The organism is Pseudomonas sp. No.117, assembly GCF_054558395.1.
The window spans coordinates 166,685-224,355 of sequence record NZ_BAAJNP010000009.1 but is presented as its reverse complement, the minus strand read 5'-3'; the positions used below and the strand labels follow the sequence as shown (position 1 = coordinate 224,355).

General features: G+C 65.8%; 46 protein-coding genes and 1 pseudogene (2 of these 47 running past the window's edge). 34 read left to right on the top strand and 13 right to left on the bottom strand.

Translation table 11 applies throughout. The features are described 5' to 3' along the window. A protein-coding gene (locus tag ACYJP6_RS21985) for a hypothetical protein (protein WP_459477835.1) crosses the window boundary here: on the bottom strand, window positions 1-219 show its 5' portion. The gene continues 393 nt to the left of window position 1, outside the view; 219 of the gene's 612 nt are visible here — the first part of the coding sequence; the start codon lies at window positions 217-219; its stop codon lies off the left edge, out of view. Between the two features lie 120 nt (window positions 220-339). Between ACYJP6_RS21985 and ACYJP6_RS21980 the strand changes: the two genes are divergently transcribed. The 3 genes from ACYJP6_RS21980 to ACYJP6_RS21970 all read left to right on the top strand — a co-directional run bounded on the left by ACYJP6_RS21980 (window position 340) and on the right by ACYJP6_RS21970 (window position 7,675). Beyond that, complete coding sequence (locus tag ACYJP6_RS21980) at window positions 340-1,011, top strand: heavy metal response regulator transcription factor (protein WP_093254533.1); 672 nt, start codon at window positions 340-342, stop codon at window positions 1,009-1,011. Continuing rightward, complete coding sequence (locus tag ACYJP6_RS21975; protein ID WP_459477833.1) at window positions 1,008-2,390, top strand: heavy metal sensor histidine kinase; 1,383 nt, start codon at window positions 1,008-1,010, stop codon at window positions 2,388-2,390. The genes ACYJP6_RS21980 and ACYJP6_RS21975 overlap by 4 nt, the downstream gene beginning before the upstream one ends. Window positions 2,391-2,542: 152 nt before the next feature. After that, entirely contained in the window at window positions 2,543-7,675 is a 5,133-nt protein-coding gene (locus tag ACYJP6_RS21970) for a DUF4011 domain-containing protein (protein WP_459477831.1), read from the top strand. 648 nt (window positions 7,676-8,323) lie between these two features. Here the strand turns inward: ACYJP6_RS21970 and ACYJP6_RS21965 are convergent. Beyond that, window positions 8,324-9,682 (bottom strand): OprD family porin, encoded by a 1,359-nt coding sequence (locus ACYJP6_RS21965; RefSeq protein WP_459477829.1) that lies wholly within the window; start codon window positions 9,680-9,682, stop codon window positions 8,324-8,326. A 154-nt stretch (window positions 9,683-9,836) separates the two neighbouring features. Between ACYJP6_RS21965 and ACYJP6_RS21960 the strand changes: the two genes are divergently transcribed. After that, window positions 9,837-10,772: a DNA/RNA non-specific endonuclease gene (locus tag ACYJP6_RS21960; protein ID WP_459477827.1), complete on the top strand. Its 936-nt coding sequence runs from the start codon at window positions 9,837-9,839 to the stop codon at window positions 10,770-10,772. Window positions 10,773-11,015: 243 nt separating this feature from the next. Here ACYJP6_RS21960 and ACYJP6_RS21955 read toward each other — a convergent pair whose 3' ends face one another. Beyond that, entirely contained in the window at window positions 11,016-12,197 is a 1,182-nt protein-coding gene (locus ACYJP6_RS21955; protein WP_459477825.1) for an MFS transporter, read from the bottom strand. Between the two features lie 95 nt (window positions 12,198-12,292). On the opposite strand from ACYJP6_RS21955, the gene ACYJP6_RS21950 reads away from it, so the two are divergent. Next, entirely contained in the window at window positions 12,293-12,850 is a 558-nt protein-coding gene (locus tag ACYJP6_RS21950) for a TetR/AcrR family transcriptional regulator (RefSeq protein ID WP_459477823.1), read from the top strand. 118 nt (window positions 12,851-12,968) lie between these two features. Here ACYJP6_RS21950 and ACYJP6_RS21945 read toward each other — a convergent pair whose 3' ends face one another. Together ACYJP6_RS21945 and ACYJP6_RS21940 are read right to left on the bottom strand one after the other, a co-directional pair. Beyond that, window positions 12,969-13,982 carry a YrzE family protein gene (locus ACYJP6_RS21945; RefSeq protein ID WP_459477821.1) on the bottom strand — a complete coding sequence of 338 codons (1,014 nt, stop codon included), beginning with the start codon at window positions 13,980-13,982 and terminating at the stop codon, window positions 12,969-12,971. Window positions 13,983-14,107: 125 nt separating this feature from the next. Further along, window positions 14,108-15,454: an Nramp family divalent metal transporter gene (locus tag ACYJP6_RS21940; protein WP_459477819.1), complete on the bottom strand. Its 1,347-nt coding sequence runs from the start codon at window positions 15,452-15,454 to the stop codon at window positions 14,108-14,110. 217 nt (window positions 15,455-15,671) lie between these two features. On the opposite strand from ACYJP6_RS21940, the gene mntR reads away from it, so the two are divergent. From mntR to ACYJP6_RS21900, 8 genes and pseudogenes are all read left to right on the top strand, one after another. After that, window positions 15,672-16,118 carry a manganese-binding transcriptional regulator MntR gene (gene mntR / locus ACYJP6_RS21935; protein ID WP_459477817.1) on the top strand — a complete coding sequence of 149 codons (447 nt, stop codon included), beginning with the start codon at window positions 15,672-15,674 and terminating at the stop codon, window positions 16,116-16,118. Window positions 16,119-16,215: 97 nt separating this feature from the next. Beyond that, a pseudogene (locus ACYJP6_RS21930) lies at window positions 16,216-16,992 on the top strand (PAS domain-containing protein); the annotation flags it as partial. Then, complete coding sequence (locus ACYJP6_RS21925; protein ID WP_459478068.1) at window positions 16,987-17,529, top strand: methyl-accepting chemotaxis protein; 543 nt, start codon at window positions 16,987-16,989, stop codon at window positions 17,527-17,529. The pseudogene ACYJP6_RS21930 and the gene ACYJP6_RS21925, both read left to right, overlap by 6 nt. 273 nt (window positions 17,530-17,802) lie before the next feature. Beyond that, window positions 17,803-18,648, top strand: a complete 846-nt coding sequence (locus ACYJP6_RS21920) for a sugar phosphate isomerase/epimerase family protein (protein ID WP_459477815.1) — start codon at window positions 17,803-17,805, stop codon at window positions 18,646-18,648. Window positions 18,649-18,658: 10 nt separating this feature from the next. Further along, window positions 18,659-19,693 (top strand): isopenicillin N synthase family dioxygenase, encoded by a 1,035-nt coding sequence (locus tag ACYJP6_RS21915; RefSeq protein WP_459477813.1) that lies wholly within the window; start codon window positions 18,659-18,661, stop codon window positions 19,691-19,693. Between the two features lie 28 nt (window positions 19,694-19,721). Then, a complete protein-coding gene (locus tag ACYJP6_RS21910) occupies window positions 19,722-20,516 on the top strand; it encodes an ABC transporter substrate-binding protein (RefSeq protein ID WP_459477811.1) in 795 nt (264 codons plus the stop codon). A 55-nt stretch (window positions 20,517-20,571) separates the two neighbouring features. Then, window positions 20,572-22,122, top strand: a complete 1,551-nt coding sequence (locus tag ACYJP6_RS21905) for an amino acid ABC transporter permease/ATP-binding protein (RefSeq protein WP_459477809.1) — start codon at window positions 20,572-20,574, stop codon at window positions 22,120-22,122. Then, window positions 22,119-22,871: a class II aldolase/adducin family protein gene (locus tag ACYJP6_RS21900; protein WP_459477807.1), complete on the top strand. Its 753-nt coding sequence runs from the start codon at window positions 22,119-22,121 to the stop codon at window positions 22,869-22,871. Before ACYJP6_RS21905 ends, ACYJP6_RS21900 begins: the two co-directional genes overlap by 4 nt. Here the strand turns inward: ACYJP6_RS21900 and ACYJP6_RS21895 are convergent. Together ACYJP6_RS21895 and ACYJP6_RS21890 are read right to left on the bottom strand one after the other, a co-directional pair. Beyond that, a complete protein-coding gene (locus ACYJP6_RS21895; RefSeq protein ID WP_459477805.1) occupies window positions 22,868-24,028 on the bottom strand; it encodes an MFS transporter in 1,161 nt (386 codons plus the stop codon). The genes ACYJP6_RS21900 and ACYJP6_RS21895 overlap by 4 nt on opposite strands. Further along, window positions 24,028-24,561, bottom strand: a complete 534-nt coding sequence (locus ACYJP6_RS21890) for an N-acetyltransferase family protein (RefSeq protein ID WP_459477803.1) — start codon at window positions 24,559-24,561, stop codon at window positions 24,028-24,030. The genes ACYJP6_RS21895 and ACYJP6_RS21890 overlap by 1 nt, the downstream gene beginning before the upstream one ends. 101 nt (window positions 24,562-24,662) lie before the next feature. Here ACYJP6_RS21890 and ACYJP6_RS21885 point away from each other — a divergent pair, with 101 nt between their 5' ends. The 11 genes from ACYJP6_RS21885 to ACYJP6_RS21835 all read left to right on the top strand — a co-directional run bounded on the left by ACYJP6_RS21885 (window position 24,663) and on the right by ACYJP6_RS21835 (window position 37,578). Beyond that, entirely contained in the window at window positions 24,663-25,550 is an 888-nt protein-coding gene (locus tag ACYJP6_RS21885; RefSeq protein ID WP_459477801.1) for a LysR family transcriptional regulator, read from the top strand. A 58-nt stretch (window positions 25,551-25,608) separates the two neighbouring features. Beyond that, the gene (locus ACYJP6_RS21880) at window positions 25,609-25,932 is read left to right on the top strand and encodes an ArsR/SmtB family transcription factor (RefSeq protein WP_459477799.1); all 324 of its coding nucleotides are present in this window, start codon (window positions 25,609-25,611) and stop codon (window positions 25,930-25,932) included. Window positions 25,933-26,017: 85 nt separating this feature from the next. Beyond that, window positions 26,018-27,064, top strand: a complete 1,047-nt coding sequence (gene arsB, locus ACYJP6_RS21875; RefSeq protein WP_459478066.1) for an ACR3 family arsenite efflux transporter — start codon at window positions 26,018-26,020, stop codon at window positions 27,062-27,064. Beyond that, window positions 27,061-27,486 (top strand): arsenate reductase (glutaredoxin), encoded by a 426-nt coding sequence (gene arsC, locus ACYJP6_RS21870; RefSeq protein WP_459477797.1) that lies wholly within the window; start codon window positions 27,061-27,063, stop codon window positions 27,484-27,486. Before arsB ends, arsC begins: the two co-directional genes overlap by 4 nt. Window positions 27,487-27,496: 10 nt before the next feature. After that, entirely contained in the window at window positions 27,497-28,696 is a 1,200-nt protein-coding gene (gene chrA, locus ACYJP6_RS21865) for a chromate efflux transporter (protein ID WP_459477795.1), read from the top strand. A gap of 173 nt (window positions 28,697-28,869) precedes the next feature. Beyond that, window positions 28,870-30,105, top strand: coding sequence for a hypothetical protein (locus ACYJP6_RS21860; RefSeq protein WP_459477793.1), 1,236 nt, complete (start codon window positions 28,870-28,872; stop codon window positions 30,103-30,105). Between the two features lie 165 nt (window positions 30,106-30,270). After that, on the top strand, window positions 30,271-30,948 hold the full coding sequence (locus ACYJP6_RS21855; protein ID WP_459477791.1) for a type 1 glutamine amidotransferase domain-containing protein: 678 nt from the start codon (window positions 30,271-30,273) through the stop codon (window positions 30,946-30,948). Window positions 30,949-31,194: 246 nt separating this feature from the next. Beyond that, window positions 31,195-31,527, top strand: coding sequence for a hypothetical protein (locus ACYJP6_RS21850; protein WP_459477789.1), 333 nt, complete (start codon window positions 31,195-31,197; stop codon window positions 31,525-31,527). Between the two features lie 349 nt (window positions 31,528-31,876). Further along, window positions 31,877-34,261 (top strand): ABC-three component system protein, encoded by a 2,385-nt coding sequence (locus tag ACYJP6_RS21845; protein WP_459477787.1) that lies wholly within the window; start codon window positions 31,877-31,879, stop codon window positions 34,259-34,261. Then, entirely contained in the window at window positions 34,251-34,820 is a 570-nt protein-coding gene (locus tag ACYJP6_RS21840) for a hypothetical protein (protein WP_459477785.1), read from the top strand. The genes ACYJP6_RS21845 and ACYJP6_RS21840 overlap by 11 nt, the downstream gene beginning before the upstream one ends. Further along, entirely contained in the window at window positions 34,813-37,578 is a 2,766-nt protein-coding gene (locus ACYJP6_RS21835; protein ID WP_459477784.1) for an AAA family ATPase, read from the top strand. Before ACYJP6_RS21840 ends, ACYJP6_RS21835 begins: the two co-directional genes overlap by 8 nt. Window positions 37,579-38,075: 497 nt before the next feature. Here ACYJP6_RS21835 and guaA read toward each other — a convergent pair whose 3' ends face one another. Both guaA and guaB read right to left on the bottom strand, forming a co-directional pair. Next, entirely contained in the window at window positions 38,076-39,653 is a 1,578-nt protein-coding gene (gene guaA, locus ACYJP6_RS21830) for a glutamine-hydrolyzing GMP synthase (RefSeq protein WP_459477782.1), read from the bottom strand. 90 nt (window positions 39,654-39,743) lie between these two features. Next, window positions 39,744-41,213 (bottom strand): IMP dehydrogenase, encoded by a 1,470-nt coding sequence (gene guaB, locus ACYJP6_RS21825; RefSeq protein WP_145009214.1) that lies wholly within the window; start codon window positions 41,211-41,213, stop codon window positions 39,744-39,746. Window positions 41,214-41,489: 276 nt separating this feature from the next. Between guaB and ACYJP6_RS21820 the strand changes: the two genes are divergently transcribed. From ACYJP6_RS21820 to ACYJP6_RS21795, 6 genes are all read left to right on the top strand, one after another. Continuing rightward, window positions 41,490-43,505, top strand: a complete 2,016-nt coding sequence (locus ACYJP6_RS21820; protein ID WP_459478064.1) for a TonB-dependent siderophore receptor — start codon at window positions 41,490-41,492, stop codon at window positions 43,503-43,505. A 296-nt stretch (window positions 43,506-43,801) separates the two neighbouring features. Then, complete coding sequence (locus tag ACYJP6_RS21815; RefSeq protein WP_459477779.1) at window positions 43,802-44,746, top strand: ABC transporter substrate-binding protein; 945 nt, start codon at window positions 43,802-43,804, stop codon at window positions 44,744-44,746. 56 nt (window positions 44,747-44,802) lie between these two features. Further along, window positions 44,803-45,780, top strand: coding sequence for a FecCD family ABC transporter permease (locus tag ACYJP6_RS21810; protein ID WP_459478062.1), 978 nt, complete (start codon window positions 44,803-44,805; stop codon window positions 45,778-45,780). Continuing rightward, window positions 45,777-46,790: a FecCD family ABC transporter permease gene (locus ACYJP6_RS21805; RefSeq protein WP_459477777.1), complete on the top strand. Its 1,014-nt coding sequence runs from the start codon at window positions 45,777-45,779 to the stop codon at window positions 46,788-46,790. The genes ACYJP6_RS21810 and ACYJP6_RS21805 overlap by 4 nt, the downstream gene beginning before the upstream one ends. Further along, the gene (locus ACYJP6_RS21800; RefSeq protein WP_459477775.1) at window positions 46,772-47,578 is read left to right on the top strand and encodes an ABC transporter ATP-binding protein; all 807 of its coding nucleotides are present in this window, start codon (window positions 46,772-46,774) and stop codon (window positions 47,576-47,578) included. The genes ACYJP6_RS21805 and ACYJP6_RS21800 overlap by 19 nt, the downstream gene beginning before the upstream one ends. 147 nt (window positions 47,579-47,725) lie before the next feature. Next, on the top strand, window positions 47,726-48,700 hold the full coding sequence (locus tag ACYJP6_RS21795; protein ID WP_459477773.1) for a D-2-hydroxyacid dehydrogenase family protein: 975 nt from the start codon (window positions 47,726-47,728) through the stop codon (window positions 48,698-48,700). Between the two features lie 187 nt (window positions 48,701-48,887). On the opposite strand, the gene ACYJP6_RS21790 is transcribed toward ACYJP6_RS21795, so the two are convergent. The 3 genes from ACYJP6_RS21790 to ACYJP6_RS21780 all read right to left on the bottom strand — a co-directional run bounded on the left by ACYJP6_RS21790 (window position 48,888) and on the right by ACYJP6_RS21780 (window position 52,614). Then, a complete protein-coding gene (locus ACYJP6_RS21790; protein ID WP_459477771.1) occupies window positions 48,888-49,775 on the bottom strand; it encodes an alpha/beta fold hydrolase in 888 nt (295 codons plus the stop codon). A 430-nt stretch (window positions 49,776-50,205) separates the two neighbouring features. Further along, entirely contained in the window at window positions 50,206-50,985 is a 780-nt protein-coding gene (locus ACYJP6_RS21785; RefSeq protein WP_459477769.1) for a sulfite exporter TauE/SafE family protein, read from the bottom strand. Between the two features lie 564 nt (window positions 50,986-51,549). Further along, a complete protein-coding gene (locus ACYJP6_RS21780) occupies window positions 51,550-52,614 on the bottom strand; it encodes an SDR family oxidoreductase (RefSeq protein WP_459477767.1) in 1,065 nt (354 codons plus the stop codon). 165 nt (window positions 52,615-52,779) lie between these two features. On the opposite strand from ACYJP6_RS21780, the gene ACYJP6_RS21775 reads away from it, so the two are divergent. The 4 genes from ACYJP6_RS21775 (at window position 52,780) to ACYJP6_RS21760 (ending at window position 57,005) form a co-directional block, all read left to right on the top strand. Next, window positions 52,780-53,712 carry a LysR family transcriptional regulator gene (locus ACYJP6_RS21775; protein ID WP_459477765.1) on the top strand — a complete coding sequence of 311 codons (933 nt, stop codon included), beginning with the start codon at window positions 52,780-52,782 and terminating at the stop codon, window positions 53,710-53,712. A gap of 225 nt (window positions 53,713-53,937) precedes the next feature. Next, window positions 53,938-55,005 carry an NAD(P)-dependent alcohol dehydrogenase gene (locus tag ACYJP6_RS21770; RefSeq protein ID WP_459477763.1) on the top strand — a complete coding sequence of 356 codons (1,068 nt, stop codon included), beginning with the start codon at window positions 53,938-53,940 and terminating at the stop codon, window positions 55,003-55,005. 118 nt (window positions 55,006-55,123) lie between these two features. Continuing rightward, window positions 55,124-55,984 (top strand): KPN_02809 family neutral zinc metallopeptidase, encoded by an 861-nt coding sequence (gene ypfJ / locus ACYJP6_RS21765; protein ID WP_459477761.1) that lies wholly within the window; start codon window positions 55,124-55,126, stop codon window positions 55,982-55,984. Between the two features lie 19 nt (window positions 55,985-56,003). Then, complete coding sequence (locus ACYJP6_RS21760) at window positions 56,004-57,005, top strand: alpha/beta hydrolase (RefSeq protein WP_459477759.1); 1,002 nt, start codon at window positions 56,004-56,006, stop codon at window positions 57,003-57,005. A 3-nt stretch (window positions 57,006-57,008) separates the two neighbouring features. Here ACYJP6_RS21760 and ACYJP6_RS21755 read toward each other — a convergent pair whose 3' ends face one another. Continuing rightward, a protein-coding gene (locus ACYJP6_RS21755; protein ID WP_459477757.1) for an ATP-binding protein crosses the window boundary here: on the bottom strand, window positions 57,009-57,671 show its 3' end. The gene runs 1,527 nt beyond the window's last position; only the last 663 of its 2,190 coding nucleotides appear in the window; the start codon falls outside the window, past its right edge; it ends in the stop codon at window positions 57,009-57,011.

Genomic DNA, 57,671 nt, shown 5'->3' with positions numbered 1-57,671 from the left:
CAGGTTGGCCTTGGACACGGCGCGGTAGCTGGTCTTGTCGTCCAGCATCAGGGATTGGTGGGCGCCGCCCCGGGTGGTGACGGCCAGGGTGTCGCCCTGGACGCTGTCCACGGTGCCACGCAGCGGCTTGACGGTGGGCATGGGCGCGGCCTGGGCCAGCAGGGCGCTGCCGGCGAGCAGCAGGACGAGGGAACCGCGGAGCAAGGTCTGGGTACGCATGGAGCCTCCTGGGATGGGTGATTGCCCGCTCACCTTGCACCCCGGCGAGGGTCGCGAAGATGACCGGCGAATGACAAAAATGTCACCCCCATCCGACCACCAAAGCCCTACCATGACGCCATGCACATCCTCCTCATCGAAGACGACCAGAAGACCGGCGAGTACCTGAAGAAGGGCCTCGGCGAATCCGGCTACGCGGTCGACTGGACCCAGCACGGCGCCGACGGCCTGCACCTGGCCCTCGACGGCCGCTACGACCTGGTCATCCTCGACGTGATGCTGCCCGGCATCGACGGCTGGCAGATCATGGAAGTCCTGCGCAAGAAACTCGACGTGCCGGTGCTCTTCCTCACCGCCCGCGACGGCCTGCAGGACCGCATCCGCGGCCTGGAGCTGGGCGCCGACGACTACCTGGTCAAGCCCTTCTCCTTCGTCGAACTGCTGCTGCGCATCCGCACCCTGCTGCGCCGCGGCGTGGTCCGCGAACCCGAGCACTTCCACCTGGCCGATCTGCAGCTGGACCTCCTGCGGCGGCGGGTGACCCGCGGCGACGACCTCATCGTCCTGACCAACAAGGAATTCGCCCTGCTGCACCTGCTGCTGCGCCGCGAGGGCGAGGTGCTGTCGCGCACCCTGATCGCCGCCGAGGTCTGGGACATGAACTTCGACAGCGACACCAACGTGGTGGACGTGGCCATCAAGCGGCTGCGCGCCAAGGTCGACAACCCCTACCCGGTCAAGCTGATCCACACGGTGCGCGGCATCGGTTACGTCTGCGAGGTCCGCCCTTGAGCGCGCGGTCGCCCTCGCTGATCCTGCGCGCCACCCTGGGCTTCGCCCTGGTGGCCCTGCTCGCCGTGGGCGGCGCGGGCGCCTTTCTCTACCACAGCCTGGAACGTACGGTGCTGGAGCGGGCCGACTACGCCCTGCTCGGTCGCCTGGCGCATTTTCGCAGCCTGCTCAGTACCGATCTGTCGCTGGAGACCCTGGGCCACAGTCCGCAGCTGTTCGCCAATATGCTGGGCAACGAGCAGGACGTCTTTCTCATCGGTACGCCGGGCGCCAAGCCGGTGATCGCCTCCAATCCGCTGAACATCGTCCTCCCCAATCTCGTCGTGGTGCCCCAGACCCGACGGCCGACGCCAGCCGATCTGCGCGAGGGCACCCTGGCCGACGGTACCCGCTGGCGCGCCGCCCGGGTCGCGGTGAACACCCCCGAAGGCCCGGTGGAACTCACCGCCGCCCATGTGCTGCGCAACGAAGACACCACCCTGGCCGATTTCCGCCTGGGCCTGATCGGCGCCGTGACCCTGGCCTTCCTGGCTACCGCCGGGCTCGGCTATCTGCTGCTGCGGCGCGGGCTGGCACCGCTACGGCGCATCGCCCGGCACGCCGGCGGCATCACCCCGACCCGGCTGGCAGCGCCCCTGGAGTTGGCCGATGCCCCGCGCGAGCTGCAGCCCCTGGTGGAGAACTACAACGCCATGCTGGCGCGACTGGCCGATGGCTATGGCCGGCTGGTGCAGTTCTCCGCCGACCTCGCCCACGAGATCCGCACCCCGATCAATGCCCTCATGGGCCACACCGAGGTGGCCCTGCGCCAGGTGCGTGGTACCGAGGAATACCAGACGCTGCTGGAATCCAACCTGGAAGAACTGGAGCGCATCTCGCGGCTGGTGGAGAGCATCCTGTTCCTCGCCCGCGCCGACGATGCCCAGGCGGTCCTCGCGCCCCAGCCATTGGAGCTGGCCGAGGAACTGGCCCGCATCGCCGACTACTTCGAAGGCCCGGCCGACGAGCGCGGCCTGAGGATCGTCGTCGCCGGCAGCGGCCAGGTGGTCGCCGATCCGCTGCTCCTGCGCCGCGCCCTGAGCAACCTGGTGGCCAATGCCATCCGCTATGCCGAGCCGGACGGCGAAATCCGCCTGCAGGCGGACGGCGGTCGTATTCGTGTCAGCAACGCCGGTCCCAGCCTGGCACCGGAGCACCTGCAGCGGCTGTTCGACCGCTTCTACCGCGCCGATCCCTCGCGCCACCAGCCCCATGATTCCAACGGCCTGGGCTTGGCCATCGTCGCGGCCATCATGCGCCTGCACGGCGGCCGCGCCGAGGTCGAGCAGGACGCGCGGGGCATTCATTTCAGCCTGGTCTTCCCGACCGCGGCGGCCTGAGCCGAGTCCCAGATAGCGACCTATCCCTCAAACCACGCAACCGCCCGTCACCAAAGGACTTTTTCCGCTTGCCCAGGCCGGCTATGGGCTGCATCACCACGCCTACTACTGTACATTCATCTACCTTAGGCAATAAGCAAGGGTGGTAGGCGATGAGCGTGGATGTCGAACTGGTGCTGGCCGGCAAGATCGGTTTCGCGGCGCACCAGAACGCGGTGCCCGTGCTGCGCGAATTGCGCCTCACCCACAGCGGCCAGGAACCCCTGGTCGACGTCAGCCTGACGGTGACCGCCGAGCCGGCCTTCGTGGTGCCGCGTACCTGGCACCTGGAGCGCCTTGATCCCCAGGGCACCCTCTATCTCGATGATCGCGACCTCGAATTCGACGCCGCCCTGCTCGGCAGCCTGCAGGAAAGCCTGGTCGCCCAGCTGACCTTCACCGTGCGCCAGGGCGACGAGATCCTGCGGACGCGGCGCTATCCAGTCGAGTTGCTGGCGCGCAACCAGTGGGGCGGCGTGGACAGCATGCCGGAACTGGCGGCGGCCTTCGTCATGCCCAACGACCCGGCGGTGGATCGGCTGCTGGGCGCGGCGGCCGAGGTGCTGCGCCGCGCCGGCAAGCCCACCGCGCTGGATGGCTATGAAGGCGGCTCGCGGCGCCGCGTCTGGGAGCTGAGTTCGGCGCTCTGGTCGGCGCTGTGCGGCCTGCAGCTGACCTATGCGGTGCCGCCGGCCAGCTTCGAGCGCCAGGGCCAGAAGATCCGCACCCCCGGTGCCATTCTCGACGGGGGCCTGGCCACCTGCCTGGATCTCGCCCTGCTCGCCTGCGCGGCGCTGGAACAGGCCGGGCTCAATCCGCTGCTGGTCATCACCCGTGGCCATGCCTTCGCCGGGGTCTGGTTGCAGCCCCAGGAATTCGCCCAGCTGCTCACCGACGAGGCCGAACCGGTGCGCAAGCGGGTGGCGCTCAAGGACCTGCTGGTGTTCGAGACCACCCAGGCCACCGCCTCGCCGCCACCCTCCTTCAGCCAGGCGGTACAATTGGCCGAGCGCCAGTTGGACGACGAGACCTTCGTGCTGGCCCTGGACGTCCGCCGCGCCCGCCTGCAACGCATCCGCCCGCTGGCGGTGCCCGGCCAACTCGCTACCACGGCGGACGGCCTGCTGCTACCGGGCGAAGCCCTGGAAGAAGCCCCGCCGCTGCCGGCCTTCGACGTGGACGTCGAGGCGGCGCCCACTACCCCGGTCGGCCGCCTGGCGCTCTGGCAGCGCAAGCTGCTCGACCTCACCACCCGCAATCGCCTGCTGCACGTGCCGGACAATGCCCGCAGCGTGCCCCTGCTCTGTCCCGAGCCGGCCTCCCTGGAAGATCGCCTGGCCGAGGGCCGGGCGCTGCGCCTGGTGCCGCTGCCGGACCTGGCGGTGAGCGGGCGCGACGCCGTGCTGCACGAAGCCCGCGAACACGAGAATCTGCAGGATGAATACGCCCGCGGCGCCCTGGGCCGTGGCGAGGTGGTCGCGCCCCTGGATGCGACCAAACTGGACGCGGCCCTGGTGGAGCTCTATCGCCGCGCGCGCAGTGATCTCGACGAGGGCGGCGCCAACACCCTCTACCTGGCGCTGGGCTTCCTGCGCTGGAAGAAGGCGGCCGACGATCCCAAACACTACCGGGCGCCGCTGATCCTGCTGCCGGTGCGCCTGGAACGCCAGAGCGCCGCCAGCGGCATCACCCTGCACCTGTTCGAGGACGAGCCACGCTTCAACCTGACCCTGCTGGAGCTCCTGCGCCACGACTTCGACCTGGACATTCCCGGGCTCGACGGCCCGCTGCCCGGCGATGGCAACGGCATCGACGTGGATGGCATCTGGACCAAGGTCCGCCGCGCGGTGCGCGACCTGCCCGGCTTCGAGGTCAGCAACGAATTGCTGCTCGGCCAGTTCTCCTTCGCCAAGTACCTGATGTGGAAGGACCTCACCGAACGCAGCGACCAGCTGATGGAAAGCCCGCTGGTGCGTCACCTGCTGGAGCGCACCACGGAATCCGGCGCCTATCTCAGTGGCGGCAGCTTTCCCCGCGAACGCGAGCTGGATCGCCAGGTCACCCCGGCCGAACTCTTCACCCCGCTGCCGGCGGATTCCTCGCAGTTGGCCGCGGTGCTGGCCTCGGCCGGCGGCCAGGACTTCGTGCTCGACGGTCCGCCCGGCACCGGCAAATCCCAAACTATCGCCAACATGATCGCCCACAACCTGGCGCTCGGCCGCCGGGTGCTGTTCGTCGCCGAGAAGCGCGCGGCCCTGGACGTGGTCTATCGCCGCCTGGAAGCCCAAGGCCTGGGCGAATTCTGCCTGGAACTGCATTCCAGCAAGGCGTCCAAGGCCGAGGTGCTCAAGCAGCTGGAGCGCGCCTGGGACACCCGCGACGGTCTCGACGAAGAAGAATGGCTGGCCGAGGCCGCCGAGGTGGAGCGCCTGCGCGATCGCCTCAATGCCGTGGTCGAGCGCCTGCATCGCCGCTGGCCCAATGGCCTGACCCTGCAACAGAGCATCGGCCGGGTGCTGCGCGATGCCGCCCCCGATACCCCGCGTCTCAGCTGGCCTCAGGCCGACACCCACGACGCCGAGGCCCTGGCCGAACTGCGCACTGCCGTGCGCCGCCTGGCGCTGCACGCCGAGACCGGCCGCAGCCTGGCGGCAGATTTCGCCCTCTTGCCGGCGCACTCCTGGTCCAACGCCTGGCAGGATGGGCTGGTCGGCACCGCCGAACGGCTACGCGAGACCCAGCAAGCCTTGCAGCAGGCGCGACAAAGCCTGCGCGACGTACTCGGCCTGCCGCTGGCCGACCAGGTAGCGCCCAAGCGCCTGCTGGATTTCGCCGAACTGCTACAGAGCGCCGCTGGCCAGGACCTGGGTTTCGCCTTCGGCCCCGGTGCCGGGGAGCGCCAGCGCCAGTTCGGCCGCGCCCTCGAGCTGCTGCGGGATTATCAGACGCTGGAGCGCGAGCTGTCGGTGCCCTACGCCGCCGAAGCCTGTCGCCGCATCGCCCTCACCCAGCTGGAAGGCGCCTGGGACGCCGCCGGCCAACGCTTCTGGATCTTCGCCACCCGCGCCCAGCGCCAGGTCACCCAGGACCTCGCCCGCCAGGGTGAAACCCAGGGCCAGCCCGACGTGGCCGCCGACCTGCCGCGGCTGCGCCGCCAGCGCACCCTGGTCACCGAGCTGGACGACCTGGCGCCGACGCTCTCCGGCATCGCCGGCTGGCAGGGCGTGGGCAGCGAGCTCGACGCCCTGCTCGCCCGCCGTGCCCTGGCGGAAAAACTCAACGCAGCCCTGCCGACCCTGGCGGACACCCCGGAGCAGTTGCTGGCCCTGCGCCAGGCCGCGGCGCGTCGCTTGCAGCATCCCGAGGACCAGCCAGAGGACACTACTCTGGCACCGGCCAGCCGTGCCTTCGCCCAGGCGCTCACCGCGGCCGAGGCGGCGCGCCAGGCCTTCGCCGAGCAGGCGGGATTGGCGGCGGATACCCCGGCCGCCGACCTGGTCCGCACCGCCGCGGCCCTCTTGCGCCAGCCCGGTCGGCTCAAGGCCTGGTGCGACTGGCAGCGCGTCCGCGAAGAGGCGCAGGCCCTAGGTCTCGCACCGCTGCTCGCCCGGGTCACCCTCGGCTCCGCCGAGGATCTCGCGGCGGTCTTCGAAACCGCCTATGCGCGCTGGTTCGCCGCCACCGCCCTGGACGCCGAGCCGCTGCTGCGCGACTTCGTCCCCGCCGAGCACGAGAGCGACATCCAGGCCTATCGCCGGCTCGATGACCGCCTGCAGCAGCTCGCCGTGCGCCATATCCGCGCCCGTCTCTGCGGCGAGTTGCCGCCAAAGAACGACGCCGCGCGCCAGGGTGGCGGCTTCGCCGTGCTCAAGCATGAATTGCAGAAGCAGCGCCGGCACAAGCCGCTGCGCCAACTGGCGCTGGAAATGGGCGATGCCCTGGCGCGGTTGGCGCCCTGCATGCTGATGAGTCCGCTGTCCATCGCCCAGTACCTGCCGCCGGATGGCGGTCTGTTCGACCTGGTGATCTTCGACGAAGCCTCCCAGATCGCCCCCTGGGATGCAGTGGGCGCCATCGCCCGCGGCGTGCAGGTGGTAATCGCCGGCGACCCCCGGCAGATGCCGCCGACGCGCTTCTTCGACCGCGCCGCCGGCGAGGACGACACTGCCGAAGACCTGGAAAGCATCCTCGACGAATGCCTGGGCGCCGGCATCTACAGCCACAGCCTCAACTGGCACTACCGCAGTCGCCACGAGAGCCTGATCGCCTTCTCCAACCATCACTACTACGACGGCAAGCTCATCACCTTCCCCGCCCCGGAGATCCGTCCGAGCGCGGTGGAATGGCGGCGGGTGGACGGCGTCTACGCCAAGGGCAAGGGGCGTCACAATGCCCTCGAAGCCCAGGCCATGGTCGCCGAGGCGGTCAAGCGCCTGCTCGATCCGGCCTTCGCCGGGCTCAGCCTGGGCATCATCACCCTCAACAGCGAACAGCAGCGGCTGGTCACCGACCTGCTCGACCGGGCGCGCCAGCAGCACCCGGAGATCGAGGCGCACTTCGCCGAGGACCTGCCCGAGCCAGTGGTGGTGAAGAACCTGGAAACGGTGCAGGGCGACGAGCGCGACCTGATCATGCTCGGCATCGGCTTCGGTCCCACCGAACCGGGCGCCAATACCATGTCGATGAACTTCGGCCCGCTGAACAAGGACGGCGGCTGGCGCCGGCTCAACGTCGCCGTGACTCGCGCGCGGCGGGAGATGCTGGTGTTCTCCTCCTTCGATCCGGGGCTGATCGACCTCAATCGCACCAATGCCCGCGCGGTGCGCGATCTCAAGCTGTTCCTGGAATTCGCCCAGCGCGGGCCCCAGGCCCTGGCGGCGGCGGTCAAGGGCTCCCTGGGCGGCCACGATTCGCCCTTCGAGGAAGCCGTGGCCCAGGCGCTGCAGGCCAAGGGCTGGCAGGTGGTGCCGCAGATCGGTGTGTCGCGCTTTCGCATCGACCTGGGTATCGTCCATCCCGACCGGCCGGGCGACTACCTGGTGGGCATCGAATGCGACGGCGCCACCTACCACAGCGCCGCCACCGCCCGCGACCGCGACAAGACCCGCAGCGCCATCCTCCAGGGTCTGGGCTGGACGCTGCTGCGTGTCTGGTCCACCGAATGGTGGATCGACCGCGCGGGGGCTACCGAGCGGCTGCATGGGGAGATCGAGAAACTGTTGGAGGCGTCGCGGGCGGAGGCCTGAGGCGGCCTGCTGTTGGGCTTCGCTGTGCTCAGCCCAACCTACGAGTTGCCCGCTCACACCGAACCACCCCCTCTCCCCCTGGGAGAGGGCTAGGGTGAGGGTATCTCCGAGCACGCCGATGGCTACCGGACCGTTGGGCTTCGCTGCGCTCAACGCCAACCTACGAGTCGCCCGCTCACACCGAACTGCCCCCTCTCCCCTCGGGAGAGGGCTGGGGTGAGGGTATTCCTGGATATTGTGATGGCCAACGGGCTGTTGGGCTTCGCTGCGCTCAGCGCCAACCTACGAGTCGCCCGCTGACACCGAACCATCCCCTCTCCCCTTGGGAGAGGGCTGGGGTGAGGGTATATCCGAACATGCGGTGACCAACGGACCGTTGGGCTTCGCTGCGCTCAGCGCCAACCTACGAGTCGCCCGCTCACACCGAACCACCCCCTCTCCCCCTGGGAGAGGGCTGGGGTGAGGGTATCTCCGAACGTGTGGATGACCAGCGGACTGTTGGGCTTCGCTACGCTCAGCGCCTACGGGAATGCCGCGTAGGTTGGCGCTGAGGTAGCTCCATCGCCGAAGCCCAACGATCCGGGCATGACCTTGGCAACGTTGGGCTTGGCTTCGCTGCGCTCAACCCAACCTACAAAGCGCCGCCAATCAAAGGATGTTCAACGGATACTCGGTGATCAGCCGGGTCTCGGCCACGGTGCCGCCGGTGCTCTGGCTGCCGGAATGCCAGGCCTGGCGCAGGCGGAAGCTGAGGTTCTTGGCCGGGCCGTCCTGCAGGACGTACTTGGCTTCCAGATCGGTCTCGTGTTCCTTGTCACCGTCGCCATAGAGACCGGCGTAGGCCGAGTCTGCGGCCACCTGGGTGCCGTCGATGCCGCTGCCGCGGGTATGGCGCACCATCAGACTCATGCCCGGCACGCCGTAGCTTTCCAGGTTGAGGTCATAACGCGCCTGCCAGCTACGCTCGCCCGGACCGTTGAAGTCGGAGAATTGCATCGAGTTGCCGAGCAGGATGGAATCGCCGAAGGAGCCCGGTACCGGTGCGCCGAAGACCGCGTAGTCGAAGGGCTGGTCGCCGTGGATGCGCTGGTGGATCAGGGTGAAGGTATGGGCACCGACCTGGTAGGCGGCAGCCAGCGAGCCGGCGGTGTTGTCGATGCTGCCGGCCTTGGCGCTACCGGCGTCCAGGGTGCGATAGAGGTTGGCGTCGAAGGTCAGGCTCTGCTCGGCGGCCAGCGGCAGCACGTAGTTGAGGTTGCCGTAGTACTGGTCCCAGACGTCCTCGAAGTGGCCGGCATAGAGCGAGGCGCTGAGGTGGTCGCTGAACTTGTAGACGCCACCGGCATAGCTGGCCGACGCGGCTTCGACCCCGGGCGCGTAGCCGGCGAAGATGCCGCCATCCGAACTCGTGGTGCGCGGGGCGGTGGCGGCGGTGAAGTGGCCGGCTTCCAGCATCAGGTGGTTGACTTCCTGGCTCACCAGGCTCCAGCCGCGCGCGGTCTGGGGAAACAGCCAGTTGCCGCCCGCCGCCAGCACCGGCGCCGTGGGTTGCTGGTCGCCGTACTTGAGCACGGTGTTGGAGACACGCAGCTTGACCGCCGCCCCGCCCTTGCTGAATTCGTCGCGCTGGCTGCCGTCACCGTCCACCGGCAGGTTGGGGGTGTTGGCGTGGCCATCTCCGCCGTCGAGCTTGAGGCCCAGGTAACCATAGGCGTCCACCCCGACCCCCACGGTGCCCTGGGTGAAGCCCGAGGTGTAGTTGAGCAGGAAGGCCTGGGTCCAGCTGCGCGGATCGCGGCTGTTGCGCGGCGCGGCGCCATGGCCGTCGCCTTCGTTCTGGCGCAGGTAATAGTAGTTGCGCAGCAGCAGGGTCAGCTCGCTGTCTTCGATGAAGCCCTTGGCATCGGACTGCTGACTGGCCAGGGCGGCGCCGGTGAGGAGCAGACCGGGCACGCCCAGTAGCCAGGCACGCTGGCGGACGGAAGGGGATAACAGCGACAGCTTCATGGGCATCTCTCTCGCAGGATCACGGGTGGAAATCGTTAGGTCGCGAACGAGTTTGCCAGCTGTTGGCTTCGCCTACCACTTGGATGACGACTGTCATCGTTCAGCAATCTGACTATGCTGCGCTGGAACTCCTTTCGCAGCGCCGAGCCCGCCCATGCCCATTCAGCCCTTCAGCGTCGACCTCGCCTATCGTCCTCGCCTCGCCGATCTGCGTCCGCTGGTGCCTGACGCGGCCAGCGGATTGCGCGGCGGCCCGAGGATCACCCCGGCCGGCGAGCTGGCGGATCGCCAGGGCTATAACGCCGATTTCCTCGGCGACTTCCAGGTGCCCTGGCCCCGGCCCGGCGCAGCCCTCGCGGCGGACGTTTATCCCCTGCCCGCCTCCGCCGATCGCCTGGACTACACCCATTTTTCCGTGACCCTGTCGCGCAGCCGGCAGATGGCGCTCTGGGTGGGCGTCAACATCGACGGTGGCCAGGCGGTGGAGGTGCCGCGCAGTCGCGATGCCTGGGCCTACGATGGCCGGGTCCCGCTGGATGCCCAGCTGGGCGACGAGCTCTACGCCGACAACCTGCTCGACCGCGGCCACCTGGTGCGGCGCCAGGACCCCAACTGGGGCCCCGCCGCCATCCAGGCCAACCGGGATACCTTCCACTTCACCAACTGCGCGCCGCAGATGGCCGCCTTTAACCAGAAGACCTGGCTGGAGCTGGAGGACTACCTCCTCGACCACACCCAGCGCTGGCAGGCGCGCATCACCGTGTTCAGCGGTCCGGTCCTGCGGGCGGACGACCGCAGCTATCGTGATGCCCGGATCCCCGAGGCCTTTTGGAAGGTGGTGGCCTACCTGGGCGACGACGGCAAGCCCTCCGCCAGCGCCTACCTCATCGACCAGCGCCGCGAGCTGGACGAGTTGTCCATCGTCTTCGGCCGGCTGCGGACCTACCAGTGCAGTGTGCTGCGGATCGAGCAGCTGACCGGTATCGACTTCGGCGCGCTGGCCGACTACGACGGCTTCTCCAACGAAGAGCGCGCCACCGGCCACCCCGTCGAGCGAGCCCTCTTCGGCCCGGCCGATATTCGGGTCTGAGGCCTGTTGGAAAAGTAGCCGAGCGAAGGTCGGGCCAGGTGTAACCAGCAACGGGAGTAACAGCCAACGACCGGCCCGGCGAGTGAGCGCCAGGGAATCGACATCCGTGAGGAAGCGGACCGGGCGCGCCCACGGCTTTACGAGAGGTAAAACAGCATTGCGCTGGGGTCGCCTCGGCTGGGCTGGCAGTGCCGCGGATCTTTAACCCAGCCTGACCGGGCGCGGGCCCTTTGCCGACAAGGCCTAACCCGGCTGGGCGCAGGCGCGCGGCAGGCTGTTGCGTACCCCCAGCGACGCCAGCAGGATGACCCCGGCCAGGTACAGTTGCGCCGCGCCCGCCAGGCCCACCCGCGGCACCAGGGTGCTGACCGCCAGGGCGGGCAGGCAGAACGCCAGGTAGCTCAGCACGTAGAAGGCCGCCAGCAGGCCAGCGCGCTGGTCCGCTTCAGCCAGCGGCAGCAGGCTGCGGGTGGCGCCGAGAAAGCCGCTGCCGAAGCCGACGCCGGTCACCAGGGTCCCCAGGGCGAATAGCCCGAGTTGACCGCTCGCCACCGCCAGCCAGAGCAGCACCGGCCCCAGCACCAGCGTCCCCGCCCCCAGCCGCAGCAGGCGCGGCGCCGGCCAGCCGCGCAGGCCATGCAGGCAGGCGGCGCCGGTGAGGGTCAGACCGGCCACCACGCCACCGCCGACCAGGATCGAGGCGCTACCGGTGGCCGCCTTGACCAACCCCGGCATCAGCGACAGGTAGAAACCGCCCACGGCCCAGACCGCCAACTCCAGCGGCAGCACCCGCCACAGCATGGCCCTGGCCTGAGGTGGTACCGCCAGTTGCGGACGCAAGGCGGCGAGCAGCCCCGGCCGCCGCGCCAGGGTATCGGGCAGGCGCAGCAGCAACAGCCCCTGCAGCAGGAACAGCGCCAGGAACAGTCGATAGACCAGTTGCAGCGGCGCGGGCGCGAATTCCACCAGCAGCCCGCAACCCAGGGCGCCGCCGGCCATGCCCAGCAGGGGTGCCAGGCTGTTCAACCAGGGGCCGCGCTCGCGATCGACGTCGAGCAAGGCAGCGCCCAGGGCGCTGGTAGCGATGCCGGTCGCCAGGCCCTGCACGGCACGGGCGACGACCAGGTCGACCAGGCCCTGCGCCTGGTGGAACAGCAGCATGGAGCCCGCCTCCAGCAGCAGCGCGGCCAGGATCACCGGGCGTCGCCCCAGGTGGTCGGACAGGCGCCCACCTACCAGCAGGGCCGCCAGCAGGGCGAAGGCATAGATGGCGAATACCCAGGTCAGCCAGAAGGTGGAAAAACCCCAGGCCTGCTGGTAGCTGGCGTAGAGGGGTGTCGGCGCGCTGGAGGCGGCGAGGAAGGTGAAGAGCAGAGCGCCGAGCAGGGTCAGGCGTGCCTGGGAAGAAACGTTCGCAGGGGTCATACCCTCACCTTAAAGCTAATTAATTGCTTTAAAGCCTGAGCCTTTTCCATGGCAAAAGCAATGCGTTTGCGTTAGGGGCCAGGTATCCTGTCGCCATGACCACCAAGCAAGCCCGTCCCGGCGGCCGTAGCACCCGCGTCCAGCAAGCCATCCACGAGGCCGTCCTGGCGCTGCTGCAGGAGCAGCCGCGCGAGTCCCTGACGGTGCCCCTGATCGCCGCCCGCGCCGGGGTCACCCCCTCCACCCTCTACCGCCGCTGGGGCAACCTGCCCAGCCTGCTGGCCGACGTCGAGCTGCAGCGCCTGCGTCCGGACCAGCCACCGGAGGACACCGGCAGCCTGAGAGGCGACCTCGAACGCTGGCTGGAACACTATGTCGACGATCTCGTCTCGACGCCCGGCCAGGCCATGCTCAGGGACGCCCTCGCCGCCACCGACCCCGGCTGCGCGGTACGCTGCACCGAACCGACCCGGGAACGCCTGGAGCTGATGCTCGAGCGCGCCCGCGCGCGTGGCGAGGCGACGCCACCCCTCGACGCCCTGCTCGATGGCCTGGTGGCGCCCCTGATCTATCGCACCCTATTCGGTGCCGAGCGTCCCGACCTGCCGCTGTGTCTGGTGCTGCTCGCCCGGGCGCTGCGTGCTGACGGCTGACGGCTGACGGCTGACGGCTGACGAGAACCCAGACCCTACAAACGCCGATGCCCGAACCCTTGCGGGTTCGGGCATCGGCTGCTGGCGCGGGATCCTGCAGGACCCCTCCCGCCTCGGCTTAGGCCGCGACCACCTTGTTGGCCGGCTGGGTACGACGACCCAGGGCACCACCGATGGCGCCGACGATACCGCCTACCACCAGGCTGATCAGCAGCACCCAGCTGGCCTGGGAGACTTTGCGGGCAGCGACGTCGGCCGCTTCGCGGGCCTTCTGCTCGGCCTGGGCCTTGAGCTCCTGGTACTTGGCATAGGCCTGCTGGTAGGTCTGCTGGGCCTTGTCGACGATGGCATTGGCCTCGGCGTCGCTCTTGCCGGTACGGGCCTTGATCAGGTTGACCAGGGCCTGACGGTCGGCGGCGTTCCAGGCCTGGTCGCCACGCTGCTTCAGGCGGTCCAGCAGGGCGCTCAGCTGGTCATCGGTCTGCTGCGGGTTGTTGGCACTGTTCTGCGCGGTGTTCTTGGCATCCTGTTCGGCGCCCTGGGCCTGCTGCTTGAGGTTCTCCGGCTGCAGCTCGGTCTTGCCGGTCTGGCGCAGCGCGGTTTCCAGTTCGTTCTGCAGGTCGCCCAGGTCGAGCTGGATGCCCTGCTGGCGCAGCTGGTCCTGCACCTGGTTGGTCAGGGCCGGCGCGGCCTGGGAAATACCGCTGCCGATCATCGACAGGCCACTGCCCGCCACGTTGAGACCGGTGCGCACCACGCCGCTCACGGCGCTGGACACCAGATAGACGCTGACCAGGGTCACGCTGGCCCAGACCAGGATGCCGTGCAGGGCGCCTTCGCGCTGCGCCAGGCGACCGGCGATCCAGGCACCGACGAAGACCGAGATCACGGCGCTGACGCCGACCCAGATGCCGGTACCCTTGCCCAGACCGGACAGCGGATTGGCTTCCTGTTGCGGATCGATGGAGGCCGAACCGATGGCGGTGCCGAGCAGGCTCAGCAGCAAGGACACGGTCAGGGCGATCACCACGCCGGCGATGATCGAGCTCCAGGAAATGCGCTTCAGCAGCGGCGCGGTAGCGGTCGCTGTGGTGGCCACATAGGCGGGGTTCTGACGGGCGTCATAGGACATGGCAAAGGCTCCAAGGTAGTCAGGGAAACAACTTATTGTGGTAACGGATGGATTCCCACGCGTTTCCACAAGTTCCCAGACCGCTGTGCCAGAGCCCCCAGTGGTCGTAAGACCTCTGTCGTCCGCTATCCCATCAACATATCGATCAGCAGCTTCAGGTTGAGGATCAGGATCAGCCCGGCTACGGCCCAGGCGAGGACCTTGGTCACCCGACCGATGACGAAGCTACCCATCAGCTGGCGATCCGAGACGAAGCGCACCAGGGGGATCACCGCGAAGGGCAGCTGCATGGACAGCACCACCTGGCTCAGCACCAGCAGCTTGGCCGTGCCGCTCTCGCCATAGAGCCCGGTCACCACCACCACCGGGATCACGGCGATGCCCCGGGTGATCAACCGCCGCGCCCAGTCCGGGATACGCAGCGAGAGAAAGCCCTCCATGACGATCTGGCCGGCCAGGGTCGCGGTCACCGTGGAATTGATGCCGGAGGCCAGCAGGGCCACGGCGAACAGCAGCGAGGCGATGCCAACGCCCAGCATGGGCGACAGCAGGTGGTAGGCGTCCTGGATCTCGGCCACATCGGTGCGTCCGGCACTGTGGAACACCGCGGCGGCGGTGATCAGGATGGCGGCGTTGACGAACAGCGCCAGCATCAGCGCCAGGGTGCTGTCGGCCACCGCCCAGCGCAGACCCATGCGCCGGCCCTGCTCGGTGCGTGGATAGGCGCGGGTCTGCACGATGGACGAATGCAGGTAGAGGTTATGCGGCATCACGGTCGCGCCGATGATGCCGATGGCCAGGTACAGCGCCGCCGGATTGGTGACCACCTCGGCCTTGGGCACGAAACCGTCGAGTACCGCCGCCAGCGAAGGCTGGGCCAGCACCATCTGCACGCCGAAGCAGACGAAGATCAGCGTCAGCAAGGCGATGACGAAGGCCTCCAGCCAGCGGAAGCCACGGTTCATCAACAGCAGGATGAGAAAGACGTCCAGCGCCGTGAGGATGGCGCCCCACACCAGCGGGATGCCGAACAACAGGTTGAGGGCGATGGCGGTGCCGATCACCTCGGCCAGATCGCAGGCGATGATCGCAATTTCGCAGGCGATCCACAGCATGAAGCTCACCGGCCGCGAGTAGCGCGCCCGACAGGCCTGGGCCAGGTCCAGGCCGGTGGCGATGCCGAGGCGCGCCGCCAGGGCCTGCAACAGGATGGCCATGAGGTTGGACAGCAGGATCACCGACAGCAGCAGATAGCCGAACTGCGAACCGCCGGCCAGGTCGGTGGCCCAGTTGCCCGGGTCCATGTAGCCCACCGAGACCATGTAGCCCGGGCCGACGAAGGCCAGCAGCCGCCGCAGCCAGCTACCGCCCTGGGGGACCGGCACACTGGCGTTCATGCGCCCCAGGCTGGGCCGGGCGGACGGCGCGGGTTCCTGCCAAGCAGGTTCGACGTAGCTGGCGGATTCTTTCATGGCGGGCTCGTGCGACAAGGTAGGACTACCCTTTGGAGAATTTAGCCTAGGCTAAAATTCACACATCCAGCAATAAAAAATCTCTATCTCATCCGTCGATAACGCCCATTGGTGAAGGAAACTTTGGTATTCGCCCGCAACTCGGTCAAAATGGCGCCCGGGCGCTTCCCTCCGAAGCGCCATAGGTCTTGCGGAGAAGGTCACTCAGGTGGGCAACATGACTAAGGACGACGAACTGCTGAATCGGTTGGTCGATCCATCCATTCACATGGAAGGTTTTCAACAGGTCCGCGAGGCGCATCGTCAGGAGCTGATCGAAGACTATGTCGAGCTCATCTCCGATCTCATCCGGGACGGCGGCGAGGCGCGCCAGGTGGACATCGCCGCACGGATTGGCGTGGCCCAACCGACCGTGGCCAAGATGCTCAAGCGCCTGGCCACGGCCGGCCTGATCGTGCAGCGCCCCTATCGCGGCGTCTTCCTCACCCCCGAAGGCGAGGCCCTGGCCGAAGCCAGCCGCGCGCGCCATCACGTGGTGGAAACCTTCCTGCTGACCCTGGGCGTGGATGCCGATACCGCGCGCCGCGACGCCGAAGGCATGGAGCACCACGTCAGCGAAGCCACCCTCGAGGTGTTTCGTCGCTTCATCGCCAGTCGGGGCTAGGTCGGCTTTAGTCGAAAGTCGCTGCGCTTCCCTTAAGAAAAGCTCGGCGCCGTCGAAGAAGTAGAAGTCATACTTTCACTCTCGCCGGTGCCCTGCCATGTTCAATAGCCACCTCAAGACCGAGCTCGCCCAACTCCGGGCCGAGGTCGCCGAATTGCGTCAGTTGCACGCCGGCTTCGAAAGCCAGGCGCTGAGCCTCACCCTGGACGATCGCGGCCATGTCGCCCAGGTCAACGAGCGCTTCTGCCGGGAGATGGGGTATCGCGCCGATGCCATCACCAGTCGCCCGCTGGACGAATTCATTCCCGAATACGTCAAGCAGCTGCCCTGCTACCGGGACCTGAAGAACGCCCTCAACAACGGAACCCAGACCAGCGGCATGTACCGGCTGCTGCGCGCCAACGGCCAGGAAGCCTGGCTCTATGCCACCTGGCAGCCGCTGCGCGACGACCAAGGCCGCATTCATAAGACCATCTGCTATGCCAACGACCGCACCGAGCAGGTCGAGACCTCCACCGAGCATTCCGGCCTGATCAACGCCCTGCTGCGTTCGACTGCGGTCATCGAATTCAACCTCGCCGGCGAGGTACTCACCGCCAACGACCGCTTCCTCAAGGGCATGGGCTATACCCTGGCGCAGATCCAGGGCAAGCACCACCGCCTGTTCTGCACCAGCGAGGAAGCCAATTCCGCCGAGTACCAGGCGTTCTGGGCCCGGCTGAACCGCGGCGAATTCATCGCCAGCCGCTTCAAGCGTATCGACAGCCACGGGCGCACGGTCTGGCTGGAAGCCTCCTACAATCCGGTGCTCAATACCCGTGGCGAGCTGTACAAGGTGGTCAAGTTCGCCACCGTCATCACCGAGCAGGTGGAGCAGGAGCAGGCGGTGGCCGAAGCGGCCAAGGTGGCCTTCGACATCTCCCAGCAGACCGACGAAAGCGCGCGCCTCGGGGCGGAGGTGGTGCAGGACACGGTGTCGGTCATGCGCAAGATCGCCGAGGAACTGCAGGTGGCCTCCAACGGCATCGAGGCCCTGGGCGAGCAGTCGCTGGTGATCAGCACCATCGTCAAGACCATCAGCGGCATCGCCGAACAGACCAACCTGCTGGCGCTCAACGCCGCCATCGAAGCCGCCCGTGCCGGGGAGCAGGGCCGTGGCTTCGCCGTGGTGGCCGACGAGGTGCGCCAGCTGGCCGGTCGCACCAGCAAGGCCACCGAGGAAATCGTCGGCGTGGTGCAGCAGAACCAGCAGCTGGCGCAGACCGCCGTGGCCAACATGGCGGCGAGCAAGCACCAGGCGGAACAGGGCCTGCAACTGGCCAACGCCGCCGGTACCCGCATCACCGAGATCCAGGATGGCGCCCAGCGCGTGGTCGGCGCGGTAGGCCAGTTCGCCCGGCGCCTGAGCTGAGTTAGGCCTCTGGGCCGGGGGCTATCGGCAAGCCCCCGGCGACCGGGTCCGCGCGGCTGCGTGCCGCCGCGCAGACGAGGCCGGTGGCGTCCAGCGCCGTCCGGCCCGCCTTCAGTTGCGAAATTTCTGAAGTAAGTATTTGCCGCCGCCTATTCAATGGCGCTCCCGCCCGTCGCAAGATGGCTCTCGGCACCTAGCCAGCAGAGCTGCGGCCGCTTTCTCTTCTCGCCACTGCCATCACCCCGAGCCCGAACCTGGGAGGCAGTCGCCCGCATGAAACTCGACCTCTTCCGCTCCCTCTGGGGTTACGCCGACCAGCGTGCCAGCGCCTGTCGCGAAGCCCGCGCCTCGGGTTTCGCCGGCATCGAGGCGCGATTGCCGCAGAGCGGCGTCGAGCGCCGCGAATTCGGCGCCCTGCTCGCCGGCGAGGGCCTGGACTACATCGCCATCCTCTTCACCGGCGGCACGGTGCTGCCCGACCAGGCGCTGACCCCGGCCGAGCACCTGCGCGACCTGGAGCGCCAACTCGACGCCGCCGCCGAGCTGGAGCCGCGCTTCGTCAACGTGTTGGCCGGCAATGATCGCTGGTCCACCCACCAGCAGCTGGACTTCTTCGGCCAGGCCCAGGAAATCGCCCGCCGTGGCGGTCACCTGTGCAGCTTCGAGACCCACCGCGCGCGCTGCCTGGCCACGCCCTGGGTGACCCTGGAGGTAGCGCGCCAGCTGCCCGAATTGCTGTTCACCACCGACATCAGCCACTGGGTGGTGGGCTGCGAACGGCTGCTGGACGATCCCGCCGACGACCTCGACGACTTCATCGGTCGCGTCCACCACATCCAGGCCCGGGTCGGCTACGACCAGGGCCCCCAGGTGCCCCACCCCGCCGCGCCGGAATACGCCCGCGAACTGGCCTTCCACCAGGGGTTCTGGGCGGCGGTCTGGCGCGCCCAGCAGGAGCGCGGCTACCCGGTGACCACCCTCACCCCCGAATTCGGCCCAGATGGCTACACCTTCCGCCTGCCCTTCACCGGCATGCCCATCGCCGATCTCTGGGACCTCAACCGCTGGATGGCCGCCACCCAGCGCGACCAGTTCCAACGCTTTCTCCACGACCGCTAAGGAGCCCGCCATGCCAGACACCCAAGCCGCCGCCTTCCAGACCATCCCGGTGGTGGACATCGCCGGGCTGTTCAGCCCCGACCTGGCGCAGCGCCAGGCCGTCGCCGCCGAACTAGGCCAGGCCGCCCGCGAGGTGGGCTTTCTCTACATCCGCAACCATGGCCTGCCACCGGTGTTGATCGAGGGCCTGCGCCAGGCGGCGCGAGACTACTTCGCCCAGCCACTGGCCGCCAAGATGGACCACTACATCGGCAGTTCCGCCTCGCACAAGGGCTTCGTCCCCGAGGGCGAGGAGATCTACGGCACCGGCAAGCCCGATCACAAGGAGGCCTTCGACATCGGCTTCGAGGTGGCGGCGGACGATCCCGTGGTGCTGGCCGGCACCCCGCTGCTCGGCCCCAATGCCTGGCCCGCGCTGCCCGGTTTTCGCGAGCGGGTGCAGGCCTACTACGCGGCGGCCTTCGCCCTCGGCCGCCAGCTGTTCCGCGGCTTCGCCCTGGCGCTGGAGCTGCCGGAGGACACCTTCGATGCCCTGGTCAGCCGGCCGCCATCCAAGCTGCGGCTGATCCACTACCCCTTCGACGCCAGCGCCGAGGACGCCCCCGGCATCGGTGCCCATACCGACTACGAGTGCTTCACCATCCTGCTCGCCGACCAGCCGGGCCTGGAGGTGATGAACGAAGCCGGCCAGTGGATCGACGCCCCGCCGCTGGACGGCGCCCTGGTGGTGAACATCGGCGACATGCTGGAGGTGATGACCGCCGGCGCCTTCGTCGCCACCGCCCACCGGGTGCGCAAGGTCAAGGCCGAGCGCTATTCCTTCCCGCTGTTCTACGCCTGCGACTACCACACCCGCATCGAACCGCTGCCGCAGTTCGCCGCGGACGCCGAGGGCTACGAGGCCCTGGCCATCGGCGAGCACATGTGGAGCCAGGCGCTGCAGACCTATAGCTATCTGCGCGCCAAGGTCGCCGCCGGCGAGCTGGCGCTGCCGGAGCGTGCGCGCAAGACCGCGACGTTCGGCCATCTGAAGAACCACGCCTGACCATAACGACAACCCCCGGAGCATCCCCATGAACATCCTGCGCAAATCCCTGAGCGTCATCCTGCTGGGCAGCCTGGCCTGCGCGGCCCAGGCCGAGGTCAAGACGGTCACCCCCGGCGTGCTGAAGGTCGGCATGGACATCACCTATCCGCCCTTCGAATCCTTCGACGGCGACAAGGTGGTGGGCTCCGATCCGGACTTTTCCAGCGACCTGGCCAAGCAACTGGGACTCAAGGCCGATTTCGTCAACACCGAATTCGCCGGGCTGATCCTGGGGCTCAAATCCAACCACTTCGACACCGTGATCTCCGGCATGTACATCACCCCGGAGCGCACCGCCCAGGCCCTGGCCATCCCCTATGCGCGCACCGGCGCGGCCATCATGACCAAGGCCGGCGCCGCCAAGGAACCCAAGGTGCCGGAGGACCTCTGCGGCCTCAAGGTCGGCCTGCAACGGGGCACCACCTGGGTCGCCAAGCTGCAGAAACTCTCCACCGACTACTGCGTGGCCCAGGGCAAGGGCGCCATCGCCGTCAGCGAATTCCCCTCCGCGCCCGAGGCGACCCAGGCCATGCTGGCCGGCAACGTGGACGCCCAGATGGAGATCGGCGGCGCGGCCAGCCAGATCGTCGAGCGCTCCCGTGGCCGGGTGCGCATCACCTCGCCGGAGCTGGTGTACAAGGAGACCCTGGGCATCTACCTGCGCAAGGACAACGAGGCCCTGAAGCAGGCCCTCGAAGAAGCCTTCGCCAAGGTGCGGGCCTCCGGCGAATACGCCGCGCTGCTGAAGAAGTACAACCTGGAAGACGCCCCGGCGAACTGAGCGAGGAGCCGAGCCGCCCCGGCCCCGGCCGGGACGGCGACGCCTGGTGATCCCCATGCAATTCGATTGGCCCTATTTCTTCTCGCTGTTCTCCCTGCCGGCCTTCTGGAAGGCCTGCATCACCGTGGTCGAGCTCAGCGGCCTGGCCTGGTTGCTCGGCCTGGCGCTGGGCTTCCTGGTGGCCTCGGCGCGGCTGCACGGGCCGGCCTGGCTGCGCTGGCCGCTGGGCGGCTACATCTGGTTCTTTCGCAGCGTGCCCCTGCTGGTGCTGGTGGTGTTCGTCTACAACCTGCCGCAACTGCTGCCGATGAGCGGCCCGCTACTGTCCAACCCCTTCATTTCCGGGCTGTTCGCCCTGGTGCTCACCGAAACCGCCTACATGGCCGAGATCCATCGCGGGGGCCTGCTGGCGGTGGCCAAGGGGCAGCGTGAGGCGGGCCGCGCCCTGGCCCTGGGCACCCTGAGCATCCAGCGGCTGATCGTCATCCCCCAGGCGCTGCGCATCGCCCTGCCCACCCTGATCAACGAATACATCACCGTGGTCAAGCTCACCTCGCTGATCTCGGTGATCTCCCTGACCGAGATCCTCAAGGTTGGCCAGCAACTCTATGCGGCCAACTTCCTGGTGCTGGAGACCCTGGCCGCAGTAGCCGTCTACTACGTGCTCATCGTCACCCTGTTCGGCTGGCTGCTGCAGGCGCTGGAGCGCCGCCTGGATCTAAACCGGCGCCGCCCGGGCACCCTCGACGCCCAGGCCGAAGCCGAGTTGCGCGCCAGCCTGCCCGGTGACGCCGGCCCGCGTTTCCCCACCCCGCGCCCGGGCGATCCGCCCGCCCTGGAACTGCGCGGCGTGCGCAAGCGCTACGGCGCCCAGGAGGTGCTCAAGGGCATCGACCTGCAGGTCGGTCGCGGCGAGGTGCTGGCGTTGATCGGCCCCTCCGGGTCGGGCAAGACCTCGCTGATCCGCACCCTCAATGGCCTGGAAAGCCTGGACGCCGGCGAGATCCTGCTGTTCGGCGAGGGCTTCATCCGCGCCGGCGAGCGCACGCCCCGGCGCCGGCTACGCGAGGGCCTGCAGCACCTGGGCATGGTGTTCCAGAGCTTCAACCTCTTCCCGCACCTGAGCCTGCTGGGCAACGTCAGCCTGGCCCCGCGGCAGCATCGCCAGGCCGAGGCCGGCGAGTTGCGGCGACGCGCCCTGGCGCTGCTGGACAAAGTCGGCCTGCTGGCCCATGCCCACAAGTACCCGCACCAGCTCTCCGGTGGCCAGCAGCAGCGCGTCGCCATCGCCCGCGCCCTGGCCATGGCGCCGGACATCATGCTGTTCGACGAACCCACCTCGGCCCTTGATCCCGAGCTGGTGGGCGAGGTGCTCAAGGTGATCCGTACCCTGGCCGACGAAGGCATGACCCTGCTGATCGTCACCCACGAGATGGACTTCGCCCTGTCCATCGCCGACCGGGTGATCTTCATGGAAAACGGCGTGATCCACACCGACGCCGCGCCCCAGGCGATCCGCCAGGGTCATTGCGATCCGCGCATCCGTCAGTTCATGGGCCTGACCGCTCCCGCGGCTACCCCCGTCGCCGAGGAGATCACGACATGAGCACCGTCGACCTGCATCCCGGCGAATGGCAGGCGCGCTGCGAGCTGGCCGCGCTCTACCGGCTGATCGCCCACTACCGCATGACCGACCTGATCGACACCCATATCACCCTGCGCCTGCCGGGGACGAGCGAGCTGTTCCTGATCAACAGTTACGGGGTGCCCTTCGAACGCATGACCGCCAGCGACCTGATCTTGATCGACTTGAAAGGCCGCCCCCAACCCGGTCCTTTCGGTGAGCAACGGGTCAACGCCGCTGGCTTCGTCATCCACTCGGCGATCCACGCCGCGCGCCCCGACCTGCACTGCGTGATCCACACCCACACCGCCGCCGGCATGGCGGTGGCCGCCCAGCGCGACGGCCTGCTGCCGCTCACCCAGCACGCCTTGAAGTTCCATGGCCACCTGGCCTACCACACCTACGAAGGCATCGCCCTGTCGCTGGACGAACGCGCCCGCCTGGTCGCCGACCTCGGGCCGCACAAGGCCATGATCCTGCGTAACCATGGCCTGCTGGTGGGCGGCGCCACCCCGGCGGAGGCCTTCCACGAGATCTATTTCCTGGAGCGCGCCTGCCAGGCGCAGATCCAGGCCCTGGCCGGTGGCGTGGCGCTGCACTATCCCAGCGAAGCCGTCTGCCAGCACACCGCCGCGCAATTTCAGGCCGACGGCGCCGAAGGCCTGATCGACCTGGCCTGGCAGGCGGCCTTGTCGCTGATCGAGGACCAGCGCCAGGACTGGTGTCGCTAGCCCACCGACCCTCGCCGCTGCCCCAGCAGGCCCACCGCGGCCAGGGTCACCCCCAGGCTGACCAGCAGGCAAAGACCGAGCAGGCCACGGTCGCCCCAGTGCTCCCGGGCCAGGGCATAGCACCAGGGCGCCGCCGCCGAGAGCAGGAAGCTTGGCGCCAGCAGCTTGCCGGTCAGCCGGGCATAGAGCGCCCGGTCGAACAGCTCCAGCGGCAGACTGGCGCGCAGCACCGCCACCAGGCCGTTGAGGGCGCCATAGAGCAGGACGAAGGCGGCGGTGAGCACCAGATGGCCTTCGCTCGCCAGCGCCAGGGCGAAACTCAAGGGCAACCCCAGGCCGAGCAGCAGATTGAGCTGGCGCGCCGCCAACCGCTGATTCGAGGCCAGCTCCGCCAGCCGCGCGCAGACCTGGCCGATGCCCCAGAGCGCCGCCACCTCCACCGGCACGCCGCGCTCGGCCAGCAAGGCCGGTAGATGAGCCGACAGCCCGGCGGAGAGAAAGCCGATCAGCGCCATGCCGGTGGCGAACAGCACGCCCGCCCACCGTGGCGAGGTGCCGGCGGCCAAGGGCGGCAGGTCGGCAGTGGGCAAGCGCCCCCGCACATTGGGCAGCGGCAGCAGGAGCAGCAGACCGGCCAGGGCGATAGCCGCATAGACCACCAGGCCCAGCCGCCAGCCCAGCATTTCCAGCAACCAATGCCCCAGCGGCCAGAACACCGCCGAGGCCAGGCCACCGAGCAGGGTGATGCGCACCATCACCGCTCGGGAGCGCTCCCCGGCCAGGCGCGCCAGGGTGGCGAAGGCAGCGTCGTACAGCGACAACCGCATCCCCACGCCCAGGATCACCCAGGCCAGGTAGAACAGCGGCGCCGACTGCGCCGCCGCCAGCCCCAGGCACCCCAGGGCATCCAGCACCAGGCCGAGCTGCAGGGTCCGGCAGCCCCCCAGGCGCTCGATCAGCGCGCCGCTGAAGGGCGACACCAGGCCCATGGTCAGCATGGCCAGGGAGAACCCGCCGTAGACCCAGCGCGCCTCCCAACCGAGCCCCGCCGCCATCGCTGGGCCATAGACGCCAGGCAGATAGAAGGCCAGGCCCCAGGCCAGCAGCTGCATCAGCCCCAGTTGCCAGATGGCGCGGTCGCTCGGCATCGGCGTCATCAGCGGCTGCCGGGCGTGCGGTCAGCCTCGCCGAGGCTGCGTTGCATGAGCACGGTATCCACCCAGCGCCCGTGCTTGAACCCCACCGCCTCGAAGGTACCCACGGTTCGAAAGCCCAGGCGCCCATGCAAGGCGATGGAGGCCGCGTTGGCGCTATCGCCGATCACCGCGACCAGTTGGCGAAAGCCCGCCGCCGTGCACGCCGCGATCACCTCCTCCAGCAGGCGCCGGCCGATGCCCTGGCCAGCCAGGCCTGCGCGTACGTACACCGAATCCTCCGCGGTATGCCGATAGGCCGGTCGCGGCCGGTAGAGCACCGCGTAGGCATAGCCGACCACCTCGCCCTCCAGCTCCGCCACCCGATAAGGCAAGCCGGCCTGGCGCACGGCGGCGAGCCGGCGCTCGAGCTCGGCCACGTCCGGCGGCTCCAGCTCGAAGCTGGCGCAGCCGTGCAGGACATGCTGCGCATAGATGGCCTGGATGGCCGGTAGATCGGCGGAGGTGGCGTCGCGCAGCTGCAGGGCGGTGTTCACGGGTTCTATCCAGCCTGGGGTTCGATGGCGAGATCATGCCGGGACGGCCAGGCAAAGATAAAGCTATGCTCGGTTATCCCCGGTATAAGCGAAACCTTGGCATGGCCGACCTCAATCTCACCCAGCTGCAGACCTTCGTCCAAGTAGTGGCCACCGGCAGCTTTTCCGCCGCGGCCGACCGCCTGGGCCTGAGCCAGCCGGCGGTCAGCCTGCAGATCCGCCAGCTGGAGCGGCGCCTGGGGCTCAAGCTGCTGGAGCGTCTCGGCCGCAGCCTCAAGCCCACCGCCGCCGGCAGTCTGCTGCTCGACCACGCCGCGCGCATCCAGGCCGAGGTGGACCTGGCGCTGCAGGCACTGGCCAGCCATGGCGAGACGGTCACCGGGCAGGTCGCCATTGGCACCGGGGCGACCGCCTGCATCCATCTGCTGCCACCCTTGCTCGGCCAGTTGCGCCAGCGCTTGCCACAGCTGGACGTGCGGGTCAGCACCGGCAACACCCTGGACGTGCTGCGCGCGGTGGAGGACAACCGCCTCGACCTGGGCCTGGTCACCCTGCCGGCCAGCGGGCGCAACCTGCAGGTGGAGCCGCTGCTGGAGGATGCCTTCGTCGCCCTGCTGCCGCCGGCCAGTCCGCTGCCGCAGCGCCCGCTCGCGCCGGCGGACTTGGCCGAGACGCCGCTGCTGGCCTTCGAGACCGGCAGCAGCACCCGGCTGCTGATCGACGACTGGTTCCGCCGCGCCGGCCAGGCCAGCCGCCCGGTGATGGAGCTGGGCAGCATCGAGGCGCTCAAGGAACTGGTGGCCGCCGGCCTCGGCTACAGCCTGGTGCCCGGCATCGCCGTGGCCACCGCGCATCATCGCCGCGGCCTGCGCGTCCAGCCCCTCGAACCGCCCCTGGCGCGCATCCTGGCCCTGGTGCTACGCCGCGACAAACCCCTGAGTCGTGCCCTGCAGCAGGTGCTGGAGGCACTGCGCCAGCTACGCGGTTGATCGGCGCTCGACCCTGGCTTACCATCCAATGATTCAACGATCCTTGTACTATCGAATCATGCATGAAGAACTCGCCGTTTCCGCCCTCGCCGCCCTCGCCCATGCCCAGCGCCTGCGGGTCTTCCGCGCCCTGGTGGTTGCTGGCGCGGACGGCCTCCTGCCCAGCCAGTTGGCCGACCAGCTCGAGGTGGCGCGCAGCAACCTGTCCTTCCACCTTAAGGAGCTGGCCACCGCCGGCCTCGTCACCGTGGAGCAACAGGGGCGCAACCTCATCTATCGCGCGGCCTACGACCAGATGAACGCCCTGCTCGGCTATCTCACCGAGCACTGCTGCGCCGGCATCGACTGTGCGGTCACCACCACCCCTCGCTGCCCATGCTGATCCCCGACAACCGCCCCGCCACCGACCGCCAGCACCTGAACTCGCCATGACTACCACGCCCGCCAGCCCACCGCCCGCTGCCCCCATGAACGCCTTCGAACGCTACCTGAGCCTCTGGGTCGCACTCTGCATCCTCATCGGGATCGCCCTCGGCCAGTGGGCCCCTGACGTCTTCCGCGGCATCGGTCGGCTCGAGGTGGCCCAGGTCAACCTGCCGGTCGGCCTGCTGATCTGGGTCATGATCGTGCCCATGCTGCTCAAGGTGGATTTCGGCGCCCTCGGCCAGGTACGCCAGCATTGGCGCGGGATCGGCGTCACCCTGGTCGTCAACTGGGCGGTCAAGCCCTTTTCCATGGCGCTGCTGGCCTGGTTGTTCATTCGCCAGCTGTTCGCTCCCTGGCTGCCGACGAATCAGCTGGACAGCTACATCGCCGGCCTCATCCTGCTGGCCGCGGCGCCCTGCACGGCCATGGTCTTCGTCTGGAGCCGGCTCACCCAGGGCGACCCGCTGTTCACCCTGTCCCAGGTCGCGCTGAACGATACCCTTATGGTGTTCGCCTTCGCCCCCATCGTCGGCCTGCTGCTGGGGCTGTCGTCCATCGCGGTGCCCTGGGCCACCCTGCTGCTCTCGGTGATCCTCTACCTGGTGCTGCCGGTGATCCTCGCCCAGCTCTGGCGCCGCGCCCTGCTGCGCCGCGGCCAGGCGGCCTTCGACCGAACCCTGGCGCGCCTGGGACCACTGTCGATGGCGGCCCTGCTGGCCACCCTGGTGCTGCTGTTCGCCTTCCAGGGTGAGGCCATCCTGGCCCAGCCGCTGGTGATCGCCCTGCTGGCCGTGCCCATCCTGATCCAGGTACTGTTCAATTCGGCGCTGGCCTACTGGCTGAATCGCCTGGTGGGCGAGAGCCACAACGTGGCCTGCCCCTCGGCGCTGATCGGCGCCAGCAATTTCTTCGAGCTGGCGGTGGCCGCCGCCATCAGCCTGTTCGGCTTCCACTCCGGCGCCGCCCTGGCGACCGTGGTGGGCGTCCTCATCGAAGTCCCGCTGATGCTGCTGGTCGTGCGCCTGGTGAACGGCTCGCGCGCCTGGTACGAACGCGGTTCCCCTGCCCTCCGTCGAGACCGTCCATGAGCAGCGCCATCACGATCTACCACAACCCCGCCTGCGGCACCTCGCGCAACACCCTGGGCCTGATCCGCAACAGCGGCGTCGAGCCGCAGGTCATCCACTACCTGGAGACCCCGCCCGACCGGGCGCACCTGGAACGGCTGATCGCCGCCCTGGGCCTCCCGGTGCGCGACCTGCTGCGCCAGCAGGGCACGCCCTATGCCGAGCTAGGGCTGGACGATCCGCAACTGAGCGATGCCGAGCTGATCGCCGCCATGCTGCGCCATCCGATCCTGATCAACCGACCCATCGTGGTGACGCCCCTGGGCACCCGCCTGTGCCGGCCTTCGGAGCGGGTGCTGGAGATCCTGCCCGATCCCCAGCGCGGGCCCTTCGTCAAGGAAGACGGCGAGGTGGTGGTCCCTCCCACCGCGCCCCTCGACTGAGCGAGCCGTCATGCGCGAAACCGTCCGTGGCCAGGACAGCCCCTGGCAGGTCTTCCTGATCTTCCTGCGCCTGGGCTGCACCAGCTTCGGCGGTCCCATCGCCCATCTCGGCTATTTCCGCCAGGCCTTCGTCGCCCGCCGCGGCTGGCTGGACGAGCCCGCCTATGCCGAACTGGTCGCCCTCTGCCAGCTGCTACCCGGCCCCACCAGCAGCCAGGTGGGCATGGCCCTCGGCCTGCAGCGCTCCGGCGGCTGGGGGATGCTGGCGGCCTGGCTCGGCTTCACCCTGCCCTCGGCGCTGCTGCTGATCCTCTTCGCCCTGGGCCTGGCCCGCTATCCGCAGGTGGCCGCTTCGGGAGCGGTACAGGGCCTCAAGGTCTTCGCCGTGGCGGTGGTGGCCCAGGCGGTCTGGAGCATGGGCCGCACCCTATGCCCGGATGCCCGCCGCCGCAGCCTCGCCCTCGTCGCCGCCGGCCTGGCGCTCTGGCTGCCCGGCGCCCTCGGCCAGTTGTTCGGGCTAGGCCTTGCCGCCCTGGTCGGCCGCCTGGCCCTGGCGCCTGCCGCCGCGCCCCAGGCTCCGCCTCTGCAACCAGGGCTGTCGCGGCGCCTGGGCGCCCTGGCGCTGCTGCTGTTCGTCCTGCCGCTGTTGCTCCTGCCGGCCTGGACCGCCGTCAACGGCGCCCCAGGAACCACCCTGGCGGAGGGCGTCTATCGCGCCGGCGCCCTGGTCTTCGGCGGTGGCCATGTGGTGCTGCCATTGCTGCAGGCGGTGGTGGTGCCCGCCGGCCTGATCAGCGATAGCCAGGTCATGGCCGGCTATGGTCTCGCCCAGGCGGTACCTGGGCCGCTCTTCACCTTCGCCGCCTACCTCGGCGCCCTGGTGCCCACGGCGCTACCTGCCTGGCTGAACGGCCTGCTCTGGACCCTGCTGATCTTCCTCCCCGGCGCCCTCGTACTGCTCGCTGCCCTGCCCTTCTGGCAGACCCTGAGCCGGCACCCCGGCTGGCAACGTGCCCTCACCGGACTCAACGCCGGCGTGGTCGGCCTCCTGCTCGCGGCGCTCTACGATCCGGTCTGGACGGGCGCCATCCACAGCGGCGCCGACCTGGCCCTGGCGCTGCTCGCCCTGGGCCTCCTGCTGCGGACCAAGGGCTCGCCCTTACCGGTCGCGCTGCTCGTCGTCCTGATCGCTTGGGCATTGAACTTTTAGCGCACTACCGTTTGGCGGCAGGCCGCTAGTGGCCCGATGAAATTGCGGCGTGGTTCGCTGTAGACCTGTGGAAAGCTTGGCACTGTCAGCGCGACGCTCGGCTGTCCAGACGGCCCGCCCTCTGCGAGCCTGTCCAGCGAGCGCTCGGCCTGCATGCATTAAGGATGACCGCCATGACCTCTAAGAAACAGCCACTGGACTCCGATCAACCCCTCTTCACCCAGACCCTTGCCAAGGCGTCCCTGGCGGCCACGCCCGTCAAGCCCGCCGGCACCGTCGATGGCGTCTCCTACTACGCCTTCCAGAGCCAACCGCGCCTCACGCTCGACATCAACAGCGCGCCCGAGCAAGTCGCCTTCGCCAAGACCTTCGATGCCAAGGGCCCCCACTACGCGGCCGCCTCGACCCTGAACGAGCTGACCCTGACCGGCCACTACGAAGGCCAGATCACCCGCCTCGACGGCCATACCCGTGGCGCGACCGTCAGCGACCACAGCCTCGACTCCTCCATCACCAAGCTCACCGTCAGTCTCAGCGACACCCCGGACAACCAGTTCCACGAAGGTGACCTCATCACCCTGAACAACTTCGACGGCCTGCAGACCTTCGACGGCTCCAAGTCCACCGCCGGCCTGTCGATCGACTTCATCAACGACTACACCCATGACGTCAGCTATGCCAGCCAGAGCGCCTTCCTCAAGAGCGTGACCACCGGTAGCGGCAGCGACCTGATCCAGATCAGCACCATCGCCGCTCCGGAACTGGACAGCGTCGCCTCCCTCGCCCATTCCCGGGTCAAGGCCATCACCGTCGATACCGGCGCCGGTGGCGACCAGATCGGCGCCCATATCCAGCAGGCCGACGTCGTCATCAACGCCGGCGCCGGCAACGACTACGTGGACCTGCTGTTCACCAAAGGCGTGGCCGCCCACAACGCCAACCTGAGCGGCAGCCTTGGCCATGGCGCCACCGTCACCCTGGGCGAGGGTCGCGACTCCCTGACCGTCGACCCCAGCCTGGTCAACTTCGACGGCAGCAGCGCCGCTGCCGCCAATCGTTCCCTGGCGGCCAACCACGTGACGGTGACCGACTACAGCGCCAAGGACGACCAGATCGTCTTCGGCTTCTCGCTGTTCGTCGATTCCGCGGTCACCACCGTGGCCGATGCCGCCCTCAAGGGCACGACCAGCCTCTATGGCGCCCTGCAGAAGGTCGTCCAGACCACCACCGGCGAGGCCCACGCCGCGGTCTTCCACTATGGCCAGGACACCTACGTCTTCCACGACGGCAGCGAGCGCGGCCAGATCGATACCTCGGACTCCCTCATCCAGCTGGTGGGCGTGCACGACCTGAACGACGTCGCCGGCACCGTGGCCGCCGGCGAGCGCGGCATCGGCAACTGGGGTTGACCTCTCCCGCCGGAACCCTGCCACCGGCGGCAGGGTTCCGGCGCGCTAGCGCAGCTCTAGTCGCGACGGGGTCGGGCCTACCGCTGGCGCCTGTCCCTGGCACTTGTCCGCGTGCCTCGGGGTCTGTCTAGCGAGACCCCTCCACTCGAACACGAGGAACGCGCGATGAAGATCCTGATGGTCCTGACCTCCCACGACCAGCTCGGCGACACCGGCAAGAAAACCGGCTTCTGGCTGGAAGAATTCGCCGCCCCCTACTATGTCTTCAAGGATGCCGGCGCCGAGATCACCCTGGCCTCCCCGGCTGGCGGCCAACCCCCACTGGACCCCAAGAGCGACGCCCCCGACGCCCAGACCGAGTCCACCGAACGCTTCAAGAACGACCCCGAGGCGCAACAGGCGCTGGCCAACACCGTCAAGCTCGCCGAGGTGCAGGCCGACGACTACGACGGCCTCTTCTACCCCGGCGGCCACGGCCCCCTCTGGGACCTCGCCGAATCCCGTGACTCCATCGCCCTGCTGGAAGCCTTCGCCCAGTCCGGCAAACCCTTCGGCCTGGTCTGCCACGCCCCCGGCGTGCTGCGCCACGTCAAGGCCACCGACAGCACGCCCCTGGTCAAGGGCCGCACCGTCACCGGCTTCACCAACAGCGAAGAAGCCGCCGTGCAACTCACCGACGTGGTGCCCTTCCTGGTAGAAGACGAACTCAAGAAACTCGGCGCCCACTACGAGAAAGGCCCCGACTGGGGAAGCTATGTGGTCGAAGACGGCAACCTGGTCACCGGCCAGAATCCCGCCAGCTCGGAAGATGCGGCGGATGCGTTGTTGGCTAAGCTGGGCTGAGGGGTTTGGATATGAAAAAGCCCGCCGAATGGTGGGCTTTTTCATGCGCCCCGCCAACCCCTGCGCACGGCAGTTTTCCGCATTGCCCTCGGCCCTGCTGCCAGGTGCCACCAGTCGCAAAGACTGCAGAAATCCAGGCGCCTGCCGACAGCCTCTCATTAGCACAGCCTTAACGCTGCGCCGCCCAGGCTGGAAAGGATATTCCGTGCAATCGATTACCTGGCCGTATTTTCAGAGCCTTGCCTGATGAAGAGAATCCTGCTCGGCATGTGCGCCCTGATGTCCGTGCCCAGGGACAATCCTGGCCTGGTCAAGGCGCAATACCTCGCGCTGTCTCGCCAGCTGCCGATGATGTACTTCATCCTGCTGACCAACACCCTGTTGCTGGCCGGCACCCACTATGTCGTCGCACCACGCTGGCTGGTGCTCTACTGCCCGTTGCTCATGACGCTGTTCGGCGTGGTCCGGGCGGCCGAGTGGGTCCGCACGCGCAATCAGCAGCGCAGCCCAACGCAGATGCTCGCGGCCCTGAAGCGCACCAACCGGCTGGCACGCTTTGCTTATCAACGAAGACCTTGATTTGCCAACCCCTAAAAAACCAAAAGCACGTAGCATCGTTTTCTCGCTATGTGTCTGAGATTCAAGACTCGCTACTAGAAACTCTTGTTGGTGGCATCTGATAGAAATCAATGCTCATGCAGTGTCGTTTTGATATCACAACTATGGACAGGTGGTCGCCTCTATGGAAAATGGCTTGAGACGGCTACCCCGTCAGGCGCGCAGTTCTATACTCTAGATAACAGATCAAGCTTTTTTAGAACGAGTCAGATCCATACCGACATCGTGCTCACGAAGGCATCGTTGGCATTGCTGCGGTGCTAGAAATAGCCCATTCCGGCATGGTGGCGTCAAGTCAAGGAGTAAGAATTTGACGACTGTTAATTTCCAGTTTCGCAGCGATGAAGAAGACCGTAAGCTGCGAGAAGAGAACCAAAATAGCCCCGAGCTCTTTGCGTTTGACTGCGGCCAATTGCCCTTCGAGCGAATGGGGGATGCTCATTTTGAGCTGCTCCTGGCAGATCTTTACGCCGCGCGAGCAGCGGATGGTCTGGAGGACTGGTATGACAAAGCGCGGCGTCTAAATGACGGGGCTGATCAAGGGCGCGACGTCATCTTGCTGGATGATGGTCGCTCTGTTGGCGTGATTCAATGCAAGCGCTATAACGGTATTGTTTCTTTGCCCATGGTCATTCAGGAAATCTGTAAATTCTTTCTCTACGCGACCGTTAAACCTGAAATCGCATCAGCCCCAGGTGAGCCATTCCGCTACTACGTTGCAGTATCTGATCGGGCGACCGGTAAACTTTTTGAGTTCTTGGAAGGTAGTGGACGACAACGCTTTGTAGACCTCAGAGGAGACTTTGAGGAAAAGGCACTGGCCGCACGCAAGGCATCCGCCACCCTAAGAAACCATGTAGCCCTGAAGAATCTGACTCAAGAGGAGCTGTGTGATTTGATCTGGGCCAGGATCGACAATTTACATACTGGCCTACACAAAAAAGACGACCTTTCACGAATGGTGGGTGCTTACCCACAGATCAAGTCGACCTACTTCAAACTCGATTCAGATTTGACAAAAATCGCAAATGAGCTGAAAGCATTTCTGCAATCGCGTAACCTCATAGTCAGTAAGGAGGACGAGGAGCTTATCTCTGGAATCCGTACTGAGTATATAAAGTTGAAACTGGGTCGCAATCAGCGATTTAACTTAGGGCTCTTACAAGGCGTAGAGCTGCTGCCTTTCATGCGAACTATGCTTCTGCCTAAAAAAGGAACTCTGTTCAACAACTTCGGCTCGCTTCCCGTAATTTTTACCGGCGGAGCCGAAGTAGCAGATCCAAGCGACTGGGCAGAACTTCACCATTTAGTTGAGACCTACAATAGCCAGATAGTTGTGTTCGTAGGTTGTGGCAGCGTGAGTGGGGATCAGCTCGCCGCCTGGAAAGCCTCAGACGAAATGACTTGGATCGACCCCGCATGGGATCCGGCTCCGCTACAGCGTTACAGAGCAGGCTGGTGTTGGGTCAAAGATCCCACAGAAGGTATTTTTAATTGCTATGTGCTCGTAGAGAACGAGACAGGCCTAGCGGAATACGGTCACGGAGAGCTGTCGCTTCGTCTAGCATTTGAAGATGTGGTCGTATGGCCGACCTTGGGTAACGACTTTACAAACCCGATTTCAAATGCCAGGTCTCAACTACGACGAATAATGGCTAGCCAGAGAGAGGACAGCTCGCAGCGACCCAATTTTGTCCTTGCGTCTATCAGCGTCACCAGCCTTGAGAAAGTATTAACCTCAGTGTCAGATCACTACGGGCAGCGAAGACACTCGACCATTGCCACTGTGATGGCCAACAGTAACCTTATCGAGGCGTGTCCTACCGAGCTTTACAGTGCTACTGGCATCTTCCCGGCGATTGACCTTGAGTTCGCAACTCGACCTACCCCTGCAACCGTTAATCCGCCTGGACGTGTTATGCGTCGGAGCACCAGTGGTGCTCTTACGTTCACAATCGACTGGACTGCAGATCTGACCCTGACTGCTGTAAAGGCGCATCGCTTAGTTGAGGGGACAGTAACAGACGATATGCAACCAATGTCGCTTGAGTTTCATGAGCTTTTTGATCGGTATCCTCCATTCCCGAACTACCTACCTGCAGTGAGAACAGAACTGGACCTGCTCAATAGCTTAGTGCAAAGCACGGGCTTACCCGACTGCAAGGGGTTCACCTACCGGACATGGTTTGGTGTCAAAGCGGGAGAAGATTTTCCGCTGGAAATGTTATGCGCATCTGGTGAATGCGTTATGAGAACTGTTCAGGCGCTGAGTTACCTTAATGTACCGCCCGCGAGCCAGTGGGGCTGCTCTCCCGATCTACTAGGGCATATTCGGCATGACGACCCTGTGCATGGTGAGGTTAATCTAATGGCTTGGTCGAATAGAAACTATCACGTCAGGCAGATGGAAGGCGATCTTTTCGACTGGGCTCGCCAGCCGACTGTACATCCCAGCCTAATCGTTTTCGCTCAGGGAAGAGGGAATGTTACTGACAAAAAACCTAGCGCTGGACGATACGACTACACCAGCTCGCCTGCTCTCAAGGGTTCAATCACCGAACCCGCAATTATAAGAAACGTTTATATGTTCAGCTTGGGCGATATTGAGTCAGTGTATGACGACCCGTTGGCCCCTACACCTGTTCAATTTATGGAAGATATATTTATCCGAAAGGAGAAGTTAGATGCTCAATGAATTAGTTGAAATCATTGGGCGTCGAGCTGAGGATGCTGGCTTCGCCAGAATCTCTACTTTACAGTATCTATCAGACGCGAATCAAAACTGGCAGGAGGGTGCGCTAGATAATGAGTTAGGGTATTGGGAGTCGTCCTTCGCCTCTATTCTACTAGTCGATATAACTAGTAATACCGCTGCCGATGCAATGCGTCAGGCGAAGATTGCGGAGACGTTCTTGGATGCCGCAATTGTCCAGCGGGAGCGGTCAGTCTCTGTCATTGATGGCTACCTTGTAATCGCAGCCACCAAAGTGAACGATCAGTTCAAAGCATTCATCTTGGATATCGAAAGAGATATAAGATTTGTCAGGAAGCATGTAGTCACTTGGGGACCTGATCGTTGGGAGCGTTGTGAGCGAATCACTCCATTAGCTCTTGAGCGTGTTAAAGACCAAGGAGACGCGGCAGTCTTTTCGTCCGATAACGCAGACTATCTTCAGCTTGTAGAGATGCTGGCCGAGACAGGCAGTCAAGAGCTTGCCAAAATTCATGGTAAGGAATGGAATCTAAATGAATAATCTACCAGTTAAATTTCTCGTCGTTACTATTCAAAATTTTCGGGGCATACCAGATGAATTAGTAGTACCGCTGGATGCCCCGTTAACCGTCATCCATGCAGCCAACGGAACAGGCAAAAGCACGATATGTTACGCCTTAGAATGGTTAATCACCGGCAAGGTGGCAGACCTGAACGGGGTAGATCTAGAGTGCCAATGGGGTAAAGGTGTTACTTTAGTTTCTGCAAAATGCTTGATTGACAATAAGCCTAATGTACTTACTCGAACCAAAAGCTCATTGTGGATGGCGGAAGGTGGCGGAAGTAAGAAGAAAATCAGTGATGATTTTTTGTTGGAGATGCTTACACCTACAACCATCTCGGGAAAAAGCACTATCGCACTGCGAAGGGCAAAACGTGGGTGGCTACGCAATAGCCGATGGCTTTATTCAAACTCTCTAGCCTTATTGATTGACAACAATAAGGCCGAAGAGCGCCAACAAATTTTTGCAGACATTCTTGGCTTCGGTCACCTCACTAGCACCTTACGAGATTTACGCGATTACAAGAAAGCACTTCCCAACACAAGAGGACTATCGGAAAAAGTTACTCGATTGAATACAGAGATTGAGATTTTAAAAAAATCGATAGCTATAAACTCTCCAGCTAAGAATATTGCTTTAATTAATCTTGAAACTATCTTTAAAGCGTTACCACCTGTGGTTGAAGGAAGCATTTCTGAGCAGCTAGAGGCAGCTCAACTACGTGTCAAAGTGCTCAATCGAAAGCAGCATCGAGAGATGAGCACTCTGAAAACATTGCATGAACAGTGGCCGCAGTATCACAACTCTTTGCAGCAGATTCAGAGCCTCCGTCAGTCAGTTGATGCTGCGACACAACAACAGAAACAAGCTAGCGAAGATCAGGTTCTCCGGGCATCCGAGCTATCTGAGGCTCAACAGAAACTCTCTGATGCCGAGCGATCAATTAAATGGGCTAATGAAAGCCTATTAATCCTGTACGACTGGCAGTCAGTTAGTACTGCTCCGGGTGTTGAAGAATATTTTCAAAACACTAACACGAGTCAACTTGAGCTTACGGCAAATTTTGCAGAGCTGAATTGGGATTCAGACCATCAAGAACAATGGAAAGAAGCTATTTTTTTACTATCCACAAACTTTCAAAGAATTATGGAGCTGGATCGTCAAAAAAATGATTTAACGGCATTTCCTGTCGCGCCTGCGACAAACTATGACGAAAAAGTACGACTTTCCGATGCAGCGAAAAATATGCGCATACGGGCAGAAGCGGACTTTGATGCGCTCTCTAACATTTTAGGCAAGCTAAGGGCTATCGGCAGTGAAATTGCTCATAGTCATGATGATACCCACTGCCCGCTCTGCAATTATGATTGGCTAACGACGCATAAGCTTCGGCAAGAAATTTCTTCAAACACGGAAGCACTTGCGCCTGGCCTTGATGCGGTCGCTGATGCGCTTACACAGGCTCGTCAAAAAGAGCAGGAGGCCATCAATACGTTGGCTCTAGCGACGTCCCAGAAATCAGCGCATGACTCTTATTTGTCTCGCTACGACTCCATCAACCAAGAGCTACAATCTTTCGCGAAAAGGACTAAATACTTCCAAATCATGGGTGTTCAGGACTTTTCCGGAATGAGCCTAGCAGGTCTTGCCAACCTGAAAAGCAGAATAAACTCTGCAATTAATACAAGGAGAATTCTGACAAAACTTGCAGAGATCGAAAAGTTCTTCGGCAATACTCCTGTGAACAGTGCATCAGCACGCGTATCCAATGCCGCCGAACACTTGGAAAGATACAAGAAGCACTTTCAGGATCAATTTAACCAGTACGAACCACTAAGAGCTCGTCTTAATATTGTTGCGCATGGGCTCTTACAAACCATTCAATCTAAAGCAAGCGAAATCGCTGCTGTTAACACAAGTATCGCGGCTGCAACAGCAATTACCAGCAGCTTCGAATCCTACTGGCGCGAGCTTTTTGGCAATCAACCCGTTTTAATTGAATCTTACGAACTAATGCGTCGACAGCTGGAGCAACGAGAAAATGAAATAATCCATCACTCCAAGATGCTAGACGAATGCGAAGCTGTAGTAAGTGCAGATACCGATTCGATAAAATTAAGGACGCTTGAGCAAGAATTGACTGATTTGACCAGCAAGCTTAAAATCGGCATAGATTACATCACTAAAGCAGATCAGGCGATTGAGCAATATTCGTTACATGTGAAACAGTTTACCGCTTCTAGCCTCAAACCTCTGCTAAGCCCTGCAGCCGAGCTGTTTTCAAGAATGCATGCCAACGAAGTCTACAAAGGCCTAGGCGTATCAGGAGGCGAAGATGCGTTGAAGTGGACAGTTTTCGCTGAAGGCCATGAGTCCGCCCTGGACGCGGAAGGAAAGCTGAGCCAAGGGCAGCGGCAAGATCTAGCGTTGTCGCTGTACTTAGCAAGAGCGCGAAATACTGGAGGAAGCTTCTTCCTCGACGAGCCTATAGCACATTTGGATGACCTTAATCGAGTGGCGATGCTGGATATCTTCCGACTCGCAGCGACCTCTATGCCTTCCATGAACTTGATATTGACCACTGCTAGTGACTCTCTAGCACGGCACATGGCTCAAAAATTTTCAAGCATTACCGACAGACACCTATTAAACATGATTCATTTGGAGGGGAACCCCAGGAATGGAGTGAAGATGGCTATTCATCGAAATGTAGCTTTATCTAGCCACCCTAAATAGACCAAGATAACTGAGTTATCTGCGGCTTCGTGGGCGCCTTCATACATCGTCATCAAGCTCTCGTAGACGTTAGTGCGCATCCCCTTTAGATACAGATAACAGGAAAATTTTCGGTTCAAGCAAATGCGAGCGTTGAACCGGATTTCAAGGCCTAGCCCCCCAAACGTCAGCACTAACGCTTTCGAGCGAGCACAACATCGTTCATTTCCATAAGCAACTGCCTATTACTTTTAAATTTGGCCGTCACTCTCTAAATTTTGATAAGCTTGCTCCCTATCTTTTTTCCTTGAAAGCATGAACGACAACAAGCCTGCGATAGTTCCCAGGCTTACCGAGGTCAACGACCGCCTTCAGATCGAGACTGAGCGATTTGTATGGTTGAAAGCTTTTCCTCGATGTTGAGCCGAATCTGCCTGACACTAAAAAGCCAAAAGCCCGCAATTGCGCGGGCTTTTGGCTTTTTCTGCTAGACGTACCGGTCTATGCCGGCCGCGGGATCACTCCCATTCAATCGTCGCCGGCGGCTTACTCGAGACGTCGTAGGTGACGCGGGAGATGCCGTCGATTTCGTTGATGATGCGGTTGGAGACCTTTTCCAGCAGCTCGTAGGGCAGATGGGCCCAGCGGGCGGTCATGAAGTCGATGGTTTCCACCGCGCGCAGGGCGACGACCCAGGCGTAGCGGCGGCCGTCGCCGACCACGCCGACGGATTTTACCGGCTGGAAGACGACGAAGGCCTGGCTGACCTTGTGGTACCAGTCGGCCTTGCGCAGTTCGCTGATGAAGATGTCGTCGGCGCGGCGCAGCAGGTCGGCGTATTCCTTCTTCACTTCGCCGAGGATGCGCACGCCCAGGCCCGGGCCCGGGAAGGGGTGGCGATAGACCATGTCGTAGGGCAGGCCCAGTTCCAGGCCGATCTTGCGCACCTCGTCCTTGAACAGCTCACGCAGCGGCTCGACCAGCTTGAGGTTCATCTCCTCGGGCAGGCCGCCGACGTTGTGGTGGGACTTGATGACGTGGGCCTTGCCGGTCTTGGCGCCGGCCGACTCGATGACGTCGGGGTAGATGGTGCCCTGGGCCAGGAACTTGATGTTGTCGAGCTTGCTGGCTTCGGCGTCGAAGACGTCGATGAAGGTGCGGCCGATGATCTTGCGCTTCTTCTCCGGGTCGGCCTCGCCTTCCAGGTTGGTCAGGAAGCGCTGCTCGGAATTGGCGCGGATCACCTTGACGCCCATGTTCTCGGCGAACATGGCCATCACCTGGTCACCCTCGTGCAGGCGCAGCAGGCCGTTGTCGACGAAGACGCAGGTCAGTTGGTCGCCGATGGCCTTGTGCAGCAGCGCCGCGACCACCGAGGAGTCGACACCGCCGGAGAGGCCCAGCAGCACGTTGGCGCTGCCGACCTGGGCGCGCACCTGGGCGATGGCGTCCTCGACGATGTTGGCCGGGGTCCAGAGGGCTTCGCAGCCGCAGATATCCTTGAGGAAGCGCGAGAGGATGCGCCCGCCCTGCTTGGTGTGGGTCACCTCGGGGTGGAACTGCACGCCGTACCAGCCGCGCTCGTCGTCGCCCATGGCGGCGATGGCGCAGCTGGGGGTGCTGGCAACCACGTGGAAGCCGTCCGGCAGCTTGCCGACCTTGTCGCCGTGGCTCATCCAGACGTCCAGGCCGAGCACGCCGTCGTCGTCGATATGGTCTTCGATGCCCTGCAGCAGGCGGCTCTTGCCGACCACATCGACCTTGGCATAGCCGAATTCGCGGATATTGGAGCCTTCGACCTTGCCGCCGAGCTGTTCGGCCATGGTCTGCATGCCGTAGCAGATACCCAGCAGCGGGACGCCCAGGTCGAACACCGCCTTGGGTGCGCGGGGGCTGCCAGCCTCATGGACCGACTCGGGACCACCGGCGAGGATGATGCCGCGCGGAGCGAAGGCGCGGATGTCGGCGTCGTCCATGTCGAAGGGGTGCAGTTCGCAGTAGACGCCCAGTTCGCGCACGCGGCGGGCGATGAGCTGGGTGTACTGGGAGCCGAAGTCGAGGATGAGGATGCGGTGGGCGTGGATGTCTTGGGACATGGCCAGGTCTCGGTGAGCGCTAGGTTCAGACGATTCGGGGCTGTCTAGACAGCCCCGAAGCGCAACGTAGAAGTACAAACGGTTCAGGAATCAACCCACGCGGTAGTTGGGCGCTTCCTTGGTGATCTGCACGTCGTGGACGTGGGACTCGGCCATGCCGGCGCCGGTGATGCGCACGAACTGCGGCTTGGTGCGCATCTGCTCGACGGTGGCGCACCCGGTGTAGCCCATGGAGGCACGCAGGCCGCCCATCAGCTGGTGGATGATCGCCGCCAGCGGGCCCTTGTAGGGGACGCGGCCTTCGATGCCTTCCGGTACCAGCTTCTCGGCGCCGGAGGCGGAGTCCTGGAAGTAGCGGTCGCTGGAGCCCTGGGTCTGGGACATGGCGCCCAGGGAGCCCATGCCGCGGTAGGACTTGTAGGAGCGACCCTGGAACAGCTCGACCTCGCCCGGGGCCTCTTCGGTACCGGCGAACATGGAACCCATCATCACGCAGTAGCCACCGGCGACGATGGCCTTGGACAGGTCACCGGAGAAGCGGATGCCACCGTCGGCGATCAGCGGCACGCCGGTGCCTTCGAGGGCGGCGGCGACGTTGGCGATGGCGGAGATCTGCGGCACGCCGACACCGGCGACGATGCGGGTGGTGCAGATGGAGCCCGGGCCGATGCCGACCTTGACCGCGTCGGCGCCGGCGTCAGCCAGGGCCTTGGCGGCTTCGGCGGTGGCGATGTTGCCACCGATCACCTGGACCTGCGGGTAGGTTTCCTTGACCCAGCGTACCCGGTCGATCACGCCCTTGGAGTGGCCATGGGCGGTGTCGACGACGATGACGTCGACGCCAGCGGCGACCAGGGCAGCGACCCGCTCGGGGGTCTCGGCGCCGGTACCGACGGCCGCGCCGACGCGCAGGCTACCGGCGTCGTCCTTGCTGGCGTTGGGGTAGGCCTTGGCCTTTTCGATGTCCTTGACGGTCATCATGCCCTTGAGGGCGAAGGCCTCGTCGACGATCAGCACCTTCTCGATGCGGTGCTTGTGCAGCAGCTCGCGGACTTCCTGCTTGTCGGCGCCTTCGCGCACGGTGACCAGGCGATCCTTGGGGGTCATGACTTCGCGCACCGGCACGTCGAGACGGGTCTCGAAGCGCACGTCGCGGGAGGTGACGATGCCCACCAGGTCACGGCCGGACAGCACCGGTACGCCGGAGATGTTGTGCTGACGGGTCAGGTCGAACAGATCGCGCACGCTGGCGTCGGCGTCGATGGTGATGGGGTCCTTCACCACGCCGGCCTCGAAGCGCTTGACCTTGCGGACTTCCGCGGCCTGCTGCTCGACGGTCATGTTCTTGTGGATGATGCCGATGCCACCTTCCTGGGCCATGGCGATGGCCAGGCGGGACTCGGTCACGGTGTCCATGGCGGCGGACACCAGGGGAATGTTCAGCTCGATGCCACGGGTCAGGCGGGTCTTGAGACTGACGTCCTTCGGCAGGACATCCGAATAGCCGGGGATGAGGAGTACGTCGTCGAACGTCAGGGCTTCTTGGCTGATGCGCAGCATGGCGGGGGCTCCCGGGCGGGAAAAATAAGGAGCGCGACATTATACCTGCGCTTGGGGATGGGCGGCAACGCGCCAGGGCATCAACGGCGGGTAAATCGATTTACTTGAGAATGACTATCAACATAGAATCGCCGCCATCCTATCCAGCCCCCTCCGAGACCGCCCTTGAACACCCAGCCCAGAGCCCTGCGCCGTTTCGCTCCCTTCGCCTTCAGCACCCTGGCCCTGGCGACCAGTTCGGGGCTGCTGGCGGCGGAGAACACCACCCTCGCGCCCATGGACATCTCCACCACGGCCACCGAGGCGGACGAAGGCTATCGGGCGGCCACCGCGTCCACCGCGAGCAAGAGCGACGTGCCGCTCAAGGAAGAGGCCCAGTCGGTGCAGACCGTCACCCCCCAGCTGATCCAGGACTACGAGGTGCGGTCCCTGGACGATGCCTCGAAATTCGTCAGTGGCGTCACCCAGAGCAACACCCTGGCCGGCACCAAGGACGCCTTCGTCAAGCGCGGTTTCGGCACCAACGCCGATGGCTCCATCTTCCGCGATGGCGTGCGCTCGAACCTGTCGCACAACTTCGATGCCACCGCCGAGCGCGTCGAGGTGCTCAAGGGCCCGGCCTCCCTGCTCTATGGCGCCCTCGAACCGGGCGGGCTGATCAATGTGGTCAGCAAGCAGCCGCAATATCAGCAGCGCACCACCCTGAGCGGCTCGGCCTACAGCGAAGGCGGCGGCAACCTGGGCCTGGACACCACCGGCCCTATTGGCGATACCGGCCTGGCCTATCGCCTGGTCGCCGAGCGCCAGAGCGAGGACTACTGGCGCAACTATGGCGTGGACCAGCACACCCTGGTGGCACCGTCGCTGTCCTGGACCGGCGAGCGCGCCAGCCTGACCCTGGCCTACTCCTACAACGACTACACCGGCCCGGTGGACCGCGGCACGGTATTCGTCAACGGCCATCCCGCTCATATCGATTACGACAAGCGGCTGGACGAGAAATGGGCCAAGACCAATGGCATCACCGAAACCGCCAGTGCGCGCTACGAGTACCAGCTCAGTGACGACTGGAAGACCCGCCTGACCTACGCCTGGAACAATGATCGCTACAGCCTGGACTTCGCCCAGCCGGTGTCCCTGGCCGCCAATGGCAATCTGCTGCGGGTCGCCAACGGCGCCGACTACGACTATGAGACGACGTACGCGAGCTGGGACTTCATCGGTCGCCAGGACCTGCTGGGCCAACGCCATGACCTGCTGGTTGGGGTCGACCACGAGGACAACGATCAGTACCGCGGCAACACCTACCGCAACAACAATGCGTCGCGTCGTAACATCAATATCAACTCCCCGGTATACGGCAACTTGGCGCGGCCGAGTCTGCTGAGCGCGACCCAGAGCAACCAGGACAGCAGCCTGGAATCCACCTCGCTGTACTTCAAGGACAACTGGCACCTGAACGACCGCTGGATCCTGGTACTCGGTGGCCGCTATCAAACCTTCGATCAGTACAGCGACCAGGGCCTGGGCAACAGCCACGTGGTCAATCTGGATAAACGCGATCACACCGCCGTGCCCCTCGCCGGCCTCGTGTTCCAGGCCACCGACACCCTGTCGCTGTATGGCAACTACAGCCGCTCCTTCGTGCCGAACACCACCGTGGACGACCGCGGCAACACCTTCGATCCCGAAGAAGGTCGCAGCTTCGAGGTCGGTGCCAAGTACGACCTGACGCCCGGCCTGAATCTGAACGTGGCGCTCTACGACATCGAGAAGAAAAATGTGGTGACCACCAGCACCGTGGGCGGGGTGAGCGTGAGCGAAGCCGCCGGCAAGGTAGGGTCACGCGGCCTGGAGGTGGACCTGACCGGTCACCTGGCCGAGCGCTGGGACATGATCGCCACCTACGCCTACGACCACACCGAGATCCTCGACGACCCGAGCAACGAGGGCAATCGCCTGACCCAGGCACCCAAGCACAGCGGCAGTCTCTATCTGACCCACCACCTGCTGGTACCCTCCAACCTCGGCGGCTGGCATGTCGGCGGCGGCGCGCGCTACGTCGGCGAGCGGGCCGGCGACAACGCCAACAGCTTCTACATGAGCAGCTACACCGTGGCCGACGCCTTCCTGCGCTGGGATCTGCCGGTGACCGGCTACCAGACGCGGCTGCAGCTGAACGTGGACAACCTCTTCGACAAGCAGTACTACCCGTCGAGCGCCAATAGTCCGCTGCAGGTGGCGGTGGGTGAGCCGCGGACGGCGCGGCTGAGTGCCTCGGTGAGTTTCTAAGCCAGCGGCCTGCCCTCACCCCAGCCCTCTCCCGGGGGGGAGAGGGGGCGGATCGCTACGTGCAACCCAGTGGAAAACGCTTCGCGGTTTTCCACGCTACGCCCAAAGTTGCATCGCCTGTAGGAGCGGCCCATGGCCGCGATCCGCTAGCAGCCTGCGCTCACACCGAAGGGAGAGGGAACGGCCCGGCGTCCGTAGCGGGTGCCAGGCCCGTAGCGATGCTCTATCCTAGCCGCCCCGTCACGGGGCCTCGGCCCGCCTGGCGGGCCTATTTCCGTCTTCAGCCAGTCCCCGTCATGCTCGATCGCCGCTCCCTTCTGCAATTCGCCGCTGGTACCGCGCTGCTCGCTGGGCTGCCTGCCCGGGCGTTCGCGCGGCCTTCGCTCGGCGACGGTGAGTTCCCGCGGCAGGTGGAGCATGTGGCGGGCAGCACCCTCGTGCCGCGGGAGCCACGGCGCGTGGCGGTGATTTCCACCGGCCAGCTGGACGCCGCCCTGAGCCTGGGCGTGATCCCGGCCGGTACCGCGCGGGTGGACAATCGCGAGCTGGCGCCGGCCTACCTGCGCACGGCCTTGGCCGGCCGCGCGACCGAGCTGGATGCCATGGTTGACCTTGGCAGCCGCCAGGCCCCGGATCTGGAAGCCCTGGCGCGGCTGGCGCCGGATCTCATCCTGCTGAACCGCACCGTGCTGCGGGCGGGCGGCCTGGAACTCTTTTCGCGCATCGCCCCCACGGTGGTGGCGCGCGGCACCGGTGGCAACTGGCGGCCGGACTTTCTCCTGCTGGCCGAAGCCCTGGGTCGACGCCAGCAGGCCGAGCGGCTGCTGGCGACGCTGGATGGCGATCTCGCCGCCATGGCGCAACGCCTGGGCAGCCAACCGCCCTCCACGTCCCTGCTGTTTTCCAGTGGCGCGCGGTTGCGCCTGATGGGCGTGGACTCCTTCGCCGGCGGCCTGCTGCAGGCCATGGGCCTGACCCGCCCCGCCGCGCAGAGATTCAAGGGCACCTCGCGGGACGTCAGTGCGGAGTTGCTGGACCTGGCCGACGCCGACTGGCTGTTCTATGCCGAACAGGGTACCGCCCTGGCCAGCCTGGCCCGGCAGCCGCTATGGCCGCGGTTGAATGCGGTGAACGAGTCCCGGGCCATCCGGGTGGATACCGATGCTTTTTATTTGAACGCCGGCCCCGTGGCCGCGCGCCAGGTGGTGACGACCGTGGCCGCCGCCCTGGGGGTCGCATGAACCAGCCGGCCGTCGCGACCCTCGCCAAGCCGGCAACCTTCGCCCGCGGTGGCTTGGTGCTGCTTCTGCTGCTCGGCGCCCTGGCGCTGGCGCTGATCGCCAGCCTGGGCATAGGCGCCCGGCCGCTGTCCGCGACGCGAATTCTCCAATTGCTGTTCGCCCCCGATGGCTCCACGGACTCCGTGGTGCTCTGGGACCTGCGCCTGCCCCGTACCCTGCTCGGGCTGCTGGTGGGCGCCGCCCTGGGCCTGGCCGGCGCCCTGATGCAGGCGCTGACGCGCAATCCCCTGGCCGACCCTGGCCTGCTGGGAATCAATGCCGGCGCGGCCTTCGCCGTGGTGGCCGGGCTGTCGCTGGTGGGGCTGGACGATGCACCGCTACGCCTGGCCTGCGCCCTGCTGGGTGCCACCCTGGCCGCCGGCCTGGTCTATCTGCTCGGCGGCAACGCCCCGGCCCGTGGCCAGCCACTGCGACTGATCCTCGCCGGCATCGCCCTTAGCGCCAGCCTCCACGCCTGCACCGGCATCATCACCCTGTTCGACAGCGCCGTATTCGATAGCTACCGCTTCTGGGCCGTCGGTGCCTTGAGCGGCCAGACGCCGGGCGGTGCCCTGGCCATCCTGCCGCTGCTGCTGATCGGTCTGCTGCTGGGCCTGCCCCTGGGTGGTCGGCTCAATGCCCTAGCCCTGGGCGAGGACCTGGGCCGCGCCCTCGGTGCCCGCCCGGGACAGGTGCGGCTGCTGGCCTTCGTCGCCATCGTGCTGCTGTGCGGCGCCGCCACCGCGGTGGCCGGCCCCATCGGCTTCCTCGGCCTGGTGGTGCCCCACGCCCTACGCCTGCTGGTGGGCGCCGACTGGCGCTGGATCCTGGCGCTGGCGCCCCTGGCTGGCGCCAACCTCCTGCTGCTGGCCGACACCCTGGGGCGCCGCGTGGCGCTGCCGGGCGAACTGGAGGCCGGCATCGTCTGCGCCCTGCTCGGCACCCCGGTGCTGCTGATCCTGGTCATCCGCTCCGCCCGGCGGGTGCGCCCTTGAGCCGCCATCGTTTCGCGCCGCGGCGCTCGGCACGCTTCAAGGCCTGCCTGCTGCTGCTCGGCCTGGCGGCGGTTGGCATCGCGGCCCTGACCCTCACCGGCGGTGCCTTCGCGCCGGCGCCGTACCAGGTGGTCGCCACCTTGCTGGGTCGGGGTGACAGTCTGACCCGGCTGATCCTGCTGGACCTGCGCCTGCCACGCCTGCTGGCGGCCTTGGGCGTTGGCGCGGCCCTGGGTGCCAGTGGCGCCATCTTCCAGCGGCTGGCGCGCAATCCCCTGGCCAGCCCGGACCTGGTGGGCTTCACCGTCGGTTCGGCCAGTGGCGCCCTCATCACCCTGCTCTGGCTGCAACTGGGTGGTGCGGCGCTGATGCTCGGCGCCCTTACCGGTGGCCTGCTGGCCGCCGTGCTGGTGGCCGGGCTGGCCGCCCTGGCCGGCATCCGCGGGGAGCGGATGATCCTGCTCGGCATCGCCATCAGCACCCTGCTCGCCTCGCTCAACGAATACCTGCTGACCCGCGCCGAGCTGAACGAAGCCCAGGAAGCCCGGCTCTGGCTATTCGGCAGCCTGGACATGCTGACCTGGAGCCGCACCTTGAGCCTGCTCGCCGGCTGCCTGCTGCTCCTGCCGCTAGCCGCCGGGCTGGCCCGCCGGCTGCGGCTGCTGGAGCTGGGCGACGACCTGGCCCGCGCCCTGGGCTTGCCGGTGCTGCGCAGCCAGAATCTGCTGCTCGCGGTGGCGGTGGCCCTGGCAGCCCTGGCCATCGCCACCGCCGGGCCCATCGGCTTCGTCGCCCTGGCCGCGCCGCAGCTGGCGCGGCGCCTGACCCGTAGCGCCGATCTCGGCATCCTGGCGCCCGCCCTGCTTGGCGCCTGCCTCACCGCCGTGGCCGATCTCCTGGCCCAGCGACTGCTGGCCCCCTTCCAGATTCCGGTCGGACTGCTCACCGGCGCCCTGGGCGGCCTCTACCTGATCTTCCTGCTGAGCCGCGAATGGCGGCGGACCTCATGAGCCAAGACGCTTCCCCCAGTCGCCTCGCCGCTCGCGGCCTCACCGTGGGCTACGGCGGCCAGCCGATCTGCCGCGAACTCGACGTGCAACTGCCCGATGGCCGCTTCACCGTCATCATCGGTCCCAACGGATGTGGCAAGTCGACCCTGCTGCGCAGCCTGGCGCGACTGATCCGCCCCAGCGCCGGCGAGGTGCGCCTGGATGGTCGGCTGATTCAGGAGCTGCCCACCCGCGAGGTGGCGCGGCGCATCGGCCTGCTGCCGCAGAGTGCCGTGGCGCCGGACGACATCCTGGTCGCCGACCTGGTGGCGCGCGGGCGGCACCCCCATCGCCAGGCCTTCGCCGGCTGGACCGACGCCGATGAAGCGGCGGTGCAACGTGCGCTGGAAGCCACCAACACCCTGGAGCTGGCCGAGCGGGCGGTGGACAGCCTGTCCGGCGGCCAGCGCCAGCGGGTGTGGATCGCCCTGGCACTGGCCCAGGAGACCCCGCTGCTGTTGCTCGACGAACCCACCACCTACCTGGACATCGCCCACCAGGTGGAGCTGATGGAACTCCTCTGCCGGCTCAATCGCGGAGGTGGTCGTACCCTGGTGGCGGTGCTGCACGACCTCAACCAGGCCTGTCGCTACGCCGACCACATCATCGCCCTGCGCGCCGGCCGCATCCTCGCCGAGGGTCCGCCGGCGGAGATCGTCACCCCCGAGCTGATCGAGGCGCTGTATGGCCTCAAGTGCGCGGTGATCGAGAATCCGCTGGCGGGTACGCCGTTGGTGATTCCCTACTAGCGCGCTGGCCCCGGAAAACGCTGCGCGGTTTTCCAGGCTACGGGTAGGGTGGACAACGGCGCAGCCTTGTCCACCACCCTGCTTCATGCTTGTCGGACGACCCCGCAGGTGCTCCACTGGCGGCTCAGAACAACAACGGAGCCCGCCATGCACATCGTCATCCCCGACGACTACCAGCACGTCGTCGAAACCCTGGACTGCTATCCCCTGCTCCAGCGCGCCGGGCACCAGGTGACCCTCTACCACGATGCCGAACGCGATCCCCAGGTGCTGGTGGAGCGCTTCCGCGACGCTGATGCCCTGGTGCTGACCCGCGAGCGCACCCGCATCGATGCCGAGCTGCTGGCGCACCTGCCGCGGCTCAAGCTGATCAGCCAGACCGGCAAGGCCACCGCGCACCTCAACGTTGCCGCCTGTACCCGCCACGGCGTGGCGGTCTGCGAAGGCAGCGGCTCGCCGGTCTCCACCGCCGAGCTGACCTGGACCCTGATCCTCATGGCTCGCCGTCGCCTCAAGCCGGCCATCGATGCCCTCTATGCCGGACGCTGGCAGGTCAACCTGGGCGAACGCCTGGATGGCCAGATCCTCGGCATCTGGGGCTACGGCAAGATCGGCCAGCGCCTGGCGCGCTACGGCCAGGCCTTCGGCATGCCGGTGCTGGTCTGGGGCAGCGAGGCCTCGCGGGCCAGGGCGGAAGCCGACGGCCATCGCGCGGCGCCAAGTCAGGCGGCCTTCTTCGCCGAGGCGGACGTCATCAGCCTGCACCTGAGATACAGCGAGCGCAGCCGCGGCTGCGTGCGGGCCGAAGACCTGGCGCGGATGAAGAAGAGCGCCCTGCTGGTCAACACCGCCCGCGCCGGTCTGATCGAACCCGGCGCCCTGCTCACCGCGCTGGAACTCGGCCATCCCGGCCAGGCGGCGCTGGACGTCTTCGAGCAGGAACCCGTCGCCCCCGACGATCCCCTGCTCGCCCATCCCCAGGTGCTCTGCACCCCGCACCTGGGCTATGTGGAAAAGCACAGCTACGAACTCTATTTCGGCGAGGCCTTCGCCAACCTGGTGGCCTTCTTTGCCGGGGAGCCGAGCGGGCTGGCCAATCCGGAAGTGTTGGGCAGGGGTTGAGCCGGCGTAGGTTGGTTGAGACAGCTCCCGCGTCGAAACCCAACAGGGCCAGATACCCACGTTGGGCTTAGCTGCGCTCAACCCAACTTACCTGACCAGCTCCCTCTCCCTCGGAGAGAGGGTTGGGGTGAGGGTAAACCCAAGCCGGTGACGTCGGGCTTCGACGATGAAGCCGTCACAACCCAACCTACGGCAGGCGCTCCCGCACCGCTGCGGCGAAGGCGGCGGGGGCTTCCTGGGGGAGGTTGTGGCCGCAACGGGGCAACACCTCGAAGCGGAAAGGGCCCTGGAAATGCCGAGCCACTGCCACCTCGTCCTGCAAGGTCGTCACGCCATCGTCGGCACCGGCCAGCACCGTGGTGGGCACCTTGATCGGTGGCTGGGCAGCGAGGCGCGCCTCGGTCTCGGCATAGGCCGGGTCGTCCGGCGCCAGGCCGTAGCGGTGGCGATAGGAATGGATCACCGTCTCGACGAAATCGGGATTGTCGAAGGCCGCTGCGGTAAGGGCGTAGGTGGCATCGCTAAATTTCCAGTTGGGTGACCACAGCGCCCAGAGCAGACGACAGAACTCCCGGCGATGGGCCGCCAGCCCGGCGCGACCTCGCTCGCCATGGAAGTAGTACTGGTACCAATAGCGCAGCTCCGCCGCCGGTTCGGCCGGCTGGGTCGCGGCGCGGGCGATGTCCTGGATGGGGTAGCCGTCGCCAAGCACCAGCCCGCTCACCCGCTCCGGCCAGAGTGCGGCGACGATGCCCGCCGCGCGGCCACCCCAGTCGTAGCCGGCCAGGGTAGCCCGCTCCAGGCCGAGGGCATCGAGCAGCGCCAGGACGTCATGGGCCAGGGCGGCCTGCTGACCCGAACGTGGGGTGTCGGCGCTCAGGTAGCGGGTGGCGCCATAGCCGCGCAGATAGGGCACGAAGACCCGGCAGCCGCTGGCGGCGAGGTCCTCGGCCACCTCGTCGTAGGCATGGATGTCGTAGGGGAAGCCATGCAGCAGCAGGACCGGATGGCCGCTGTCCGGCCCTTGAGTCTCATAGGCCACGTCCAATACGCCAGCCTGGATGGAGGTGAGCATGGGAGTTCTCCGCCGAGGGGGATCTAAAGCGGATCGGTGTAGACAAGGTGAGTTCCCAAGGTGGCCGTCGAGGTGACTTAGGTTGGGTTGAACGCAGCGAAGCCCAACAGGGGTGTCCGGCGTTGTTGGGCTTCGACGATGGAGCCGTCTCAACCCAACCTACGGGACCGCCGAGGTGACGTAGGTTGGGTTGAGCGCAGCGAAGCCCAACACAGGGTGTCCGGCCTCGTTGGGCTTCGACGATAAAACGGTCTCACCCAACCTACGGGACGTCGCAACCTTGGGATGCTCTACCCTGCCAGGGCTGTCGATGCGGACGTAGGTTGGGTTGAGCGCAGCGAAGCCCAACAGGGGGTGTCCGGCCTCGTTGGGCTTCGACGATAAAACTGTCTCAACCCAACCTACGGGACCGTCACGACCTTGGGATGCTCTACCCTGCCAGATAACGCCCGATCAGGGTCACGCCCGAGGCCAGCACCAGCCAGGTCACCAGGCGGGTGAAGCGCTCCCGCGACAGGCGGCGCTGCAGATGGCGACCGATCCAGCCACCCAGCAGCATGGCCGGCAGCAGGAAGAGCGCGAGGAGCAGCAGGCTGCCATCGCTGTAGGCACCGGCGATCAGCAGCAGGGCGATGCGGATGGAGGCGCTGCAGCCGATGAGGAAACTCTGGGTGCCACGGATGGCGTTCTTGTCCTGTAGCCGCCCGTTGAGATAGAGCGCATAGAGAAAGCCGCCGCTGCCGAACAGGGCGCCACAGAGGCCACCCACCCCACCCGCCGGGACCGACCAGGCCGGGGCCAATTGGCGAAAGCCCTTGGGCGCGAGCAGGCTGTAGACCGAATAGGCCACCACGAAGAGGCCCAGCCAGAGCATCAGCAGGCGGGCGTCGGTGCGCAGCAGCAGGTAGGTACCCAGGGCGGCGCCAAGCAGTAGCATGGGTACCAGGCGCTGCAGTTCACGGCCCGCGATGGCGCGACGATCCGGCAGCCAGTTGTGGAAGGAGGCCAGGAAGTCCAGCAGCACCAGTAAGGGGACGATGCGCGACAGCGGCATCCAGGTGGTGAGCAGGGGGCCGGCGACCAGGGCGCTGCCGAAACCCGCGACACCGAAGATCAGATAGGCTACAACCACGATGGCCTCGATGAGCAGCCATTGCAGCGGCTCATACGTCGTCAACAGCGCCATAGCGCTGGCTACCCAAGCATCCATGCCCCACTCTCCACCGGTTCTGGTTATCGAAGAATAGACGACTCTCGACCGTCGACCTTTAGGCCGGCATCACTGGAGCTTATACCCTGTGCAGATCACGCAGGCCCCAGGCGGAGCTCCAGCCGGAATAGCGCTGCAGGGTAGGACGATGGCCTGGTGATGAATGTCGGCCCGGTAGACGAGTGGTTGTGGTGGCTGCAAGAACCATAGCCAAGGTCGATCGGGCGTATTCAACCTCGGCGCGGTCTGGCCTGGACCTGGCGACGCACCAGCCTCTCCTGCTTCAGCCTCCGCAGGATCGTCAGCTGCCTCGAGGTACCACGTTGGTAGCCACCACTACCTCAGCCCGGCAGGGCCGAGCAGCACGCAGCCCCTGGTGACCTTCTTCAGAGGATCAAGGGCTGCGGGACATATCGTGCGCAGTGCCGTCAGCGGCGCCCCGGAAGACCCTGGGCACCTCTTGCGCGTGGCAGCTGGCCGGATCGTCGAACCCTAGTATGTGATCCAGAGGTGCCCGCGCGATCGGCCAAGGGCCACGGGCTATTTCGAGCCCGGGTACTCGCCTCAGGGAATCAGGCGTTGCGCGCGCAGCCGGGTGAACAGATCGAGAAAGCTCGCCCGGGTGTCGCGATAGCCGAAGAAGCCCAGGTCGCGGCTCTTGGTCATGTCGTTGAGGCATTCGATTTCACGGCCCAGGTCGGCGTCGCTGTGCCACCAGGAGGCGAGCTTGTCGACGTCGGCTTCCACCAGGCCATGCTCCTCGGCCAGCTTGCGCCACTGCGCCGGCGCGACATCCTTCAGCCGGGCTTCCAGCGGCATGGGCTGCTCGGGATAGGGTGCCGGCTCCAGGTCGAAGAAGGCGGCGATTTCGCCCCACAGCCAGCGCCAGCGGAAGACGTCGCCATTGACGGTATTGAACGCCTGGTTGCGCGCCGCCGGGGCCAGTGCGGCCCACTCCAGTTGCTCGGCCAGCAGGCCGGCGTCGGTGACGTCGGTAATGCCATCCCACTGGGTACGGGAGCCGGGGAAGACGAAGGGCTGGCCGGTGGCCTTGCACAGCGAGGCGTAGACCGCCAGGGTCAGGCCCATGTTCATGGCGTTGGTGCCCTTGGCCTGGCCGATCATGCTGTGCGAGCGGTGCACGCTCCAGCCGAAGCCATGGCGCTCGGCGGCAGCGAAGAGGATGTCTTCCAGGGTGTAGTAGAAGTTGGCGCCCGCCTGGCGCGGCTCGCTTTCGCGGAAGGGGGTCTCGGCCTTGCCACTGCCGTATTCCTCGAAGGAACCCAGGTAGTGCTTGGTGCCGGTGACCAGCGCCAGGTGCTGCAGCGGCGCACCGTCCAGGGCCTGGCAGAGGTTGTCCATCATGGCGCCGTTGGCCTCGACGTTTTCCTTCTCGGTGGCGCGGCGGGTCCAGGTGCAGAAGAACACGTGACTGATCGGCAGTCCGGCCAGGGCCTGGCGGGTGGACTCGGCGTCCAGCAGATCGGCGGCCACCGGGATGACGCCCTCCTGCTCCACCGGCTTTCGCGCCAGGCCATAGACGGTCCAGCCGGAGGCGACCAGGGTGAGGGCCAGGTTATAGCCGGAAATGCCGGTGACGCCGACGATGAGAGCGGTGCCCTTGCGCATGAAACCTCCAATAGGGGTGATAGATGGCCTGCGGCGGTCGCAGGCGCTGTAGATAAGGGAGTGCCTTATCTCAGGGTTGATTCCAGCCTATTGGAGAATTAACGGCGTATCCTAGGTATAAATTCCCCTTTCACGGGAATCAGATTCCGCAATCGGGAGCCGCTCTTGTATTCCTCCGAACGCCTCAAGGGGCTCGACGTCTTCGTCACCGTGGCCGACCTGGGCAGCTTCACCGCCGCCGGCGAACGCCTCAACCTCACGGCCTCGGCCATCGGCAAGAGCGTGGCTCGGCTGGAGGGCCGCCTGGGGGTCCGGCTGTTCCAGCGCACCACCCGACGGCTGAGCCTGACCGAGGCCGGCACCAGTTTCTACCGCACCTGTACGGCGGTACTGGCCGAGCTGGAGCAGGCCGAGCTGGGCCTGACCACCCAGGAGGGCGAACCCCATGGTCGGGTCCGCATCGACCTGCCCGCCGCCTATGGCCGCCTGCATGTGCTGCCGGTGATCCTGGAGCTGCTACAGCGCTATCCGCTGCTGCAACCGGATCTGTCCTTCGCTGATCGCTTCGTCGATCCCGTCCATGAGGGCATCGACATCCTGGTGCGTATCGGCGGCTCCGACGCCTGGCCGGCCAGCCTGGGGCATCGCTACCTGGGCACCCAGCGCCAGGTGTTCTGCGCCGCCCCCGCCTATCTCGCGCGGCAGGGACGACCGCAGCGTCCTGGCGACCTCGCCGATCATCTCTGCATCGGCTTTCGCCAGGCCGATGGCCTGGTCAGCCCCTGGCACCTGCGCGGCGAGCAGCCGGGAGAGAGCGAGCGCTGGGTGTTCCAGCCGCGGCTGGTGGTGGGTGACGGCGAAGGCGAGGTGCTGGCCGCCCTGGCCGGGCATGGCATCGCCCAGCTACCCACCTGGCTGATCGCCGAGCACCTCGCCAGCGGCGCGCTGGTGGACGTCCTGCCCGACTGCGCGGTCGACGGCCTGCCGATCAACCTGGTCTGGCCGCGCAGCCGGGAGACCCTGCCGCGGGTGCGGCTGCTGCTCGACCACCTGGCCACCCGGCTGCTGCCCACGGTGGCGCCACGGCTGGCGCGCTGAGAACGTCGGCTGCACAGCGTAGACGGAACGGTGCGGGAACATAGCCGCCGCAAGCCTAGTCGTAACCCATCGTATCTCTGGCCGCCCGAGTTCCATCGATGGGCGGCATGACGATTATCGAGACGATTGATTGGTGCCGTGGACCTGCGCTGCGCAGGATCGACGGTTTGTCATTCGGCCGGGCCAACCTGGCCGCCCCGTTCCACCATCTAGATGAGGTATCTCATGAGCCAAGCCCAAGGCTACGCTGCCCAGTCCCCCGACCAGCCCCTGGCGCCCTTCTCCTTCGAGCGCCGCGAGCCGGGTGCCCACGACGTGCAGATCGACATCCTCTTCTGCGGCGTCTGCCATTCGGACCTGCACACCGCGCGCAACGAGTGGAACAACACCCTGTACCCGTCCGTACCCGGCCACGAGATCGTCGGCAAGGTGACCGCGGTCGGTGCCCACGTGAAGAACTTCAAGGTCGGCGACACCGTCGGCGTCGGCTGCATGGTCGACAGCTGCCAGCACTGCGCCCCCTGTGACGCCGGCGAGGAGTCCTACTGCGAGAACGGCTTCACCGGCACCTACAACGGCAACCTCTACGGTGGCAGTGAGAACACCCAGGGTGGCTACTCCGACCACATCGTGGTCAACGAGAAGTTCGTGCTCAAGGTCAGCCACACCGAGAACCTGGCCGCTGTGGCGCCGCTGCTGTGCGCCGGCATCACCACCTACTCGCCGCTGGCCCACTGGAAGGTCGGCCCCGGCAAGAAGGTCGGTATCGTCGGCCTCGGTGGCCTGGGCCACATGGGCGTGAAGATCGCCCATGCCATGGGTGCCCATGTGGTGCTCTTCACCACCAGCGCAAACAAGAAGGACGACGCCCTGCGCCTGGGCGCGGACGAGGTGGTGGTGTCGAAGAACGAAGACGAGATGGCCGCCCACGCGAACAGCTTCGACTTCATCCTCAACACCGTGGCCGCGCCGCACAACCTGGACGCCTTCCTCACCCTGCTCAAGTGGGACGGCACCATGACCCTGGTCGGCGTACCCGCCGAGCCGCATCCCGCGCCCAGCGTGTTCAACCTGGTGATGAAGCGCCGCCAGCTGGCCGGCTCGCTCATCGGCGGTATCCGCGAGACCCAGGAGATGCTGGACTTCTGCGCCAAGCACGGCATCGTCTCGGACATCGAGCAGATCGCCATCCAGGACATCAACGACGCCTACGAGCGCATGCTCAAGAGCGATGTGAAGTACCGCTTCGTGATCGACATGCAGAGCCTCAAGCAGGGCCAGACCGCGGCCTGATCCCGCGCTCCGCTCCGCCGACAACGCCCGCGCCCGTCGCGGGCGTTGTCATTTTCGGTAACGCATTTTTGGCGCAGTCCGCGGTCCTAGCGATGACGACAATGACGAGGCGGCGGCCATGCAGTGGGACAAGGGACAACGTAGCGACAACGTGGAACAGGCCAGCGGCGGACGCGGCATGAAGATCGGCGGCGGCCTGGGCCTGGGCGGCGTGGCCCTGGTGGTGGTGTTCGGCCTACTCAGCGGCCAGAGCCCGACCCAGATCCTCGGCAACCTGATCAGCCTCAGCGGCCAGGGTGCCCCGACCCAGCAGCAGACCACTGCGCCGGCGGACAACAGCCAGGTGGACTTCGTCCGCGTGGTGCTGGGCGAAACCGAGAACACCTGGACCCGGATCTTCCAGGCCCATGGCGAACAGTACCAGCCGCCCAAGCTGGTGCTCTTCAATGGCCAGGTGCAGTCCGGTTGCGGCGGTGCCACCGCGGCCAGCGGGCCCTTCTATTGTCCGGTGGACGGCAAGGTCTACCTCGACCTCTCCTTCTTCCAGGAACTGCAGCAGCGCTTCGGCGCCGACGGCGATTTCGCCCGCGCCTACGTCATCGCCCACGAGGTCGGCCACCATGTGCAGAACCTCACCGGCACCACCAACAAGATGGAAGCGGCGCGCCGGCGCGGCATTCCCACCGAAGGCGCCACCGGCCTGTCGGTCCGCCTGGAACTGCAGGCCGACTGCTATGCCGGGGTCTGGGCCAACGACGCCCAGCAGCGCCTGAACTGGCTCGACCCGGGTGACCTGGAAAAGGCCTTGAATGCGGCCAACGCCATCGGCGACGATCGCCTGCAACGCCAGGCCCAGGGTCGCGTGGTGCCGGATTCCTTCACCCATGGCAGTTCGGCGCAGCGGGTGAAGTGGTTCCGCACCGGCTTCGACAGTGGCAAGGTGGAGAGCTGCAACACCTTCGCTGCGCAGGCGCTCTGACCTGCCGAGGAGTCCGTCGATGCGTCGCCTGTTCGCGCTGTGCCTGATCCTGGCTGCCAACTCCGTACTGGCGGCGCCCCACGAGGGCGTTGCCCGCATCGTCGACGACCGCCTGCCGATCGGCACGGCCCAGGCCGCGCTGGAGCTGTCCACCGACTGGAGCCGACCGCATCCGGAAATCCGCCGCGCCCTGGTGATCGTCCATGGCCGGCTGCGCAACGCCGCGACCTATTTTCGTTCCGGTGAAACCGCTACCCAGGCGGCGGGCGCCAGCGCCGACACCCTGGTGATAGCCCCGCAGTTCCTCAACGAAGAGGACGTCAAGCGCCATCGGCTGCCGGACGACCTGCTGCGCTGGCAGGGCAATGCCTGGATGGGCGGCGAACCGGCGCTGGGGCCGAGCCCCTTGAGTAGCTTCGCGGTATTCGACGCCCTCCTCGCCCACCTCGCGGATCGGCGCCTGTTGCCCAATCTGCAAGAGGTGGTGATCGCCGGCCATTCCGGCGGCGGCCAGGTGGTCCAGCGCTACGCCGTGCTCGGCCAGGGCGAACGCCCGTTGGCGGCCAGTGGCATTCGCTTGAGATTCGTGGTGGCCAATCCGTCGTCCTATGCCTATTTCGATGCCGAGCGGCCTGATACCCAAGGCCGTCCCGCGCCCTTCGCCGGTGCGGCGACCTGCCCGGACTTCGATAGCTGGAAATACGGCATGCAGGGGCTGCCAGCCTATGCCGAGGGACGCAGCGCGGCGACGCTGGAGCAGCACTATGCCGCGCTCGACCTCACCTACCTGCTGGGCGCCAAGGACATGGATCCCAACCATCCGGCGCTCGACAAGAGCTGCGCCGCCGAGGCCCAGGGCCCCTACCGCCTGGCGCGTGGCCTGAACTACTACCACTACCTGCAGGGGCGTCATGCCGCCCTGCCCCAGCGCCTGGTGCAGGTGCCCGGCGTGGGTCACAACGGCGACGCCATCTTCACCTCGGCGGAAGGCCGCCGGGCCCTGTTCGGCACCGGCGGCTGATCCTCAGGAACTGAGCACCGGGCGGCTGCCCAGCAGACCCTGGACCTTGCCGACGAAGGTATCGAGGCTGAACGGCTTGGTGAGCAGCTGCATGCCCTCGGCGACCAGGCAGGACTGCGGCTCGCCATCGTTCACGTAGCCGGTGATGAACAGCACCGGCAGATTCGGCCGCAGGGTGCGGGCCGCGTTGGCCAGCAGGCGGCCGTTCAGGCCGGGCAGGCCGACATCGGTGATCAGCAGGTCGAAGCCTTCGCCCTCACGCAGGGCCGCCAAGGCCGACTCGGCATCGACGGCATCGCGGTAGCGCCAGCCCAGTTCATCGAACAGCTGCACCAGCAGGCCGCGGATCACCGCATCGTCTTCCACCAGCAACACCCGGGCATTGGGCAGCGTCCGCGCCGCCTTGGCGACCGCCACCGTGGCAGGCTCCGGGATCGGAGTACCGGGGTGGCGTGGCAGCAGCAGGCTCACCCGACACCCCTGGCCAGGCGTACTGGTCACCGTCACCTGGCCGCGGGATTGCTGGACGAAGCCATAGATCATCGACAGGCCCAGACCCGAGCCCTGGCCCACCGGCTTGGTGGTGAAGAAGGGCTCGAAGACGCGCTCCAGCACCTCGGGCGCCATGCCGATCCCGTCGTCGCTCACGGCGATCTGCAGATAGTC

Bases quoted from the DNA above. Each gene is read 5' to 3' on its own strand.
- arsC (WP_459477797.1), top strand. From the start codon at position 27,061: ATGAGCAGCGCCATCACGATCTACCACAACCCCGCCTGCGGCACCTCG.
- ACYJP6_RS21950 (WP_459477823.1), top strand. From the start codon at position 12,293: ATGACCACCAAGCAAGCCCGTCCCGGCGGCCGTAGCACCCGCGTCCAG.
- ACYJP6_RS21940 (WP_459477819.1), bottom strand. From the start codon at position 15,454: ATGAAAGAATCCGCCAGCTACGTCGAACCTGCTTGGCAGGAACCCGCG.
- ACYJP6_RS21955 (WP_459477825.1), bottom strand. From the start codon at position 12,197: ATGACCCCTGCGAACGTTTCTTCCCAGGCACGCCTGACCCTGCTCGGC.
- ACYJP6_RS21760 (WP_459477759.1), top strand. From the start codon at position 56,004: ATGCGTCGCCTGTTCGCGCTGTGCCTGATCCTGGCTGCCAACTCCGTA.
- ACYJP6_RS21770 (WP_459477763.1), top strand. From the start codon at position 53,938: ATGAGCCAAGCCCAAGGCTACGCTGCCCAGTCCCCCGACCAGCCCCTG.
- ACYJP6_RS21835 (WP_459477784.1), top strand. From the start codon at position 34,813: ATGAATAATCTACCAGTTAAATTTCTCGTCGTTACTATTCAAAATTTT.
- ACYJP6_RS21910 (WP_459477811.1), top strand. From the start codon at position 19,722: ATGAACATCCTGCGCAAATCCCTGAGCGTCATCCTGCTGGGCAGCCTG.
- ACYJP6_RS21860 (WP_459477793.1), top strand. From the start codon at position 28,870: ATGACCTCTAAGAAACAGCCACTGGACTCCGATCAACCCCTCTTCACC.
- ACYJP6_RS21965 (WP_459477829.1), bottom strand. From the start codon at position 9,682: ATGAAGCTGTCGCTGTTATCCCCTTCCGTCCGCCAGCGTGCCTGGCTA.
- ACYJP6_RS21960 (WP_459477827.1), top strand. From the start codon at position 9,837: ATGCCCATTCAGCCCTTCAGCGTCGACCTCGCCTATCGTCCTCGCCTC.
- ACYJP6_RS21800 (WP_459477775.1), top strand. From the start codon at position 46,772: ATGGCGGCGGACCTCATGAGCCAAGACGCTTCCCCCAGTCGCCTCGCC.
- ACYJP6_RS21900 (WP_459477807.1), top strand. From the start codon at position 22,119: ATGAGCACCGTCGACCTGCATCCCGGCGAATGGCAGGCGCGCTGCGAG.
- guaA (WP_459477782.1), bottom strand. From the start codon at position 39,653: ATGTCCCAAGACATCCACGCCCACCGCATCCTCATCCTCGACTTCGGC.
- ACYJP6_RS21815 (WP_459477779.1), top strand. From the start codon at position 43,802: ATGCTCGATCGCCGCTCCCTTCTGCAATTCGCCGCTGGTACCGCGCTG.
- ACYJP6_RS21840 (WP_459477785.1), top strand. From the start codon at position 34,251: ATGCTCAATGAATTAGTTGAAATCATTGGGCGTCGAGCTGAGGATGCT.
- ACYJP6_RS21795 (WP_459477773.1), top strand. From the start codon at position 47,726: ATGCACATCGTCATCCCCGACGACTACCAGCACGTCGTCGAAACCCTG.
- ACYJP6_RS21820 (WP_459478064.1), top strand. From the start codon at position 41,490: ATGGACATCTCCACCACGGCCACCGAGGCGGACGAAGGCTATCGGGCG.
- ACYJP6_RS21885 (WP_459477801.1), top strand. From the start codon at position 24,663: ATGGCCGACCTCAATCTCACCCAGCTGCAGACCTTCGTCCAAGTAGTG.
- ypfJ (WP_459477761.1), top strand. From the start codon at position 55,124: ATGCAGTGGGACAAGGGACAACGTAGCGACAACGTGGAACAGGCCAGC.
- ACYJP6_RS21980 (WP_093254533.1), top strand. From the start codon at position 340: ATGCACATCCTCCTCATCGAAGACGACCAGAAGACCGGCGAGTACCTG.
- ACYJP6_RS21780 (WP_459477767.1), bottom strand. From the start codon at position 52,614: ATGCGCAAGGGCACCGCTCTCATCGTCGGCGTCACCGGCATTTCCGGC.
- ACYJP6_RS21915 (WP_459477813.1), top strand. From the start codon at position 18,659: ATGCCAGACACCCAAGCCGCCGCCTTCCAGACCATCCCGGTGGTGGAC.
- ACYJP6_RS21905 (WP_459477809.1), top strand. From the start codon at position 20,572: ATGCAATTCGATTGGCCCTATTTCTTCTCGCTGTTCTCCCTGCCGGCC.
- ACYJP6_RS21895 (WP_459477805.1), bottom strand. From the start codon at position 24,028: ATGACGCCGATGCCGAGCGACCGCGCCATCTGGCAACTGGGGCTGATG.
- mntR (WP_459477817.1), top strand. From the start codon at position 15,672: ATGACTAAGGACGACGAACTGCTGAATCGGTTGGTCGATCCATCCATT.
- ACYJP6_RS21920 (WP_459477815.1), top strand. From the start codon at position 17,803: ATGAAACTCGACCTCTTCCGCTCCCTCTGGGGTTACGCCGACCAGCGT.
- ACYJP6_RS21785 (WP_459477769.1), bottom strand. From the start codon at position 50,985: ATGGATGCTTGGGTAGCCAGCGCTATGGCGCTGTTGACGACGTATGAG.
- guaB (WP_145009214.1), bottom strand. From the start codon at position 41,213: ATGCTGCGCATCAGCCAAGAAGCCCTGACGTTCGACGACGTACTCCTC.
- ACYJP6_RS21790 (WP_459477771.1), bottom strand. From the start codon at position 49,775: ATGCTCACCTCCATCCAGGCTGGCGTATTGGACGTGGCCTATGAGACT.
- ACYJP6_RS21970 (WP_459477831.1), top strand. From the start codon at position 2,543: ATGAGCGTGGATGTCGAACTGGTGCTGGCCGGCAAGATCGGTTTCGCG.
- arsB (WP_459478066.1), top strand. From the start codon at position 26,018: ATGAACGCCTTCGAACGCTACCTGAGCCTCTGGGTCGCACTCTGCATC.
- chrA (WP_459477795.1), top strand. From the start codon at position 27,497: ATGCGCGAAACCGTCCGTGGCCAGGACAGCCCCTGGCAGGTCTTCCTG.
- ACYJP6_RS21850 (WP_459477789.1), top strand. From the start codon at position 31,195: ATGAAGAGAATCCTGCTCGGCATGTGCGCCCTGATGTCCGTGCCCAGG.
- ACYJP6_RS21880 (WP_459477799.1), top strand. From the start codon at position 25,609: ATGCATGAAGAACTCGCCGTTTCCGCCCTCGCCGCCCTCGCCCATGCC.
- ACYJP6_RS21855 (WP_459477791.1), top strand. From the start codon at position 30,271: ATGAAGATCCTGATGGTCCTGACCTCCCACGACCAGCTCGGCGACACC.
- ACYJP6_RS21945 (WP_459477821.1), bottom strand. From the start codon at position 13,982: ATGTCCTATGACGCCCGTCAGAACCCCGCCTATGTGGCCACCACAGCG.